This is a genomic window from Halosolutus amylolyticus (assembly GCF_023566055.1).
In the GTDB taxonomy this organism is placed as follows: Archaea; Halobacteriota; Halobacteria; order Halobacteriales; family Natrialbaceae; genus Halosolutus; species Halosolutus amylolyticus.
Genome location: NZ_JALIQP010000001.1, coordinates 1,125,484 through 1,181,371 on the forward strand (window position 1 = coordinate 1,125,484; position 55,888 = coordinate 1,181,371).

At 66.3% G+C, this 55,888-nt stretch carries 56 protein-coding genes (2 of these 56 running past the window's edge); 30 read left to right on the forward strand and 26 right to left on the reverse strand.

Annotated features, from left to right (window positions below; translation table 11 throughout):
- From MUN73_RS05455 to MUN73_RS05485, 7 genes are all read left to right on the forward strand, one after another.
- Positions 1–227, forward strand: the 3' portion of a protein-coding gene (locus tag MUN73_RS05455) for a PaaI family thioesterase (protein WP_250139418.1). The gene continues 202 nt to the left of window position 1, outside the view; 227 of the gene's 429 nt are visible here — the last part of the coding sequence; the start codon falls outside the window, past its left edge; its stop codon occupies positions 225–227.
- A gap of 661 nt (positions 228–888) precedes the next feature.
- Positions 889–1,668 (forward strand): IclR family transcriptional regulator, encoded by a 780-nt coding sequence (locus tag MUN73_RS05460; RefSeq protein WP_250139419.1) that lies wholly within the window; start codon positions 889–891, stop codon positions 1,666–1,668.
- Between the two features lie 664 nt (positions 1,669–2,332).
- Complete coding sequence (locus MUN73_RS05465; protein ID WP_250139420.1) at positions 2,333–3,760, forward strand: sodium-dependent transporter; 1,428 nt, start codon at positions 2,333–2,335, stop codon at positions 3,758–3,760.
- Between the two features lie 251 nt (positions 3,761–4,011).
- Positions 4,012–4,170, forward strand: a complete 159-nt coding sequence (locus MUN73_RS05470; RefSeq protein ID WP_250139421.1) for a hypothetical protein — start codon at positions 4,012–4,014, stop codon at positions 4,168–4,170.
- Positions 4,171–4,258: 88 nt separating this feature from the next.
- Positions 4,259–5,407, forward strand: coding sequence for a pyruvate dehydrogenase (acetyl-transferring) E1 component subunit alpha (pdhA, locus tag MUN73_RS05475; RefSeq protein WP_250139422.1), 1,149 nt, complete (start codon positions 4,259–4,261; stop codon positions 5,405–5,407).
- A complete protein-coding gene (locus tag MUN73_RS05480) occupies positions 5,404–6,420 on the forward strand; it encodes an alpha-ketoacid dehydrogenase subunit beta (RefSeq protein ID WP_250139423.1) in 1,017 nt (338 codons plus the stop codon). The genes pdhA and MUN73_RS05480 overlap by 4 nt, the downstream gene beginning before the upstream one ends.
- Before the next feature lie 105 nt (positions 6,421–6,525).
- Positions 6,526–7,533, forward strand: coding sequence for an LLM class flavin-dependent oxidoreductase (locus MUN73_RS05485; protein WP_250139424.1), 1,008 nt, complete (start codon positions 6,526–6,528; stop codon positions 7,531–7,533).
- A gap of 95 nt (positions 7,534–7,628) precedes the next feature.
- On the opposite strand, the gene MUN73_RS05490 is transcribed toward MUN73_RS05485, so the two are convergent.
- The 4 genes from MUN73_RS05490 to MUN73_RS05505 form a co-directional block, all read right to left on the reverse strand.
- Positions 7,629–8,903, reverse strand: coding sequence for a M24 family metallopeptidase (locus MUN73_RS05490; protein WP_250139425.1), 1,275 nt, complete (start codon positions 8,901–8,903; stop codon positions 7,629–7,631).
- A 119-nt stretch (positions 8,904–9,022) separates the two neighbouring features.
- Positions 9,023–9,991, reverse strand: coding sequence for an NAD-dependent epimerase/dehydratase family protein (locus MUN73_RS05495; protein ID WP_250139426.1), 969 nt, complete (start codon positions 9,989–9,991; stop codon positions 9,023–9,025).
- Between the two features lie 69 nt (positions 9,992–10,060).
- Positions 10,061–11,758, reverse strand: coding sequence for a thiamine pyrophosphate-binding protein (locus tag MUN73_RS05500; protein ID WP_250139427.1), 1,698 nt, complete (start codon positions 11,756–11,758; stop codon positions 10,061–10,063).
- Positions 11,755–12,078, reverse strand: a complete 324-nt coding sequence (locus MUN73_RS05505; RefSeq protein ID WP_250139428.1) for an EthD family reductase — start codon at positions 12,076–12,078, stop codon at positions 11,755–11,757. Before MUN73_RS05505 ends, MUN73_RS05500 begins: the two co-directional genes overlap by 4 nt.
- Positions 12,079–12,195: 117 nt before the next feature.
- On the opposite strand from MUN73_RS05505, the gene MUN73_RS05510 reads away from it, so the two are divergent.
- From MUN73_RS05510 to MUN73_RS05520, 3 genes are all read left to right on the forward strand, one after another.
- Positions 12,196–12,681 (forward strand): VOC family protein, encoded by a 486-nt coding sequence (locus tag MUN73_RS05510; protein WP_250139429.1) that lies wholly within the window; start codon positions 12,196–12,198, stop codon positions 12,679–12,681.
- A gap of 64 nt (positions 12,682–12,745) precedes the next feature.
- Entirely contained in the window at positions 12,746–13,468 is a 723-nt protein-coding gene (locus MUN73_RS05515; protein ID WP_250139430.1) for an EthD domain-containing protein, read from the forward strand.
- 5 nt (positions 13,469–13,473) lie between these two features.
- On the forward strand, positions 13,474–14,073 hold the full coding sequence (locus MUN73_RS05520) for an HD domain-containing protein (protein WP_250139431.1): 600 nt from the start codon (positions 13,474–13,476) through the stop codon (positions 14,071–14,073).
- 154 nt (positions 14,074–14,227) lie between these two features.
- Here the strand turns inward: MUN73_RS05520 and MUN73_RS05525 are convergent, their stop codons facing one another.
- Positions 14,228–15,853: a sodium:solute symporter family transporter gene (locus tag MUN73_RS05525; protein WP_250139432.1), complete on the reverse strand. Its 1,626-nt coding sequence runs from the start codon at positions 15,851–15,853 to the stop codon at positions 14,228–14,230.
- Positions 15,853–16,020 carry a hypothetical protein gene (locus MUN73_RS05530; RefSeq protein ID WP_250139433.1) on the reverse strand — a complete coding sequence of 56 codons (168 nt, stop codon included), beginning with the start codon at positions 16,018–16,020 and terminating at the stop codon, positions 15,853–15,855. Before MUN73_RS05530 ends, MUN73_RS05525 begins: the two co-directional genes overlap by 1 nt.
- A 335-nt stretch (positions 16,021–16,355) precedes the next feature.
- On the opposite strand from MUN73_RS05530, the gene MUN73_RS05535 reads away from it, so the two are divergent.
- Complete coding sequence (locus MUN73_RS05535; protein WP_250139434.1) at positions 16,356–18,347, forward strand: oxidoreductase; 1,992 nt, start codon at positions 16,356–16,358, stop codon at positions 18,345–18,347.
- Positions 18,348–18,584: 237 nt separating this feature from the next.
- The gene (locus MUN73_RS05540) at positions 18,585–19,352 is read left to right on the forward strand and encodes an IclR family transcriptional regulator (RefSeq protein WP_250139435.1); all 768 of its coding nucleotides are present in this window, start codon (positions 18,585–18,587) and stop codon (positions 19,350–19,352) included.
- A gap of 338 nt (positions 19,353–19,690) precedes the next feature.
- Here MUN73_RS05540 and MUN73_RS05545 read toward each other — a convergent pair whose 3' ends face one another.
- The 5 genes from MUN73_RS05545 to MUN73_RS05565 form a co-directional block, all read right to left on the reverse strand.
- Complete coding sequence (locus MUN73_RS05545; protein WP_250139436.1) at positions 19,691–20,560, reverse strand: amidohydrolase family protein; 870 nt, start codon at positions 20,558–20,560, stop codon at positions 19,691–19,693.
- A 68-nt stretch (positions 20,561–20,628) separates the two neighbouring features.
- The gene (locus MUN73_RS05550; RefSeq protein ID WP_250139437.1) at positions 20,629–20,823 is read right to left on the reverse strand and encodes a DUF8027 family protein; all 195 of its coding nucleotides are present in this window, start codon (positions 20,821–20,823) and stop codon (positions 20,629–20,631) included.
- Positions 20,824–21,367: 544 nt separating this feature from the next.
- Entirely contained in the window at positions 21,368–22,174 is an 807-nt protein-coding gene (locus tag MUN73_RS05555; RefSeq protein WP_250139438.1) for an enoyl-CoA hydratase/isomerase family protein, read from the reverse strand.
- Positions 22,167–23,057 (reverse strand): 3-hydroxyacyl-CoA dehydrogenase family protein, encoded by an 891-nt coding sequence (locus tag MUN73_RS05560; RefSeq protein ID WP_250139439.1) that lies wholly within the window; start codon positions 23,055–23,057, stop codon positions 22,167–22,169. The genes MUN73_RS05555 and MUN73_RS05560 overlap by 8 nt, the downstream gene beginning before the upstream one ends.
- Before the next feature lie 63 nt (positions 23,058–23,120).
- Positions 23,121–24,260 (reverse strand): acyl-CoA dehydrogenase family protein, encoded by a 1,140-nt coding sequence (locus MUN73_RS05565; protein WP_250139440.1) that lies wholly within the window; start codon positions 24,258–24,260, stop codon positions 23,121–23,123.
- 225 nt (positions 24,261–24,485) lie between these two features.
- Here MUN73_RS05565 and MUN73_RS05570 point away from each other — a divergent pair, with 225 nt between their 5' ends.
- On the forward strand, positions 24,486–25,649 hold the full coding sequence (locus tag MUN73_RS05570; protein ID WP_250139441.1) for an acyl-CoA dehydrogenase family protein: 1,164 nt from the start codon (positions 24,486–24,488) through the stop codon (positions 25,647–25,649).
- A gap of 175 nt (positions 25,650–25,824) precedes the next feature.
- Positions 25,825–26,589, forward strand: coding sequence for an IclR family transcriptional regulator (locus MUN73_RS05575; protein WP_250139442.1), 765 nt, complete (start codon positions 25,825–25,827; stop codon positions 26,587–26,589).
- Positions 26,590–26,741: 152 nt separating this feature from the next.
- Here MUN73_RS05575 and MUN73_RS05580 read toward each other — a convergent pair whose 3' ends face one another.
- Complete coding sequence (locus tag MUN73_RS05580; RefSeq protein WP_250139443.1) at positions 26,742–28,706, reverse strand: archaea-specific SMC-related protein; 1,965 nt, start codon at positions 28,704–28,706, stop codon at positions 26,742–26,744.
- A gap of 68 nt (positions 28,707–28,774) precedes the next feature.
- Positions 28,775–29,407, reverse strand: coding sequence for a rod-determining factor RdfA (rdfA, locus tag MUN73_RS05585; protein ID WP_250139444.1), 633 nt, complete (start codon positions 29,405–29,407; stop codon positions 28,775–28,777).
- Between the two features lie 776 nt (positions 29,408–30,183).
- On the opposite strand from rdfA, the gene MUN73_RS05590 reads away from it, so the two are divergent.
- Complete coding sequence (locus MUN73_RS05590) at positions 30,184–30,582, forward strand: DUF3006 domain-containing protein (RefSeq protein WP_250139445.1); 399 nt, start codon at positions 30,184–30,186, stop codon at positions 30,580–30,582.
- Positions 30,583–30,613: 31 nt separating this feature from the next.
- Here MUN73_RS05590 and MUN73_RS05595 read toward each other — a convergent pair whose 3' ends face one another.
- The 6 genes from MUN73_RS05595 to MUN73_RS05620 form a co-directional block, all read right to left on the reverse strand.
- Complete coding sequence (locus tag MUN73_RS05595; RefSeq protein WP_250139446.1) at positions 30,614–31,366, reverse strand: TraB domain-containing protein; 753 nt, start codon at positions 31,364–31,366, stop codon at positions 30,614–30,616.
- Between the two features lie 188 nt (positions 31,367–31,554).
- On the reverse strand, positions 31,555–33,282 hold the full coding sequence (locus MUN73_RS05600) for a cation:proton antiporter (RefSeq protein ID WP_250139447.1): 1,728 nt from the start codon (positions 33,280–33,282) through the stop codon (positions 31,555–31,557).
- A 139-nt stretch (positions 33,283–33,421) separates the two neighbouring features.
- Positions 33,422–34,771 (reverse strand): FAD-dependent oxidoreductase, encoded by a 1,350-nt coding sequence (locus MUN73_RS05605; RefSeq protein WP_250139448.1) that lies wholly within the window; start codon positions 34,769–34,771, stop codon positions 33,422–33,424.
- 157 nt (positions 34,772–34,928) lie between these two features.
- Positions 34,929–35,186, reverse strand: a complete 258-nt coding sequence (ddfA, locus tag MUN73_RS05610; RefSeq protein ID WP_250139449.1) for a DdfA family disk-determining factor — start codon at positions 35,184–35,186, stop codon at positions 34,929–34,931.
- A 3-nt stretch (positions 35,187–35,189) separates the two neighbouring features.
- On the reverse strand, positions 35,190–35,777 hold the full coding sequence (locus tag MUN73_RS05615; protein WP_250139450.1) for a DsrE/DsrF/DrsH-like family protein: 588 nt from the start codon (positions 35,775–35,777) through the stop codon (positions 35,190–35,192).
- A gap of 1 nt (position 35,778) precedes the next feature.
- Complete coding sequence (locus MUN73_RS05620; protein WP_250139451.1) at positions 35,779–36,024, reverse strand: sulfurtransferase TusA family protein; 246 nt, start codon at positions 36,022–36,024, stop codon at positions 35,779–35,781.
- Positions 36,025–36,269: 245 nt separating this feature from the next.
- On the opposite strand from MUN73_RS05620, the gene MUN73_RS05625 reads away from it, so the two are divergent.
- The 4 genes from MUN73_RS05625 to MUN73_RS05640 all read left to right on the forward strand — a co-directional run bounded on the left by MUN73_RS05625 (position 36,270) and on the right by MUN73_RS05640 (position 39,782).
- Complete coding sequence (locus MUN73_RS05625; RefSeq protein ID WP_250139452.1) at positions 36,270–37,463, forward strand: MBL fold metallo-hydrolase; 1,194 nt, start codon at positions 36,270–36,272, stop codon at positions 37,461–37,463.
- 8 nt (positions 37,464–37,471) lie between these two features.
- Positions 37,472–38,029 carry a YeeE/YedE family protein gene (locus MUN73_RS05630; RefSeq protein ID WP_250139453.1) on the forward strand — a complete coding sequence of 186 codons (558 nt, stop codon included), beginning with the start codon at positions 37,472–37,474 and terminating at the stop codon, positions 38,027–38,029.
- An 85-nt stretch (positions 38,030–38,114) separates the two neighbouring features.
- A complete protein-coding gene (locus MUN73_RS05635) occupies positions 38,115–38,576 on the forward strand; it encodes a YeeE/YedE family protein (protein WP_382181595.1) in 462 nt (153 codons plus the stop codon).
- Between the two features lie 30 nt (positions 38,577–38,606).
- Entirely contained in the window at positions 38,607–39,782 is a 1,176-nt protein-coding gene (locus tag MUN73_RS05640) for an inorganic phosphate transporter (protein ID WP_250139454.1), read from the forward strand.
- A gap of 85 nt (positions 39,783–39,867) precedes the next feature.
- Here the strand turns inward: MUN73_RS05640 and MUN73_RS05645 are convergent, their stop codons facing one another.
- The 3 genes from MUN73_RS05645 to MUN73_RS05655 all read right to left on the reverse strand — a co-directional run bounded on the left by MUN73_RS05645 (position 39,868) and on the right by MUN73_RS05655 (position 42,788).
- The gene (locus tag MUN73_RS05645) at positions 39,868–40,665 is read right to left on the reverse strand and encodes a ZIP family metal transporter (RefSeq protein ID WP_250139455.1); all 798 of its coding nucleotides are present in this window, start codon (positions 40,663–40,665) and stop codon (positions 39,868–39,870) included.
- Between the two features lie 75 nt (positions 40,666–40,740).
- Complete coding sequence (locus tag MUN73_RS05650) at positions 40,741–41,616, reverse strand: universal stress protein (RefSeq protein ID WP_250139456.1); 876 nt, start codon at positions 41,614–41,616, stop codon at positions 40,741–40,743.
- An 80-nt stretch (positions 41,617–41,696) separates the two neighbouring features.
- Complete coding sequence (locus tag MUN73_RS05655; protein WP_250139457.1) at positions 41,697–42,788, reverse strand: CNNM domain-containing protein; 1,092 nt, start codon at positions 42,786–42,788, stop codon at positions 41,697–41,699.
- 120 nt (positions 42,789–42,908) lie between these two features.
- On the opposite strand from MUN73_RS05655, the gene MUN73_RS05660 reads away from it, so the two are divergent.
- From MUN73_RS05660 to MUN73_RS05670, 3 genes are all read left to right on the forward strand, one after another.
- Positions 42,909–45,494: a cation-translocating P-type ATPase gene (locus MUN73_RS05660; RefSeq protein ID WP_250139458.1), complete on the forward strand. Its 2,586-nt coding sequence runs from the start codon at positions 42,909–42,911 to the stop codon at positions 45,492–45,494.
- Between the two features lie 135 nt (positions 45,495–45,629).
- Positions 45,630–45,923, forward strand: a complete 294-nt coding sequence (locus MUN73_RS05665; protein ID WP_250139459.1) for a DUF211 domain-containing protein — start codon at positions 45,630–45,632, stop codon at positions 45,921–45,923.
- Between the two features lie 13 nt (positions 45,924–45,936).
- Positions 45,937–46,506 carry a VIT1/CCC1 transporter family protein gene (locus MUN73_RS05670; RefSeq protein ID WP_250139460.1) on the forward strand — a complete coding sequence of 190 codons (570 nt, stop codon included), beginning with the start codon at positions 45,937–45,939 and terminating at the stop codon, positions 46,504–46,506.
- Between the two features lie 25 nt (positions 46,507–46,531).
- Here MUN73_RS05670 and MUN73_RS05675 read toward each other — a convergent pair whose 3' ends face one another.
- Positions 46,532–47,071: a DUF1684 domain-containing protein gene (locus MUN73_RS05675; protein ID WP_250139461.1), complete on the reverse strand. Its 540-nt coding sequence runs from the start codon at positions 47,069–47,071 to the stop codon at positions 46,532–46,534.
- Between the two features lie 82 nt (positions 47,072–47,153).
- Positions 47,154–47,594, reverse strand: a complete 441-nt coding sequence (trxA, locus tag MUN73_RS05680; RefSeq protein WP_250139462.1) for a thioredoxin — start codon at positions 47,592–47,594, stop codon at positions 47,154–47,156.
- Between the two features lie 338 nt (positions 47,595–47,932).
- Here trxA and MUN73_RS05685 point away from each other — a divergent pair, with 338 nt between their 5' ends.
- From MUN73_RS05685 to MUN73_RS05715, 7 genes are all read left to right on the forward strand, one after another.
- Entirely contained in the window at positions 47,933–48,277 is a 345-nt protein-coding gene (locus MUN73_RS05685; RefSeq protein WP_250139463.1) for an SHOCT domain-containing protein, read from the forward strand.
- Between the two features lie 5 nt (positions 48,278–48,282).
- A complete protein-coding gene (locus MUN73_RS05690) occupies positions 48,283–48,522 on the forward strand; it encodes a sulfurtransferase TusA family protein (protein ID WP_250139464.1) in 240 nt (79 codons plus the stop codon).
- A 1-nt stretch (position 48,523) separates the two neighbouring features.
- Complete coding sequence (locus MUN73_RS05695; RefSeq protein ID WP_250139465.1) at positions 48,524–49,663, forward strand: NAD(P)/FAD-dependent oxidoreductase; 1,140 nt, start codon at positions 48,524–48,526, stop codon at positions 49,661–49,663.
- Complete coding sequence (locus tag MUN73_RS05700) at positions 49,664–50,290, forward strand: helical membrane plugin domain-containing protein (protein ID WP_250139466.1); 627 nt, start codon at positions 49,664–49,666, stop codon at positions 50,288–50,290.
- A 209-nt stretch (positions 50,291–50,499) separates the two neighbouring features.
- Positions 50,500–51,924 carry a cytochrome ubiquinol oxidase subunit I gene (locus MUN73_RS05705; RefSeq protein WP_250139467.1) on the forward strand — a complete coding sequence of 475 codons (1,425 nt, stop codon included), beginning with the start codon at positions 50,500–50,502 and terminating at the stop codon, positions 51,922–51,924.
- Positions 51,917–52,918, forward strand: a complete 1,002-nt coding sequence (cydB, locus tag MUN73_RS05710; protein ID WP_250139468.1) for a cytochrome d ubiquinol oxidase subunit II — start codon at positions 51,917–51,919, stop codon at positions 52,916–52,918. Before MUN73_RS05705 ends, cydB begins: the two co-directional genes overlap by 8 nt.
- A gap of 32 nt (positions 52,919–52,950) precedes the next feature.
- Entirely contained in the window at positions 52,951–53,283 is a 333-nt protein-coding gene (locus MUN73_RS05715; RefSeq protein ID WP_321575757.1) for a hypothetical protein, read from the forward strand.
- A 34-nt stretch (positions 53,284–53,317) separates the two neighbouring features.
- On the opposite strand, the gene MUN73_RS05720 is transcribed toward MUN73_RS05715, so the two are convergent.
- Entirely contained in the window at positions 53,318–53,872 is a 555-nt protein-coding gene (locus MUN73_RS05720; protein ID WP_250139470.1) for a DoxX family protein, read from the reverse strand.
- A 102-nt stretch (positions 53,873–53,974) separates the two neighbouring features.
- Complete coding sequence (locus tag MUN73_RS05725) at positions 53,975–55,348, reverse strand: hypothetical protein (RefSeq protein WP_250139471.1); 1,374 nt, start codon at positions 55,346–55,348, stop codon at positions 53,975–53,977.
- 111 nt (positions 55,349–55,459) lie between these two features.
- Here MUN73_RS05725 and MUN73_RS05730 point away from each other — a divergent pair, with 111 nt between their 5' ends.
- Positions 55,460–55,888 carry the 5' portion of a helix-turn-helix domain-containing protein gene (locus tag MUN73_RS05730; protein WP_250139472.1) on the forward strand. 228 nt of this gene lie beyond the right edge of the window, so 429 of the gene's 657 nt are visible here — the first part of the coding sequence; its start codon is at positions 55,460–55,462; its stop codon lies off the right edge, out of view.

A 55,888-nucleotide genomic window follows, 5' to 3' on the forward strand; every position in this document is an offset into this window, starting at 1 on the left:
TCGACCAGCCCGTGCCGACGATCGACATGCGGATCGACTACCTCAGCGCCGGAACGGGTGACCTCTACGCGGAGGCCGACGTCGTCCGCTGCGGGAACGACGTCGGCGTCGTCGACGTCGACGTCTACGCCACCGAAGACGGCGAGACTCCGTCGGAGTCTCGGGAAGACGGCGAAGCCGTCGGTACCCACATCGCCGACGCACGCGGCGTTTACAAGACCGGGTGATTCGGTCTCCCCGTGCGGTCGGTGCCGACACCGAACCGGGGATGCGGATCGTCGACCCGCTCGCCCGATCGCTTCCGTCGCCGCGTCGAACCGGACGCGATTTTCGGGACTCCGGCCGCCTCTCCAGCGGTCGTTTTGGGGTATGCACTGCATCCCAGGTCGACCGCACCCGTTCGAGCAAGTAAAACGACCGTCGGTTCGGCTGTGGCAGTCGTTCTGCGTGCGTCGGCACCCGTCACCGGAACGACTTCGCGTCCACTGAACGCCCGCCCGACGCGATCGGACCCCGGTTTCCGGCGTGTGGCCGGCCGATCACGGATCACGATCGTCTCGTGACGCAGGCATTCGCGTCGTTCGAACGATCTGGTCTGGGGCGACGACGCAGTTCCGTCCCATCGACCGCGTCCTTACAACCATATCGGTGTAATCGGACCGTCTACGGCCGACGGACCGCTGGTTCGGCCGATCCAGTCTTCGTGGTTTCGCCACCGGAGCAAGTGAACCGTTCGGATATCTCGAACGCAAGCAGCGTGCGGTCGACGACGGCCGGTGGCGTCGAGCGATCCCGCCGCTCCTTGCGCCCCTTCGAGTACTCAGGCGGAGAGAGGAGCTGCGTTCTTCCAGAACAAAAACTAAACCGTCCCTCCTACGATACAGGGACATGGAAGACAGCCCTCGATCGAATCGCCCGGTCACGACGACCGAGTCGTCCATCCGAATCCTCGAACGACTCCAGCGCGATCCCGGGCGGACGCTCGACGAGTTGACCGACGAGCTAGATCTCGCCCGCAGCACGATTCATCGACACCTCCTCACGCTCGAGGACAACGACCTGCTCGTCAGAGAGGACGGGCGGTTCTACCTGGGCCTCCGGTTTCTCGACTTCGGGATCAGCGCTCGCAACCGCGTCCCGTTCTTCGACGTCGGACGGCGGCAGGTCGATCGGCTGGCCGAAGAGACCGGCGAGAAGGTCTGGCTCGTCGCGAAGGAGGGTGATTTCAGCGTGCACCTCTACAAAGCGTCGGGTGAGAGCCCCCTCCGGACGTCCGCCCGCGTCGGACAGCGTCGGTATCTCCACCAGCTCGCCGCCGGCAAGGCCATACTGGCGTCTCTCGACGACGACGAATTCCAGGCCATCGTCGATCGACAGGGACTGTTGCAGATGACGGAGCACACCATCACCGACGTGGACGAACTCCGCGAGGAACTGGACGCGATCCGGGAGCGGGGCTACGCGTTCAACACCGGCGAGTCGATCGAGGGGCTGAACGCGGTCGGTGCACCGATCCGGGACGAAGACGGGACGCCGATCGGCGGAATCAGCATCTCTGGACCTGCAAACCGGGTGAAAGGTGACTACCTGAAAACCGAACTGCCGGACAAACTGCTCGCGGCGATCGACGAGATACACATCAATCTCAGATACAGTTCGACGCGGTAACGGGACGGTCGCGGTTCGTTCGACGGGAGGGCCCGTTTTCCGGGGCCAGCGCACCCACCGCGTGCTCCCGGAAAAAGGCCGACTCGCGTCGACTCCAGTCGTCCGTCTCGACGCCACCTGCGGTCAGTTCGTCGCGACCGGCTGTCCGAGTGTCTTGGACCGCCTCGCGCTCGAATCCGGCACGGTGTTACGGCCGTATGTTTGTAATACAGGGCGTACCTGCCGCCGATCCCGAGACGCGGAGGCCTCTCTCCCAGGTGTCCCGAGTGACCGATTCCGGTCGTATTACGCGGTGTGAGCCCGTAGCGAGTGACTTTTCGAAGCTCGGTACGACTGCGTTCGATCGAAATCCAAGTTATTCGTATCGAACGGGTCCGCCTCCGCGGAGTTCGCTCGAACCGTCTCGTCCACTTCGAGCGAAATCGGTCGGCGATCGGGTTCGTCCTGCGATCTCCCGGTCGTGTTCGATGCGAACGGGTCGCCGTCCCGGTCACTTGGACGGCCGTCGAACGAACGACTCGCTCGCGAACCAGGGTTCGAGTCGATTTCTCGGGTGTCCGTTCCGGCAACGCCTTCTTCTCCGGGACCGGACGTCTCGTGTGTCGGGTCGTGTCGGAATTACTGAAAAGTATTTATTATGCCCGTTCGTGTCGGATGATAGTATATGGCACGCGAAACCTGGGCGAGTCGGATCGGGTTCATACTGGCGGCGGTCGGAAGCGCCGTCGGACTGGGGAACATCTGGCGGTTCCCGTGGATGACGGCGGAGAACGGCGGGAGCGCGTTTCTGCTGATGTACTTCCTCATCGTGCTCGGTATCGGCGTTCCGGGACTGCTGACGGCGTTCGTCATCGGCCGTCGTTCGAGGCGGAACCCGGTCGGTGCGTTCAAATCACTGAAGGGATCACGCGCGTGGACGGTCCTCGGCGTGCTGTGTGTCGTGACGTCGATCGTGTTGATTTCGTTCTACAGCGTCGTCGGCGGCTGGATCCTCCGCTATTTCGTCGAGAGTTTCACGGGTGCGTACTTCGCCGATCCCGGCGCTCACTTCGAGACGATCAACTACGGCACGAACGCCTTCCTGTACCAGGTCGCGTTTCTCGGAATGACCGCCCTCATCGTGATGGCCGGCGTGAGAAGAGGCATCGAGTCGGCGACGAAGTTCATGATGCCGGGCATCGCAGTCCTGCTCGTCGGCCTGGCGATCTGGGCCTCTCGACAGCCGAACGCGATCGACGGCTACCAGTTCTACCTGGCGTTCGACGGGGCGTACCTCGCCGACAACTTCCTCGCAGTTCTCGGTTCGGCCGCCGGCCAGGCGCTCTTTACGCTCTCGATCGGCGGCGGGACGATGCTCACGTACGCGTCGTATATCGACGACGAGCGATCGCTTCCGTTCGACGCGACGATGATCGCCGGCCTCAACCTCGGTATCGGGGTCCTGGCGGGACTCGTCGTGTTTCCGCTCCTCTTTTCGTTCGCCGGGGGACCGACGGGTGGCGGACCCGGTGCGCTCTTCGTGAGCATCGCCGGTGGCTTCGCCAATCTCCCCGCGGGACGACTCTTCGGGGCGGCGTTCTTCCTCGTCGTCCTGCTCGCTGCCATCACCAGTTCGATAAGCATCCTGGAGATTCCCGTCGCCTTCGTCGTCGACGAATTCGACGTCGAGCGATCGATGGCGACCCGGGGACTGTTCGTTCTGGTCGTGGTCACGGGTGCCCTGAACGCCTTCAACGCGGACGTGTTCGCGCTCTTTGCCGACCAGCTCGTGGACCTCCTGCTGACGCTCGGTCTGGTCGGGTTCATGTTCTACGCGGCGTGGGTGCTCGGAGCGGACGCCATCCAGGAGTATCTCACCGGCGCAGGATCGCTCTCCCGACCGTTCGCCAGTTCGTGGCGGTACGCGATCGGAACGGTGTTCCCGACGTTCCTCCTCTTTACGTTCTACTCCGACGCGCTGAGCCTGGCAGGGTACGTACCGAGTACGGCCGCGGTTGCGATCGGTGCCCTCGTAACGACCGTTCTGGTCGTCCTGCTCGTGGTCTGGTCGGAACGGGGCGTCCTCCCCGGGAGCGTCGAAGCCGCGGACTGATACGGATCGTTGTAACGTTTTACCGGTGATCGCCGCCCCGGTCGGGCGGTCACCGGTGAAGAATCACGACGGACCGTACGAGCGCTCGGCCGGTGTTCTCGGACCACCGTTTTTACCGGGACGACCGACGCGGCGATCCAGCCCTTTCCCGGTCGGCCCAATGGTCGCCGGCCCCCGTCGTCCATTACCGGGTGATATTGAGAGCTTGTCTCACAGAACTATTAAGTGCCGTCTCGGTAATTGTATCTCATATGGCAACCGCCAGTACGCAGGAGGTTCGCGCCGCGATCGAGTCGCTTCGACGTCTCGGGGCCAGTATCGCGATCTTCCTCTGTACAGTTACACTGGCGGACGTCGCTCCGATGCGAGGCGGGAAACGCACTCGCGTCGGACACGTTCTCTGGGGATAACTCGCGGGATTCGTTCCCACCGATCCCGGGGGTACCCAGACTGGCCGTGGTACAGACCCCCGAGTAGTCACCGGTCCACACACCACCAATGAGCGCATACGACGACGCAGACCAGCACGTGAATAGCGAGCCCACGCAACTCGACGACGACCCGATCCGGGTCCTGGACGAGGACGGGAACGTCCTCCCGAACGCGGCGGTTCCGGATCTCTCGGACGAAGAGTTGCTGGCGATGTACGAAGATATCGCGCTCGCACGCCGGTTCGACCAGCGTGCGATCAGCCTCCAGCGGCAGGGCCGCATCGCGACCTACGCGCCGATGACGGGCCAGGAAGGGGCCCAGGTTGCGACGAGCTACGCCCTCGACGACCAGGACTGGCTGTTCCCGACCTACCGCGAGCACGCAGCCAAGTACGTCCACGGGATGAGCCTCGAGTCACTCCTGAAACCGCTTCGTGGCATCCGAGAGGGGTACGCGATCCCGGATGACGTCAACGTCATGCCGGAGTACATCCCAATTGCGACGCAGTTGCCCCAGGCGATGGGGATGGCCTGGGGGCAGCAACTCCAGGGTCAGACCGACAGCGCCGTCCTGTGTCACTTCGGGGACGGGGCGACCTCCGAAGGCGACTTCCACGAAGGGCTGAACTTCGCCGGCGTGTTCGACGTCCCCGCCGTGTTCGTCTGCAACAACAACCAGTGGGCCATCTCCGTGCCTCGAGACCGGCAAACTGCGAGCGAAACGATCGCGCAGAAAGCCGCCGCCTACGGTCTCGAGGGCGTTCGCGTCGACGGACTCGATCCGCTCGCCATGTACGCGGTTACGCGCGATGCACTCGCGAAGGCGAAAAACCCGACCGGTGACGAACGGCGGCCGACGCTCATCGAGGCGGTCCAGTACCGCTACGGTGCCCACACGACTGCGGACGATCCGTCGGTCTACCGCGAGGAAGACGAGGCGGACGCGTGGCGACAGAAAGACCCCCTCGACCGCCTCCGGAACTACCTGTCCGCGGAGGGAATCCTCGACGAGGCGGTCGACGCCGAGATCGACGATCGGGTCGATGCCCAGATCGACGATGCGCTGGCGACCGTCGAGGCCGTCGAGACCGATCCGGAGCGGATCTTCGAACACGTCTACGAGGAGATGCCCGAGCGGCTTCGCGAGCAGCGGGACGAACTGCTCGCGCTCCGCGACAAGTACGGCGACGACGCGTTCTCGGAGGTGCTAGAATGAGTTCGGCCACGAGGGCAACCGCCGAGTCCGGGACGGACAGTCTGACGATCGTCGAGGCGGTTCGCGACGGACTCTACACGGAGATGTCGGCGGACGAGTCCGTCATGGTACTGGGCGAGGACGTCGGGAAGAACGGCGGCGTCTTCCGCGCGACCGAGGCGTTGTACGAGGAGTTCGGCGGAGATCGCGTCGTCGACACGCCGCTCGCGGAGTCCGGCATCGTCGGCACGGCGATCGGGCTGGCGCTGTCCGGGATGCGGCCGGTTGCGGAGATGCAGTTCATGGGCTTTTCGTACCCCGCGTTCGATCAACTCGTCAGTCACGCCGCCCGGATGCGGAGTCGGAGCCACGGCCAGTACTCGGTCCCGATGGTGGTCCGGGCACCGTACGGCGGTGGCATCCGGGCACCCGAACACCACTCGGAGTCCAAGGAGGCCTTCTTCGTTCACGAACCCGGGCTGAAGGTCGTCTCCCCGAGCACGCCGTCCGACGCGAAGGGACTGCTCATCGCGTCCATCCGGGATCCGGACCCGGTCGTCTTCCTCGAGCCAAAGCTGCTCTACCGCGCGTTCCGCGAGGACGTTCCGACGGGCAGGTACGAGGTGCCGCTGAGCGACGCCGCGATCAGGCGGACGGGGACCGACGTCACGGTGTACACGTGGGGGGCGATGACTCGCCCGAGCCTCATCGCCGCGGACAACGTCGCCGAGGAGCACGGCATCGACGTCGAAGTCGTCGATCTCCGCACGCTGTCCCCGCTGGACGTCGAGACGATCGTCGACTCGTTCACGAAGACCGGCCGGGCCGCGATCGTCCACGAAGCGCCGAAAACCGGCGGCGTCGGCGCGGAAGTGGCGACGACCATCCAGGAGCACGCGCTCTGCTATCAGGAGGCCCCGATCGAGCGCATCACCGGGTTCGACGCGCCGATGCCGTTGCACGCGCTCGAGGACTACTATCTCCCGCAGGCCGTCCATATCCAGGAAGGGATACTCGAGGCCGTCGCCTTTTGACGGCGAAACGCGAGCGGGTCGACCGCTGACCCACGGTCGCCGACGGCGACGGCCGGAGTCGCCCATTCACCAACGATTAAGACGGTCGTCACGAATGTGTACTGTATGCAACTCGGGACCGGGCTGTTTACCGCCCAGCGGCGGCCGGACGACGATCGCGAGGCGAGCGAACTGTACGACGAACTGCTGGCGCTGACTCGCGAGATCGAGGCCGCCGGACTCGACAGCGCGTGGGTCTCCGAACACCACTTCGCGGACGACGACTACCTCTCGGGGACGATGCCGGTGCTCGGTGCGATGGCCGCCGAAACCGAGACCCTGGAGATCGGCAGTTGCGTCGCGCTCGGGCCGCTGTACGATCCGATCCGGCTCGCGGAAGACGCCGCGACCGTCGATCTGCTCGCCGCCGGCCGGCTGACGTTCGGGCTCGCGATCGGGTCGAACCCACGCGAGTTCGACGCGTTCGGCGTCCCGCGGGACCAGCGGGCCGATCGACTCGCCGACCTCGTGCCGTTCCTCCGGGCGGCCTGGAGCGAGGGCGAACTCGGCTACGAATCCGGCTTCCACGACGTTCCGGACGACGTCTCGATCACGCCGAAACCGGACGACGGAGACGTTCCGATCATGCTCGGCGGCGCGGCCAAACCGGCCGTCCGGCGGGCGGCCCGGACCGCGGACGCGTGGTGTGCGCCCTCCTCGCTCTCGGTCGAGGGGGTGCGAAAGCGCGTCGAGGACATTCGACGAGTCCGCGAGGCGGACGGTCTCGAGGACGACTTCACCATCTACGTCCTCCAGCACGGGTGGGTCGGCGACTCTCGCGAGGACGCCTGGGCGACGATGCGCGAGGGCTACTTCTACATTCAGCGGCGCTACGAGGAACTCTTCTCCGGCGAGGACGTCGACGAACTCGACGACGAGCGAAAACGGGACCTGAAGAAACAGGCTATCTTCGGGACCCCGTCGCAGGTCGTCGACGAACTCGAGACCTACCGCGACGCGCTCGGCGACGACGTGCACTTCATCTTCCGCACCTACCATCCCGGTGTCGGAACCGAGGCGATGATCGACTGCGTCCACCGTCTCGGCGACGAGGTGGCCCCCGAACTCCGGTAACCTCCCGGCTCACGGCTCTCGATCGGCACGGCGCCGTCGCGGATGCGCTGGCTCTGCTGGTCTCGCGATCGGGGACGGCGTCTCCGCAGGTGCCGTCAGTGATCGATGACGGTTATCTCCTCGACCGGCCACTGGCTCAGGATTTCGACGCCGTTCTCGCGGACGACGACCATCTCTTCGACGCGAACGCCCTGCCGATCGGCGGGCTCCTGGGTCTCGACGGCCATCGTCATCCCCTCCTCGATCTCGATCGGGTGGTCGGGCGAGAGGCCGCGCCAGATCAGCGGCACCTCGTACAGCTGGAGTCCGAGGCCGTGGGCCCAGTGGTTGGTCGTCATCTGCCAGTGCTCGTCGGCGTCGTAGTAGTCGGCGTGCTCGCCTTCCATGTCGGGGAAGCCCTGGGCGATCTCGTCGGTGGTCGCGCCGGGTTCGATGCGCTCGAGCACGTCGTAGAGATTGTCACGGGCGGTTTCGTAGGCTTCTTTCTGGGCCTCGGTCGGGTCGCCCATCGAGAAGGTTCGGTAGTAACACGATCGGTAGCCGAGGTAGCCGATATTGTAAAAGTCGGCGTAGACGAGATCGCCCGGCCGGATCATCCGATCGGTGGTGTTCGCCTGGTGTTTCGGCCACGTGTTCGGGCCGGAGGTGAGGTAGCCGCCGCCGACGAACGCGCCGTGGCGCCAGAGTTCGTTCACGGCCTCGCCCCACACCTCGGTCTCGCGCATGCCCGGTTTCGCCTCCTCGGTGATCCGCTGGAAGCCGGCCTCGCAGATCGCCGCGACCATCCGTAGACACTCGATCTCGTCGTCGGTCTTGACCTTCCGGGCGTCCTCCATGATCGTCGTGCAGGTGTCGACGTCGGTCTCGAGTCCCTGGTCCTCGAGCGCCGCGAGCAGGCCCCGATTGCCGACGTCGACGCCGAGCGTCTCGTCGGTGACGCCGTACTCGGACATCGCCTCGGCGACGCCCTCGGCCATCGTCTCGAGCAGGAACTGGCGGGCGGAGTCGCGGCCGGACGCGCGCGGAACGTTCCCGAGACCGGGACAGGCGTACCGGACGTCGTGCAGCCAGGGGCAGTTGAACCGCTGATTGCTTGCGTGGTCGGCGGTATCCCAGTGGACGACGTCGCCTCCCTCGGTCAACAGGGTGTAGTGGTCCGCGCCGCTGCCGCCGGTCATCGCCAGCCCCGTCACGTAGCGGATGTTCGGGTCCGACAGCAGTAACATCGCCCCGAGATCCGTCTCCTGAAGCCGTTCGAGCGCCCGGTCCTTGCGTTCCTCCCGGAGCCGTCGGGTGTCGATCCGTTCTTCCCAGTCGACGGCCTGCGTGCCGCGGGTTCCCTCCATGAAGCGCCGCTCGTAGCCGGTCATGTACGATCGTATCAACTGAGCCGAACCACATAAATCGTGGCGCTTCTCGCGATCGAGCGGTGACCCCCGCGGCGTTCGAGCGCGTCCCCTGGGTGGTCCCGGCCCGCACGGAGCGCCGATCAGACCGGTTCGAGGCCGTTCTCCTCGCGCAACACGTTGATGTACTTCCGGAAGCCGGACTCGAGATCGTACTGGACCTCGTAGCCCAGATCTTCCTGTGCCTTCGTCATGTCGAGATTCTGTGTCCAGGGGAGTTCGCCGTCGTCCGAGACGTCGACGTCGGCGTCGGGCACGATCGATTCGACGGCTTCGGCGGCCTCGCGGACCGTCGCGAGCACGCCGCGGACGTTGTAGACCCGCTGGCTCAGATCCGATTCCGGCGTAAAGGCCGCCTTCCGGAACGCCTGCGCGATGTCCTCGACGTGCTGCCAGTCGATCGCCTGATCGCCGTACTCGACGCTGTAGGGCTCGCCGAGCGCGGGCTTTTCGACGATGTTCGCCAGGAAGGCCGAGCCGCCGGTCTCGCGGTAGGGGCCGTAGGCGACGGTCGGCCGGAGCGCGACGTGATCGAGTCCGTAGTCCTCGTGGTAGACCCGCGCCTGGTGTTCGTTGTACTCCTTGGTCGCGCCGTAGAGCGTGTCGGGATAGACGAGTTCCGTCTCGTCGATCCACTCGGCGTCGTAGTTCTCGGGCGGGGCGTACGCCGCCGCCGACGAGGCCCAGGCGACGCGCTCGACCTGGTCGTCGAGCGTTCGAGCCGCTTCGAAGACGTTGTTCGTCCCCATGACGTTCACGTCGGCCGCGGCGCGGGGGTTCTCGCGTGCGGTCGTCGTCAACAGCGCGGCCAGGTGGACGATGTGGGTCGTGCCAGTCTCCTTGACCGCCCGGATCACGTCGGTCGGCTCCGAGACGTCGCCGCGTCGCACCGTCACGTCGTCGGCGACGCCGAGTTTCTCGAGGATCTCCGTGTCCGTCGAGAGGTCGTACGCCACGACGTCGTGGCCGTGTTCGAGCAGGTCCTGTACCACGTAGGAACCGATGAATCCGGTTCCGCCCGTTACCAGTACGGTCGTATCGGTGTCGTTCATGTCTGGATGATAGTTCGATGGGTCACGTATAGGTTGGTGTTCGTTCGCACGGCGATGCTCGGGGTCGCATTACTCGTGGAGCCCCCCGACCGACTCGTAGAACGAGGACGCCAGCGTGTCGGCCATGTCCGCCTCGCGATCGATCCGGACGTCGAGGACGTGAGGGACGTCGGCCGCTTTCCCATCCTCGAGCGCCCCGACGAGGTCGTCGGGGTCGGTCACGCGCCGACCGACCGCGCCGAACGCCTCGGCGACTTTCACGAAGTCCGTGTCGTGGAACTCGACGCCCGCGATGTCGCCGTCCTCGCCCTGCATCTGGCGCACCATGCCGAGGCTGGTGTCGTTCAGGACGACGAACGTCGGGGCGACGCCGTACTCGACGGCCGTCTCGACGCTGTTCATCGTCATCGAGAAGCCGCCGTCGCCGGCGACGGCGATCACGTCCTCGCCGGTCGTCAGCGCCGCCGACACTGCGGCCGGGTTCGCCCACCCCATCCCGCCGACGCCGCCGCTCCCGAAGTAGGTGCGGACCGCCGGCGTCTGGAGGTAGTACAGCAGCCAGAACCGGTTGTTCCCGGAATCGGCCGTGACGATCGTCTCCTCGTCGACGACCGACTCGATCGCTTTGACCGCGCGCTGGGGTGCGATCGGGGTCGAGTCGTCCTCGCACTCGGGCGCAGTGAACCACTCCCGGGCCTCGGCGGCCCGATCGATCGCCCACCCGTTGTCCCCGCCGCCGGCCTCGGCGAGTGCGGCCAGACTCTCCGTCGCGTCGCCGATGAGGCCCACGTCCGCGGGGTAGACCCAGCCGGCGTTTCGCGTGTCGACGTCCGCGTGAACGATCGTCTGCTCGTCGGGTCGGATGAACCCGGGCGCCTGCCAGTTAGTGTCCATCGGGTTCAGCCGGCAGCCGACGACGAGCAACGCGTCAGCCTCGCTGACGACCTGGTTCGCACCCTCGTGGCCGAACGAGCCCATGACGCCCACGGCCCGCTCGTCCGTCTCCGGGTAGGTCGACTTCCCGAGATACGAGGTCGCGACGGCGCAGTCGTAGGCCTCGGCGACCGCCGCGAGTTCGTCGTAGGCCCCCGCGGCGTGGACGCCGTTGCCCGCGACGATCACCGGCCGATCGGCCGCCTCGAGCGCCTCGGCGGCCGCGACGGTGTCCCGGGCGGTCGGCGCGGCGTCCCAGGTCCGGGTCTGGGCGCGCGCGTCCCAGGCGGGTGGCGTCCGATCGGTCGGGACGTCGCCCGTGACCGCGTCGCCGTCGAGGATCACCGCCGTGGGGCCTGGCCGGCCGGCGACGGCGTGTTTGAACGCCAACTGGGTCGAGCGTACCGTCTCGACGGGCGTGCGCGGGAACCACCACTCCTTGCTCACGCCGTCGAGGATGTTCGGCAGGCTGAACCCGCCGTAGTCGCCCCGGGCCTGCTGGTAGGGTGCGAGCGTCGAGTACTCGCCGCGTTCGGAGGCTTCCGTGAGTACGACCATCGGCGACGACGACAGCCGCGCCTCCATCTGGCCGATCAGTCCCAGACTCCCGATCCACGGTCCCTGCCCGGCGAGGACGCCCGGATCGCCGGTCAGCCGACCGTACATCTCGGCCATCACGCTCGCCTCGCGTTCGTCGCGCGGGCGGACGAGGTCCACGTCCGAGTCCGGGAGGTGTTCGAGCAGTTCGATCACCCGCCCGCCCGGGTAGCCGAAGACGTACTCGACGCCGAGGTCCTCGAGAGTCTCGACGAGTGCGTTGGCCGTGGTCGTCATTCCTCGGGGGCGACGTGGACGGTTTCTTCGACGACCATCCGCGGACCGGCACCGAGGTCGACGAACTCGGCCGCGTCGGCCTGGACCTCCCGTCCGACGTCGGAGTCGAAGGCCTCGGCCATCGCCGCCTCGCTCTCGAATGTGAGTTCGAGGACGCCGTCGTACTCCGCGCGGTCCGGGTCGGTCGGGACGGACGTGCTGTACCGGACCAGCCCCGGCAGTTCGCGCGCGAGGTCGGCGTGTTCTCCCTGCCATCGGTCGACGAACTCCTTGTGGCTGTACTCGTCCCGCCGGACGAGACACTCGACCAGTTGTATCATGCATCGTCACTGTTGTCCGCCGGCGACTTTGTTCTATCGGTGGGGCGTGTTCGCGTCGTCCGCGGTGAATGATACCGAATGCCAACTATTATGATCGCCGCCGATCGTTTCGGGCATATGACCGAACCGTCCGCAGGATCCGAGATGCCCCGGATGCGCATCGACCACGTCGGCATCGCCGTCGAATCGATCGAGGACGCCGAAGCGCTGCTGTTCGTCCTCGGTTGCGAGAAGATCCACGAGGAATCGAGCGAGTACGGCGAGTTCACCTGGGCGACGTACGTCCTCGGGGACGCCTCCCGGATCGAACTGATCGCTCCCGACGACGGGTCGGAGTCGTTCCTGACCGCGTTTCTCGACCGCAACGGGCCCGGCCTCCACCACGTCACGCTCGAGGTCGCCGACCTCGCAACGGCGATCGACGTGCTAGATGCCCACGAGGTACGAGTCGTCGACCACGCGGAGTTCGATCACTGGGGAGAGGCGTTCGTTCCGCCGAGCAACCCGACCGGGGCGTTGCTCCAGTTGATGGAGTACGACGAGGGCTACGCGGCGCATCGCGTGGCCGGGGAACGGCTGTTCGTCGACGGCGATCCGCTCTGATCGCTCGACGAGCGTGGGTCCGGACCTCATGATTTATTGTCGAGTGCGCAAAACGTTCCACGTGATGTACAAGCACGTAGCCCTACTGGTTCGTCAGGAGGGGATGTCTCACGAGGAGTTCGTCGACTACTGGCAGACGAATCACACGCCGATCGCGCGGGATATCGAGGGCGTCGTCCGGTACCAGCAGGTGCTCCCGACGGAGCCGGACCACGCCGAGTTCGACGGGCTGGCGGAACTGTACTTCGAGGACCTCGAGGACCTGCACGACGCGCTCGGGTGTCCGGGATCCCGAGATTACGACCCGACGAAGGAGGTCGCGGCGAAAGCCCGGGAGGACGTCGACAACTTCCTCGCGGTCGAGGAACGGCCGCGGTTCATCGGCGAGGAAATCGTCCAGAAGGACGAGGTCGACGGCGATACCGAGGGGCTGTACAAACACTCGGCGTTTCTCGTCCGTCAGGAGGGGATGAGCCACGCGGAGTTCGTCGACTACTGGCAGACCAACCACACCCCGATCGCCCGGGAGATCGAGGGGGTCGTGAAGTACAACACGGTCGTCCCGACCGATCCCGAGAACGCGGAGTTCGACGGCGTCGCCGAACTCTACTTCGAGGATCTCGAGAAACTCTACGACGCGCTCGGGAGCGAGGGATCCCGAGACTACGATCCCGACCGCGGCAAGGCAAAGGAGGCCCGCGAGGACGTGGACAACTTCCTCGCGATCGACGACCGGCCCCGGTTCATCGGCCGGGAACGACTCGTCAAGAACGACCGCGAGCGCTGATCGCCATGTCGGATTCCGATCCCGACTTCGATCGCCAGGTTCGCGACGCCTTCCCCGAACTCGAGCGCATCGAGAGCGAGGACCTGCGCAAGCGCGTCGTCGAGGCGTGGGTGCTCGGCCTGGAGCGTGGTGGGTGGCGAGACGTTGCGGACGTGCCCTACGCCTGGAACATCCAGGAGGTCACGAACGTCGACCACGTTCGCGGCGTCACCCGCATCGCGCTCGAGGCGGCCGAGGAACAGCGATCGTTCCACGGCGCGGATCCGGACGTCGACACGATCGTCGCCGCGTGTCTCCTGCACGACGTCGGCAAGTGCTACGAGTATCCCGATCACGTCGACGACGACCTGCTCGACGACCCCGACCCGCGGTACGTCAGCGAGGAGATCCCCCACTCCATCTCCGGCTACGCGCTCGCCCACGAGGTCGGCTGTCCGCTCGCCGTCCAGCGGGCGATTCCGCACTTCCTCGGCGAAGTGCCGACGCGGACGCTCGAGGCCGAACTCGTCAAGAGCGCCAACTCGGCGTCCTCGAACGCGATCACGCAGGCGACGATGGGAATCACGTTACAGGAGTGGGTCGAGGAGTACTCCCAGACCTCGTGACGGAGGTGTGAGCCGTGACGCCCACGACTGTGCGAGGCGAGAACGGGTCGCGGCGATCGACTGCGTGCGACGCGAGTCGCCATACGCCGACAACCGATCTGAATCGTCTCTTCCTCTCGAAAAACGGTCCGACGCCGAGCGATGCCGGGGCGGCTCACTCCTCGGCTTCGGTGCCACCGTCCGCGATCGCTTCGGTCGGTCGGTCAGCACTCCCGGTGATCCGGCCGAGGTCCAGTACCATCTTGATGTCGTCGTCGAGCTCGGCGTACTCGCTCGTACTCGTTACGAGGGAGACGCCGACGAAGACCGCCACGGCGACGATCGTGGCGAGTTGGCCACCGAGGAAGCCGTAGGGGAGGGACAGCCCCATGTACTCGACGCCGTAGGCCAGCAGGACGGTGAGGATCAGTCCGGAGCCCCCGCCGGCGAGCGCCCCTTCGGCCGTGGCTCCGCGCCAGTTGTACGCGAGTGCGATACAGGGGAAGATGACGGCGGCGAAGATGGCCCAGCCCGCGGCACCGAGGACGAAGATCAGTCCCGGGAACGTACCCGCGATGACGCCGGCGGCGACGAGCAAGACGCCGGTCGTGATCCGTCCCCATCGAACTTCCTCTGCCTGCGTGAGGTCCGTCTCCCGGTACTCGATGAAGTAGTCGTGGACGACGGCCGACGCGCCCATGTTGAGAAATGCGTTACTCGTGGACATGATCGCGGCCACGACTGCAGTGAGTACGAAGGCGACGACGACGTCGGGTGCCCACTCGACCAGTGCGAGCGGTAACGTCGCGTCCGGGTTGCCAGGGTCGGCTACCGTGCCCTCGATGACGGCTGCCTGCAGGAACGGTGCGGCGATCCAGTAGAGGGTCGTCGCCAGGTACGCGGCTCCCGTGATGAGTGCGCCCCACTTCAGGACCGAGACGTCACGGACCATGTAGAACTTCGTGATCGCGTGGGGCTGGCCGGCGACGGTCGCCTGGATCACGATCACCGAGATGACGAGTCCGATCGCCATCAGACCGTCGCCACCCAGCAGCGTGAATTCGAAGTACTGCGGGTTACCGTTCTGGATCGCGCTGGTCATTCCACTCCAACCGAGCGTCGAGTTCGTGATCACGTAGTAGGCGGTCAGGACTCCGCCGACGACCATGATCGCCCCCTGGATCGCGTCGGACCAGATCGCCGCGAGCATGCCGCCGATGACCGTGTAAAACCCGACGACGAGCAGCCCGACCACCAGCGCTTCGAAGAAACTGATCGGGAGGATGAGCGACCCGACGATGCCGAGTGCGGCGTACTGTGCCGCCAGGTAGCCCATACAGCCGAGCAGGACCGACGTCGCGCCCAGCAACCGGACTCGCTCGTCCTGGAATCGATAGTACATCGCGTCCGGCGCCGTGATCGCGTTGCGAACGTCGCCGAGAACGCGCATCTTGCGTCCGAGCAACCAGTAGGACGCCGTAAACCCGAAAATGATCAGGCCACCGATGAGGACGAAGTACTCGACCCCGACGAGATAGCCGGTGCCGGTGACGCCGATCATTCCCCACCCGCTCTGGATGGACGCGAACACCGCCAGGGCGACGACGAGGATGCCGGACCGCCGACCGGCGACGAAGTACTCCTCCTCGCTCGTCTGGTAGCGTCCGGCCAGAATTCCGATCCCGATCATCAACGCTGCGAACAGCGCGAAGAACACGACGGCCGTACTCGAGTAGTATTCGACGCCGAGGTCACCACCCCACGTCTGCAGCGGCAGGGTGACTGTCCCGATCGACGCCATCAGTCGGTCACCTCCCGAACGTCCCGTTCGTCGACCGGTTCCGTCTCCCGCACGTCCATGGTTCCTTCCATCCGGGTTCCCAGATAGATCGAGGCGACGAGGAAGAGCACGACGAGCGTCAGGAAGACTTCGACGACCGGCGTCGGAAATCCGAGCAGGTAGCTCATTCGTGCACCTCCGTGCCGGACCCGGTCCACGCGCGATCGACTGTTCGCGCTGGCTCGTTCGACTGCCGATCGACTGTGCACTGGTGCCGCTCTCCGTGTGGCATATACACACAATAGCAATTGTATTGATAATAAATATATCCCATAATTCACCGGGTCTGACCGATGAATCTGCCTCGAACGGAGACGTCCGCCAGTTCACCTCGACGAAACCGGGGCGGAACGGTTGACGCGTCGTCGACGGCCGTCGAAGGGACGGTTGCCGGTCGCGGCGGCTCGCGTAATTCCCCTGTCATAAGCTAACTGTTAAGTAACGATGTGCGATGGTGTATCGTATGACTGGCTCCTATAGCCGGCTCTTCGAGCCGATCGATCTCGGTCCGGTGACCGTCCCGAACCGACTCTTCCAGCCGCCACACGGCAACGCGTACGGACTGGGTGAGCGACAGACCGACTTTCGCGCGGAGAAAGCGAAGGGCGGATTCGGACTGATCGTCCAGGAGTACAGCCAGATCCACGACTCGACCGACGTTACCCCGGTCGATTCCGGATACCTGCACGACGACGAGACGATCGAGCCTCAGCGACGGATGGTCGACGCGGTCCACGACCATGGGAGTAAACTCTTCGTCGAGCTATGGCACGGTGGGGCGACGGCCGGCAATTACGGGACCCGTCAGCCGCCGCTGTCCTCGTCCCAGAACCCGACCGGTCGGAACTACACGCCGAAGGAGATGGAGTACGAAGACATCCAGACCGTCCTCGACGCGTTCGGAGACGCCGCGGATCGTGCGTGCCGAGCGGGGTACGACGGGATCGAACTCCACGCGGCACACGGCTACCTGATTTCGCAGTTCCTCTCACCGTTTTCCAACGATCGGGACGACGAGTACGGCGGGTCGCTCGAGAACCGGATGCGGTTCTTCGAGGAGGCGATCGACCGGGTCCGGGCTGCCGTGAGCGACGCGATGACCGTCGGGGCGCGGTATACGATCGACGAACGCGTCGAGGGTGGACTCACCGCCGACGGTGACGGGATCGAAATCATGCGGCGCATCGGCGACGACCTCGACTTCTGGGACGTCGACGTCGGCATCAAACAGTCGATCGACGAGATGATCGCCCCGAGTCGCCGCCGCTCGAAGAATTACCAGCTGGAGTACGTGAAGGACGCGACGCGAGAACTCGACGTTCCCGTCGGCGGAACCGGCCGGATCACCGATCCCGACGACGCGGTCACGCTCCTCGAGGAGGGCTACGTGGACCTGATCGGAATGGCCCGACAGTCGATTTCCGACCCGCACTGGCCGCGAAAGGTACGGGAGGGGAATCCCGAGCGGATCAGGGAGTGTATCGGCTGTAACGTCTGTGTGTCCCAGTCACGGCAGGGGATTCCGTTGACGTGTACGCAGAACCCCACCGTCGGATACGAAGGGGCGTGGCCACCGGAGTCGTACGAAACCGCCGCCGATCCGAAAGGGGTCCTCGTCGTCGGTGGCGGACCGGCAGGCATGGAGTTCGCACGTGTGATGGGCGAACGGGGGCACCTGGTCCATCTCAAGGAGAAAGCCGACCGACTTGGCGGCCGGATACGGTTCGAAGCGGGATTGCCGGACCTGGGCGAGTGGAACCGCGTTCGAGACTGGCGCGTCAGCGAACTGGAGCGACTCGACACCGTCGAGATCCACACCGGGCCCAGGGCAGAGATGACCTACGAGGACGTGAAAACCTACGGAGCCGAAATCGTCGCGATCGCGACCGGGGCAACGTGGGCCGAAACCGGGGTGACGTCCGGCACCCACCAGCCGGTCCCGGGCTGGGACCAGGACCACGTTCTCACACCCGAAGCGGCCGTCGGTGCGGATCTGTCGGGACAGGATATCGTGATCTTCGACGAGGAGGGATACAACGTCAGCGCGGGTGTGGCCCAGTCGCTCGCCGCCGACAACCGCGTGACGTTCGTGACGCCGAAATCGAACGCCTTCCAGGAGACGCTTCACACGTTCGAGCAGCGAACGATCTTTTCGACGCTGTACGACCTGGGTGTCGAATTCGTCGACCACCACTCGCTCGACGCGGTACGGGAGACGGAGGTCGTCGCGTCGAACGTTCATTCCGGCGAACGGAGCCGCTACGACGCGGACTACGTCGTCTTCACGACGATGCGCGAATCGAACGACGACCTGTATCGATCGCTCACGGCCGATGCCGACTCGCTCCGCGAATCGACGGAAATCGACGCAATTCACGGGATCGGGGACTGCATCTCTCCGCGACGCATCGCCGACGCCGTCTACTCCGGCCACGAACTCGCTCGTCGACTCTGACGGACGCCGTTCCTGTTCCCGATCGGTCCGTTTCGGCGCTACCGGCGCGGCTCGCGGGTCGAACTCCCAGTAGTACGATCGCGGTCGATCGTCGTGGAGGTCGCAGTTCCGACCCGTCGACCGGCGTTCGCGCGGACGGGTGGCGGACGGGGGTCCGTTCCAGTGTTTCGAACGAAATCACCATCTGTTCGAATAGCGGGAACAACATTTTTGACAGTGCGGTGTGACCATCGATCCATGGCACGGGACTCGGCACACAGGCCGGTCGAAACCGTCGACACGGCCTTCGACGTCATCGAGTTGCTCAAACGAACCGACGGCGCCGGGATTACTGCGATCGCCGACGAACTGGGGCTGGCGAAGAGCACCGTCCACCGACACGTGAAGACGCTCGAATCCCGCGGGTTGCTCGTCCAGGAGGGCGACACCTACCGGATCAGCACCTGGTTCCTCGACTACGGCGTTCACGTCCGCAACGAGCACACGCTGTTCCCGGTCGTCAAGCCGAAAGTGGACGAGTTGGCCGCAGAAACGGACGAAAAGGTCTGGGCCGTGATCGAGGAACACGGCATGGGTGTCCACATCTACGGGGCGGAGGGTCGTCACTCCGTCAAGACCCACGCCCGGATCGGCCAGCGGACGCCCCTCCACCAGTTCGCCGCGGGCAAGGCCATCCTGGCACACCTCCCCGCGGACCGGATCGACGACGTCCTCGACCAGTACGGCCTCGCCGCACAGACCGATCGGACGATCACCGATCGGGATGAACTGCGCGAGGAGCTCGCGACGGTGCGCGATCGGGGCTACGCCTTCAACCGGGAGGAGTCGGTCGTCGGCGTGCACGCGGTCGGCGCGCCGATCAGGGACCAGTCGGGGGTCGCCGTCGGCGCGATCAGCGTCGCCGGGCCGGCCAACCGACTCCGCGGCGACCTGTTGACCGACGAACTGCCCGACCTCCTGCTCGGCGCGACCAACGAGGTCGAGATCAACCTCGCCCACTCCTGATCCGCTCGCCGTCTCCTCTCGACCCGTCGAAGCGCCCGGCGTTCGAGTAGCTCGAACGAACGTGTGGGCCGTCGGGATCGACGCGTCACGTGTTCGTTCCGATCGCTCCCGGATCCCCTTCCATTCAACCGTTCTCGTCCGCGCTGTCGGTACGTCTCGACTCTCAGTTCCGGGTGACAGGAGCGTTCACAGGTGCGCGGAAGGTCGGGGTTCGAGCCAATTGTGTTACAGCCGTATGTCTGTAATACAGGAGCGTTCGAGCGACCGGCGTCGTTCGAATAATTCGAACGACGTCCGCGGACCGTCGGCCGGTCGACGACCGGCCGATCGACGGCCCGTTACAGGTCGAGGAATTCCGTGGCGTTCTCCCAGAGGATCTTGCGCTGGGTCTCCTCGTCGAAGTCGAGTTCGGCGAACTGCTCGAGCCACGGCTCCGGTTCGAGCATCGGGTAGTCGGTGCCGAACATGACCTTGTCCGAGAGGAGCGATTTCGCGTAGTGGAGCACCTGATCGTCGATGTACCGGGGCATCCAGCCCGAGAGGTCCATGTAGACGTTACCCTTCTGCTGGCAAATCGCGAGTTGCTCTTTCTCCCAGGGGTAGGCCGGATGTGCGATCAGGATCTGCAGGTCGGGGTGGTCGGCGGCCACGTCGTCGATCAGCATCGGATTCCCGTACTTGATCTTTAGCCCGCGGCCACCCGGCGAGCAGGCCCCGAGCGTCGAGTTGCCGCCGTGGAACACGACCGGGACGCCGAGGTCCTCGATCGTCGCCCACAGTTCCTCGTGCTCGGGGTCGGACGGATCGAACCCCTGGGCGATCTGCTGGAACTTGAACCCGGAGAGGTCGAGGTCCTCGACGCACCGGATCGCTTCCTCGACGCAGTCGTCCTTGAGCGGATCGACCGAGCCGAAGCCCACGAAGAAGTCGTCGTACTCGTCGCGCACCTCGGCGACGTAGTCGTTCGGCACCGGGGGATTCCCCGTGTTCGTCTCCGCGTCCCACCCGAGCAGGACGGCCCGATCGACGCCGGCCTCGCGGTACTCCGCGATCATGTTGTCGTACGTGTCCGTCTCGAGGTCGGCGCCGAACCGATCGGCCGCGTCCTGCATCATCTCGCCCCCCGCGTCGTGGAGGAACTCGCTGGTCGGCTGGTGTGCGTGCGTATCGATCGCCCGCGGCTCGTCGAGAACGTCAGGCAAACCCATACCGTACGCGAGGTCGCGGTGCTATATGTATTTTTTCTCACCAGCGGGATCGGATGCCGCCCGCGGGATCAGTCGGTCGAGTCCGATCGGCGGTCGAGCAGTCGTTCGATCTCCGCCTCGTCGAGTACGTCGACCAGTGCGGCGTCGTCGCGCCGGTAAGCCTCCCACTGCTCGTCGGTCAACGCGTCTTCGAGGTCCTCGTCGTCGACCGCCGCCTCCAGCGCATCGTCGAGGTCGTCCGGATCGTAGCCGGGAATCGGCATAGTCGGTGCTACGTCGTTCACCTCCTTATACGTCACAGGGGGCGCGGGAGAGGTCCCGTGCAGTCGTCTCCGACCGCGTTCCCATCCCGACGGTCGCACGTGCTCCCGATCTCGATCGTCCGATCGTCTGCTCGAATCGGACTAATATCAAACAACCATCATAGAAATGTGAGATATGTGTAAAAATAGAAGATTCCAGGACAGTACTCTTCAGAAGGCCATATGGGACTCCTCTGAGGGGACGCAAGTCTGGCTATCTTCCTCTTGCCTGTCCAGCGCATCATCGTTGAATATGTGCCGAGGGACGACACTATCTTTGCCGATCGATAGTCGACAGTGGCCACTCACTGGTCGGTTCGGGCCGATTCGGGCCGATATGGGGGCTGACGGTGTAGTTGGCAGATTGGAGTCGAACGAGTTAGTCACTGATCACATTCGAGAACCTGTCAGTTTAGATATTCCCGTGGCGACCTGTCGCATGCCATCGGGACGAGGGCGTCCGGCGATCGGCCGACCGAGACGCAAATCGGAGCGTTGCGCACCGTCACTCGCCGGCGAATTCCGGGTCGCGACCCTCCAGGAACGCCTCGATCCCCTCGTCTTTGTCCGCGGTCGCGAACAACTGGACGAACAGTTCGGCCTCGTACTCGAGGCCCTCCTCGAGCCCCATCCGGGACCCGGCTTTGACGGCTTTCTTGGCGAACTCGAGCGCGATCGGGCTCTTTTCGGCCATCGAACGCGCGAGGTCGTAGACGCCGTCGTCGAGTTCGTCCTCCTCGTAGACCGCGTCGACGAGGCCGATCTCCCTCGCCTCCGCGGCGTCGATCAGTTCGCCGGAGAGGATCAGCCGCATCGCCTGTCCCTCGCCGACGAGTCGGGTGAGTCGCTGGGTGCCGCCGCCGCCGGGGATCAGCCCCAGGTTGATCTCCGGCTGGCCGAGTTTCGCACCAGCTTCGGCGATCCGGACGTCGCAGGCCTGTGCGAGTTCACAGCCGCCGCCTAGCGCGTGGCCGTTGATCCGGGCGACGACCGGAATCGTCGCGTCGTCGACGGTCTCGTAGACCCGCGGCCGCTCGCTGGCCCGACGCTGTTCGACGGGGCCGCGGTCCTGGAACTCGGTCACGTCGGCCCCGGCGACGAACGCACCCGAACCCTCGCCGCCGGTGAGCACGAGCACGCGCACGTCGTCGTCCGCGTCGGCGGCGTTCACGGCGTCTTTCAGTTCGGTCCGGACCTGTCCGTTGAGCGCGTTCCGGGCGTCCGGGCGCTCGATCGCGATCGTCGCGACCCGCTCGGCACGTTCGCCGACCGCGACGCCGAGCGTGTCGTACTCGTCTTCGAGCTTACTCATCGGCACCACCCCAGTCGCCGCTCGTGCCGACGCGTTCGCCGTCCTCCCAGACGTAGAACCCCTCGCCGGTCTTCTTCCCGAGTTTGCCCGCCCGGACTTTGCGTCGGAGCATCTGTGGTGGCCTGAACCGCTCGCCCAGTTCCTCGCGGAGGTGTTCGGCGATGTGTAGCCGCACGTCCAGTCCCACGTGATCCGTGAGTTCGATCGGTCCCATCGGGTGGCCGTAGCCGAGCGACATCGCCTCGTCGATGTCCGCGGGGCTGGCGACGCCTTCTTCGACCATCCGGATCGCCTCGAGTCCCGTCGCGAGGCCGAGTCGCGAGGTGGCGAAGCCGGCGCTGTCGCGGACGACGACGTCCTCCTTCTCGATCCCCCGGACGTACTCGATCGCGAACGCTTCGGTGCGATCGTCGGTCTGCTCGGCGATCACGACCTCGACGAGGTCCATCACGTGCGGCGGGTTGAAGAAGTGGAGGCCGACCGCGCGCTCGGGGCGATCGAGCGCGCTCGCCATCTCCGTCACGGAGAGCGAGGAGGTGTTCGAGGCGATCACCGTCTCCTCGTCCGTGGCGTCCTCGACGTCCGCGAAGACCTCCTTTTTGAGGTCCATGTCTTCGGGAACCGCCTCGACCACGAGGTCGGCGTCGGCGACCGCGTCCGCGAGGTCGGTCGTTCCCTCGATCCGATCGATGGTCGCCTGCATCTCGCTCTCGGTCACTTTGTCCCGGTCGACGCCGCCCTGCAGGTTCTCCCGGATGCCGTCGAGGCCGTCCTCGACGAGCGTCTCCTCGATGTCCCGCAGGACGACCTCGTGGCCCGCCATCGCGGACACCTGTGCGATTCCGTGTCCCATGCTCCCGGCGCCGAGAACTGCGATCTGCATGTGTGAATTCTCTCCAGTACGTCTCAAAAACGTTCCCATTCCGATACTCCTGGGCCCGGCTGGCTACAGGAGTTGATCGGCGATGATGTTCTTCTGGATCTCGCTGGTGCCCTCGTAGATCTTCGTGATGCGGGCGTCGCGGTAGTAGCGTTCGGCCGGGTAGTCCGTCACGTATCCGGCACCGCCGTGGACCTGGATCGCCTCGTCGGCGACGTCGACCGCGTGCTCGCTCGCGAACAGCTTCGCCATGCTCGAGAACCGGGCGGCGATTTCCTGGTTGCCCTCCTCGACCTGGGTCGCGGCCCGGTAGGTCAGCGATCGAGCGGCCTCGACGTTCGTCGCCATCTCGGCGAGTTTGTGCTGGATCGCCTGGAACTCGGCGATCGGCTGGTCGAACTGTTCGCGCTCCTGTGCGTACACGAGCGCGGCGTCGAGCGCGCCCTGTGCGGCACCGACCGCCTGGGCGGCGACGCTCGTTCGGCCGGAAGCGAAGAACTCCATCAGCTGGTAGAAGCCCTGGTCGACCTCACCGATGACGTTCTCCGCGGGGACGTGGACGCCGTCGAGAATGACCTCCGCGAGGTCGGAGGCGCGGATGCCGAGTTTGTTGTCGATCTTTTCGGTGCTGACGCCGTCGGCGTCCATCGGAACGAGGAACGCGGTGATGCCGCGGTGGCCCTCGCCGGGGCTGGTCTTGGCCATCGCGACGCCGACGTCGGCGACGGTGCCGTTCGTGATCCACATCTTGTTCCCGTTGAGAACGTACTCGTCGCCGTCTTTTTCCGCAACCGTCTCGATTCCCGCCACGTTCGAGCCGTGTGCCGGCTCTGAGATCATCGAACAGGAGGCCGACTCCCCGTTGGCGATCCTGGGGAGCCACCGCTCTTTCATCCACCCGTCGCCGAACTCGACGATCATGTCCGTCCCGAAGCCGGCCGACCCCACCGCGGAGCCGATTCCCGGGTCCGCACGCCAGAGTTCCTCGGTGACGATCGTCGAGGCGAGTTTGTCCATCCCGGCCCCGTCGTACTCGATCGGGATGTTCGGCGCGACGAAGTCGTACTCGGCCGCCTTCTTCCGGAGGGCTTCGGGATACGTTCCCTCCCGGTCGTGTTCTTCCGCGACCGGGACGATCTCGTTCTCGCCGAACTCGCGCACGGCGTCGCGGATCGCCCGGTGCTCGTCTGACAGGCGAAAGGCCATACGCGACGATCGATCGGCAGTCACAAAATAGCTTCGGTATTTCCAAACGTTGTAAGCTTCTGGTGGGCATGAGAATCCACTGTTGACACCTGGATACAATATCTGAACGATGTAATACGATGTGCGGTGTGATGCGTCGGAACGCAATCGGTGGACGGCCCGCTCGAGTACCCTCGCCGGCGACGGACCGCAATCTCTATACCGCCAATTCCGTACTACTAGCGTATGCTGGATTTCGTTCAACTCGAAGCCGATCTCGACCAGGAGGAGCGGTTGATCCGGGATACGGCCCGGGAGTTCGTCGCGGAACACGTCAAACCCGACATCGGCGACCACTTCGAGGCTGGTACGTTCCCGAAAGAGCTCATCCCGAAGATGGGCGAACTCGGGTTCTACGCCCCCAATCTCGAGGGCTACGGCTCGCCGAACGTCTCGGAGACGGCCTACGGGCTCCTGATGCAGGAACTCGAGGCGGGCGACTCGGGGCTGCGATCGATGGCCTCCGTGCAGGGCGCGCTCGTGATGTACCCGATCCACGCCTACGGGAGCGAGGCCCAGAAGGAGGAGTGGCTGCCGGCCATGGGCGAGGGTGAGGCGATCGGTTGCTTCGGCCTCACCGAACCCGAACACGGTTCGAACCCCTCCGCGATGGAGACCCGCGCCGAACGCGACGGCGACGGCTACGTCCTCAACGGCTCGAAGACCTGGATCACGAACGCGCCGATCGCCGACGTCGCGATCGTCTGGGCGCGCGATCGCTCGGCCGAGGGCGAACCGGTCCGGGGCTTCCTGGTCGAGACCGATCGGGACGGCGTCACGACGAACAAGATCACCGAGAAGCTCTCCCTCCGGGCGTCGATCACGGGCGAAATCGGGCTGAACAATGTGTACGTCCCCGAGGAGAACGTCCTGCCGGGCGTCACGGGCATGAAGGGGCCGCTCTCCTGTCTCACGCAGGCCCGCTACGGCATCGCGTGGGGTGCCGTCGGCGCCGCGCGAGACGCCTTCGAGGCGGCCCGCCAGTACGCCCAGGATCGCGAGCAGTTCGGCGGCCCGATCGGCCGGTTCCAGCTGCAACAGGAGAAACTCGCGGAGATGGCGACCCAGATCACGCTGGCCCAGTTGCTGACCTACCGGCTCGCCGAACTCAAGGAACGCGGCGACATGCGGCCACAGCACGTCTCGATGGCCAAGCGCAACAACGTCCGGATGGCCCGCGACCAGTCGCGGGTCGCCCGCGAGATGCTCGGCGGGAACGGCATCACGACGGACTACTCGCCGATGCGCCACATGGCGAACATGGAGACGGTCTACACCTACGAGGGGACCCACGACATCCACACGCTGATCCTCGGCGAGGACCTGACCGGGCTCCAGGCCTACCAGTAGCGGCCCGGTTCTGGAGGCCGGCGACACCGTGATCGACTCTTCTGCCGACTCCTCTCGTTTCACATAGTGAAACAAACTCCTCGTCTCGGTCCCGGGAATCGCCGGCTATCCCGCGTCGCACGACACTCGTTTCACTCTCCGGAACATTGATTGCGGTTCCCGACGACGACCCGCTATGACCTCGGACCGGAATCCGGCGGGCGGAACGGGCGTCGCGACGACCCGGAAGACGTTCGCGATCCTCGAGACGCTCAAAGCGGAGGCGGGGCTCTCGCTCGCCGAGATTACGCGGCGGACGGACCTGTCCAAGAGTACCGTCTACCGGCACGTGCGGACGCTCGTCGACATGGGGTACGTGATCGAGCGCGACGACGACTACTACATCGGGCTTCGACTGCTCGAGATCGGCGAGCAGACGCGAAACCGCGAGGCGGGATACACGGCCGCGAAACGGGCGGTGTTCGAACTCGGGCAGGAAATCGACGAGCGGGCGCTGTTCCTCGTCGAGGAAGCGCTCGAAGGGGTCTACCTCCACCGGTACGGGCGCCGTTCGGAGTCGTTGATCGGAAAACGCCGCCCGCTCCACTCGCTGGCCTCGGGCAAGGTCGTTCTCGCGGAGTGGGACGACGAGAAGATCGATCGCCTCCTCGCGGAGAAGGGCCTCGACCGACACACGTCGCGGACCATCACGGACCCCGACGCGCTCGCCGACGAACTCGATCGGATCCGCGACCAGGGGTACGCAGTCAACGACCAGGAGTACATGAACGGCCTCCGTGGGGTCGCCGTCCCGGTCTACACGCCGGACGACGAACTGCTCGGCGCGCTGGGGACGTTCGGCCCGACGAGCCGGTTCAAAGACGAGTACGTGCGTACCGATCTCGTCGATCGACTTCGGGACAAGGCCGGCGAGATCACGGTGACGCTCGCGTACGGGTAGCCAGTCCATCTCGACGCACGGGTCTGCACGGTAATTCGTGCGAGGACGATGGGGGACCGCTGTGGACGCTCTCGCGTCCCGCTATGTGAAACGGCGGGGGTGTCGGACGACAGCAGAAGAACCGACGGGGATCGAAACGGACTCCCGCGACCTCAGATCTCCGAGATCACGCCGTGGTCGCCCTCGATCGCTTGGGCGTCCTCCTCGAGCAGTGCCACGACGAGGAAGGGGGCGTACTCCTCGAAGTAGTCGACGACGGTCGCGATCCGCGCGGAGTCGATCGCCTCGAGCGAGTCGAGCAGCATGAACGGGACCGTCTCGTAGACGTCGTGGACGAGATAGCCCGCGAGTGCGAACACCAGCCCCGTCACCTCCCGCTCGCTCTCGCTCAGGTGGTCGATCGAGTCCTCGTAGGCCGCCCCGTCGTCGGTACTGCGGACGATCTTCAGGTCGAACGTGGACTTCGAGACTTTGCGACGCCCCTCCCGCACCTCGCGGGTCGTCCGATCGATCCAGATCCGATCGAGGTTGTCGTACTCGAGCGTATCGAGGAGGTTCTCCATGTGTTCGTTGAACGCCTCGACCGCGTCGGCCTCGATCTGGTCGATGCGGGTCCGGAGTTCCGTCAGCGCCTCCCTGATGTCCTCCTGTTCGGCTTCGAGGCGGTCGCGCTCGTCGAGCTGGTCCTCGATCGACGCGATCTCGTCGTCGATCTCGTCGCGCTCGCGCTCTTTGCGCTCGAGTTCGAACTCGAGCTGGTTGACCTCCCGGTGTTGCTCGAGGACGTCGCCGTAGTCCTCGGTCTCGAGGTCGTCGATCGTCGCCTCGAGGTCGTCGATCTCGTCGGTCAACGCCTCGCGCTCGGCCGTCAGCTCGTCGATCCGGTCGCGGCGGCGCCCGATCTCGTCGTCGATCGATTCGAGGCGACGCTCGGCCCGACGGTACGCCGACCGGTTCTCGTTGATCTCGTCGAGCGTCGATCGTTTCTCGTCGAGTTCGGCGCTGACGTCGGATCGCTCCTCAAGGCGGTCCTGTCGCGCGCTCCGGAGCTGTTCGATGGTGGTTTCGATCTGGTCCCGGGCGACCGACGACCCACAGGTCCAGCAGGTGATCGTCTCGGAGTCGTCGTCGGGAAGCAACTGGTCGGTGACCGGTCCGCTGTCGGTCGCCTCGCCACCACCGAGGATCTCGGTGGACTCCTCCAAGAGCTGTTCGTTGAACTGGATGGTGCTCTGGAGCTGCGAGATTTCCTCGCTCAACTCGGCCTTCTCGTCCTGGAGGACGTCGATCTCGGCCTCGAGTCGATCGAGCTCCGTCTCTTCGCCGGTCGAGAGTTCGTCGAGTCGTTCCTCGACCTCCGCTCGCTCGGTCTCGAGCGCCTCGATACTCTCGCGTTCCGTCTCGACCCGGTCTCTGGTCCGCTCGAGTTCCGATCGGGTCTCGCGCAATTCGTCGAGTCGCTCCTCGAGTTCCGACTGGTCGGCGCGTCGCTCCTCGACGTCGACGTTCGCGTCCTCGAGCGCCGCCTGTGCCGTCTCGAGTTCGTCCTGGAGTCGATCGATCTCGTCGACCACCCGCGTCCGTTTCGCCTCGAGGTCGGGCAGCCGATTCTCGAGGTCGTCCAGTTCCGCGAGTCGATCGTCGATGTCCCGTTTGCGCTGCTCGTACTGTTCGATCTCGGCCGTGATCGCCTCCGTGTCGACCGGCCGCATGATCAGTTCCCGGAGATCGTCCCCCCGCGCGACTGCCCGGCGCGCCTCGTTCGACTCGAGCAGGAACGCGAACAGGTCGGCGAGTTCCGGATCGTCGAGGTACGGGTCGCCGTCGGTGACGACCGTCCCGCCGCCCCGCTGGAGCGATCGGTGGTACGTCTCGTCGCCGAACGAGAGCGTGGCCCCGCCCTCGTCGGCGTCGGCTTTGAGGCTTACCCGATCGCTGCCGAGCGCCGCCATGATCCCCTGGAGCAGCGACGTTCGGTTCGTCGCGTTCCGCCCCGAGAGTACGGTGACGCCCTGCTGGAACGTGACCTCCGTCTCGTCGATGCCGCCGATGTTGTCGACGGAGAGGGTCGCCTGGTTCGGCATCCGCCGCTGTTCCGAGTCAAAACTGGATTCCATGGAGTCTTCTTTCGGTTCCTCCTAAATATGTATTTCCACTTTCAATGCTGGGGTCGGGCGCGGGTCACTCACGTGCGATCACAGCCACAGCCCCGTTCGTCGAGCAGTTCCCTGACCGTGTACTGTTGCTGGCACTCCTGGCAGGTCACCGTGACGGAGACGAGTACGTCGAACTCTCCGATGTCGACGACGTCGTTGCGTTCGAGTTGTGCGATCGTATCCTCCGTCACCACCGCAGTTCGGTTCTGGAGCGCGCCGAGTTTCTCCGTGGCCCGCTCGAGGCGTTCCTCGTCGTCGGGTTCCTCGAGTGACGCCTCGAGACAGTCCGTCAGGTGATTGTAGACGGTCTGGTGGGAGACGAAGTCCGACTCGACGTCCTCGATCGGGACCCCCTCGCGCTCGAGTTCGTTCCGGGTCTGGACGCGCGTCCCGCTGGTGACGTCGTCGTCGGTGAGCAGCCGATACGTGTTCTCGACTTCGCCGTCCTTGAGCGCCACGCCGGCCTCGTCGAGTGCCGCCTCGAGAACGCGCTGGTTTACCCGCGTCGCCAGTTCCCGGGTGCTGTACTGTTCGTCGCCGGTGCCGGTCCAGGACGCGACGAGGTCGTCGTCGAGCCCCGCGAGATCGTACGCCGCCGCCACTCGGCCGAGTTTGCAGCCGCACGACTCGTCCGCCGATCGGGATGTGGATGATTCGGTCACTGTCCTCCCGTTGGGTATCCGATCGCAAAAACGTACCGGAATGACAACTGTTTACAGACATATGATTGTAACAGATTTTCGTCGACAATAGCGCCGCAGACTCCCGTCGGTCGTCGCGCCGTCGGTGCAATTTTCCGCTCCGATCGTCTCCCTCCGACCGGTTCGATCGTCTTCCGCTCCGATTGTGCGATAGCCCTGTTCTCTTCCGCGACCACCGACCTCGCCGGGAGCGCGTCGATCGAACACCGCGAGTCATCTTACCAATACCCATATAAATAACGAAACAAATCAGAACAAGAATGGTTTGGGAGGAGAGTGGGCCGATAGCCTTCGCCGTTTGCGAACCCCGATCCGGGGATTCGGAGATTCCAGCTGTTATGGCACTGAATGCGATCGAATTCGACGTACGACGTTTCCCTGCTACGCACGTTCGACTTCGGTACGAACGTGGATCTCGACCTGGGCATTCGAGGATCGATTCCTGAGGGCCCGAATCCGGCCGTCCGTTCCGCAGTACTGGCGATCAGGCCCTCTGGATCACACCGGATGCGTCTCCGGACCGGCCCGTTCGATCACGGATCGACCCCGATCCCTTGCTCTCGATGTTTCTATAACCTCTCGCTTTCAAAGGTATATATGAAGTCATACAATTATGGTTCCGGTCGAGTGCTTCTCCCGTCTCTCGGCCCGTTCGATCGACCACGCTCCGGTTCGATCGATCACTCATCGTCCTTCTCAGCCGCGAGTTTATAAGTAATGACGCGGCCAGACGGAGTATGCCAGCACTCACCCCGATGACTCGACGATCGATCGTTCGAACGCTCGGCGCTTCGGCCTGCGCGACGATGATCGCCACGACGAGCGTCGGCGCGCGCACGGATTCCGATCGGACGACCGACGACGACGAATCGACCGCCGCGGAGCGGTACGTCGCCGTCGTCGATCGGATCGTCGACGGCAGACACGTGGTCCTCCTGCTCGAGGAGGAGGGAAAGCTCGTCGACCAACACGTCGAACCGGCGTCGGAGATGCCCGACGTCGAGGAGGGCGATGTCCTGCACGTCGTCGTCAAAGACGGCGATCTCTGCACGTATCAGCACCTCCCGGAACGGCCCGGTGAGCCCGCAGACTCCGACGGTATCCCCGTGGCTCCCGACCCGGGCGGGGGCTCCTGAGGACGTGACACCACGGCCCCGATACTGCCGATCAGTCGATCGGGATCCGCGTCACCGATCGCGAGGGCGTCTCGATCGGCACGACCACGTCGGGATCGGCGGATTCGCGTTCGAGGTCCTCGAGTACCCGCCGGATCCCGTTGTGGTGGCCCGCACCGACGACGGCGACGACGTCGTGGCCCTCGCTGCGAAGCCGGTGGAGGCGGGCCGCCATCGATCGGTCCCGGCGGTCGATCAGCACCTCGGCGACTTCCGGCAGGAGCCGTCGAACGTGGTCGATCATCGGCTGGACGTCGTCGCCGTGCTCGACGTCCGCGAACGACGTCGTCATCGCCTCGACCCCTCTGGCGTAGTCCTCGGGACTCATCAGCTGTGCGCGGACCAGCATCTTCGGCAGCGTCTCGATCCCCACGCGCCGTCCGAGCGCGTCGAGCGTGTCCACTAGCGGATCGTCGATCAGCGCGACGTCGGCGTCCAGTTCCGCGGCGGTTTCGATCGCGGTCTCCATATCGGTCTTCGTGGGGTCGAGCCCGTACAGTCGGACGACGGTTCGCTGGAGGGCCCGCAGCGTCGCGTACGCGGCCGCGGTCGGTGGCGGCAGTTCCTGGGCCAGGTCGAACGGTGTCGACCGCCCGTTCCGATCGAGTCGTTCGAAGCGTCGCGCGTCGAGTTCGACGGCGACGACGTCGGGGTCGACCTCGCGAATCGTCTCGCGGACCCGTCTCCGGTGGGTCGGCGAGAAGTGGACGCTCGGGACGAACGTGAGGGTGCCAGTTTGGGTCATTCGATCGGTTCGTTCACCGCCGACGGGTATGAAGCTATAGTCGCCACTGAAACGATTTCCACACCGATCGCAGGATATCGGTGCGATCGGGTGTGCAGTGACTTTCAGCGGCTACTATGGCAGCCACTGGATGCCAGTTTGCCCCCGATCGATCGACCGCGAACTCCCCGGCGGGCGGCCCGCTCGTCTCACGTCTCTTCGGGACCGGTCGCCGCCCCGTCCTCGTCGTCCCGCCAGGGCCGATCGACGTCGAGGTCGTACGCGTCGATCGCGTCCGTCCAGAACTCCCGGAACGCGGTCTCTTCGAGTCGGCGCACGTCGCTCTCACCGGCGTCGACGCGCTCGAGCCGTTCGTCTACCGTTTCGAGGAGACGATCGGCGTCACGTCCTTCGACGACGCCCGCCTTGATCGCCGCCATGACCGCGTCCTTCTCGCTCTCCAGGACGCGTCGTTCACCCGCGAGTTCCGCCCGTCGACGGACGGACGGGTAGCGATCGAGGAGTTGCGAGATCGCCGTTTCGAGGCGGTTCTTCTCCCGCCCGTACGTTTCGCAGAACTCGACGTAGAGGTCCTGTGGGAGCTCTTCGCTCCGGTGCAGTTCGCTCGCGGTCGCGATGGCGGCGTCGACGCCTCGAAGCCGGGCCGTCAGGAGGCGATAGACCTCCTCGGGCGGCGATCGCTGGACGAGTCCGAGGCGATCGAGCAGCGGGCCGATCGTCAGCCCCTGGACGAGGAGACTGAGCGCGGCCACGCCAAAGACCAGTGCGCGGAGTTCCTCGCGCAGGGCGACCGGCAGGTCGGTCGGCAAGCCGAGGACCAGCGCGATGGGGATCGAGGCGTGGAGGCCGCTCCAGGCGATCAGGTGCTGGGATGGGCGAGCGATCGACTCATCGAGCCAGCCGTTGGCGGCCGAGACGAGCGGATAGACGACGGCGGCCCGGGCGAGCACGACGAGGACGAACGCGATCGCCACGAGGGCGGCGCTGTCGACGAAGGCCTCGATCGGCGTCTCGAGGCCGATGAGCACGAACAGGAGGGTGTTGAACAGGAAGGCGACGGCGCTCCACGTCGTGGCGACGGTGATCCGCGTCTGGGGGTCGAGCGCCTCCGTCTCGCCGCGATCGCCGATGAACAGGCCGGCGACGACGACTGCGATGGCCCCGCTCGCGCCCAGTGCGTCCGCGAGGAGGTACGACCCGTAGGCCAGGACGACGGTGAGGCTGACGCCGAGCATCGCGTCGTCTGCCACGACCATCGCTCGGTAGACGAGGTGGCCGGCCGCGACGCCGACCAGGAACCCCCCGACGCTCGCGATCAGCAGTTCGAACCCGACGGTTCGAGCGAGGTCCGTGGCGGACGTCAACGCTGCGGGCGAGCCCCCTCGCCGGGTGGCCTCGACGACGACCGCGAGGATCGTCGTAAAGAGGGCGACGCCTACCCCGTCGTTGAGCAGGCTCTCGCTCTCGACGACGGTCGAGAGCCGCTTCGGCGCGCCGAGGTCTTCGAACACCGCGACCACCGAGACCGCGTCCGTCGGCAGGATCATCGTCGCGAACAGCAGGGAGACGAGCACGGGGTAGCCGAACGCGTATCGGCCGATCGCGCCGAGCAGAAGGATCGAGAGGACGAGTCCAGGGCCGGCCAGCAGCACGACCGGGAGGAGGTTCCTCCGCAGGCGCTGCAGGTCGACGTTCGCGCCACCCTGGAACAGCAACGCGGGAAGGACGACGAGGAGAATGAGGTCCCGGGTGAGGCCGATCGTGTGGGAGAGTCCGATCGCCGACGCGCCGACGCCGACGAGGAGCAACGCGATCGTGTAGGGAATGTTCGCGCGCCTCGCGAGGGCGACGCCGACAGTGGCCGCGATCAGCAGGATGACGACGAGTTCGACGAGGACGGTCTCGAGGGCGCTCATCGCGGGCGGCTACACCGCCCGGCCAGTTAACGCCACCACGGGTTTCAGAGAGAGCGAGACGCCGGTGAGTCGACGGCCCGGTGAGAAACGAGGTCGGGAAGGATCGGGGGCGAGAACGGATCGATCCCGACCGAGCGGTTCAGTCCTCGAGTTTGCCGGCGAGTACCTTCGCCGCGGTGAGGATCGGGTCCCAGACGGGGCTAAACGGCGGCGCGTAGGCGAGGTCGAGATCCTGGAGTTCCGGTACGGTCAGGTCCGCGGTCACGGCGGTCGCGACCGTGTCGATCCGCTTCGCGCCGTCCCGCCCGACGATACTCGCGCCGAGGACGCGCTCGCTCTCGCGATCGGCGACCAGCGTCACGGTGAGTTCGGTCGCGCCGGGGTAGTAGTGCGGCCGCGTGGGTGCCTCGATCGTCACGGAGACGGGATCGAAGCCGGCCTCGCGGGCGCTCTCGGGGTCGATCACGCCGGTCCGGGCCGCACCGAGGTCGAACGCCTTGACGATCGCCGTGCCGGCCGTGCCGCCGGTCTCCGTCGGATCGCCCGTGACGGTGGAGCCGATCGCCCGGCCGGCCCGGTTGGCGGTCAGCGCCAGCGGGACGTGGTCCGGTTCGCCGGTCACGACGTTCGTCGCCTCGGCGCAGTCGCCCGCGGCGTAGACGTCCTCGTAGTTGGTGCGGCCGTACTCGTCGGTCGCGATGGCGCCGGTCGGTCCGAGTTCGATCCCCGCTTCTTCGGCGAGTTCGACGTTCGGCGCGACGCCGACGCCGACGATGACGACGTCGGCCGGTACCGACTCGTCTTCGAGCGTAACTGCCTCGACCTCGTCGCCGCCGGCGAACCCCTGGACTGCCGTCTCGAGGTGCAACTCGACGCCCCGGTCGCGGAGGTGGTCCTCGACGACCCGCGCGGTCTCCTCGCCGAACGGCTGGAGCGTCTGCGGAAGCATCTCGAAAATGGAGACGTCGAGGCCGCGCTCGGTGAGCGCCTCGGCCATCTCGACGCCGACGTAGCCGCCGCCGACGATCGCCGCCGTCTCGGGGTCACGGGCGTCGACGTAGTCCTCGATCGCGTCGGCCTCGTCCATGCTCCGGAGGGTGAACACGCCCTCCAGGTCGAACCCGTCGAACGGCGGCGTCACGGCGCGAGCGCCGGTGCCGATCAGGAGCGAACCGTAGGGCTGTTCGAACCGATCGCCGTCGGCCTCGACGGTCACGGTCTTCGCCTCGGGATCGATCGCGACGACCTCGTGGCCGGTCCGGAGGTCGACGTCGCGTTCCTCGCGGAACTCCTCGGGGGTCACGGCCACGAGGTCGTCGAGGTCCTCGACGGTCCCCTTCACGTAGTAGGGCATGCCACAGGCCGCGTAGGAGACCCACTCGCCCTTCTCGAAGACGATCACGTCGAGGTCTGGATCCTCGCGCTTTGCCTTGCTCGCGGCACTCATCCCGGCAGCGTCACCGCCGACGACGACGAACGGATCTGTCATACACCCCGCTAGGGGCGCGAGTCAATAAAGTATTTCTCAGGTTCCCCAATACTGGGAATTCTCGTCACGTGACCGGCGGTCGCGGGACGGAACCGGGATGGGTCGATCGCGGACCGGCGGCTCTCGCCCGGCGGTCGACGGGAAAAGTGCGCGGTACTTACTCGAGTTCGACGCGACCGTCCGCGTGGACCGTCACGTCGTAGCCGCGGTAGCTGAACGAGACGCGGCCGGTTCGCGGGGTGGCTCGCGCGGTCGACTCGAACAGCCGATCGAGTGCGGCCGCGTCGACGGCGTCGTGGAGCGGCGGTTCTACGTCGGTCGGATCGACGCCGTCCGCGTCGGCGACCGCCTCGACGACCCGCAGACTCGGACTGTCGGCGGATCGCGGCGGATCGGTACGTCCCTTGTCGAGCATGGATTACACCAGGAGCTGAATGTCGGATTCGGCCATGTGCTGAAGCGCAGTGGCCGCGCCGACGCCGGTCGTCACGCCGTCGTAGAAGTCGTCCTCGTCGTAGTCCATCAGCTCGATCGTCATCTGGCAGGCCTGCAGGTCGACGCCGCTCTCCAGCGAGAGGTCGATCAGTTCCTCGATGGTCGCAGTGCCGTTCTCGTCGATCTTCTTCTGCATCATCTTCGTGGCCATCGAGTCCATGCCGGGGAGCGCGGCGAGCGCGTTCGGCATCGGCATGTTCGGGTTGCCGACGGCGGAGAGCTTGAGGTTCTGGGACTTCTCCTCGTGGAGGATGTCCAGGCCCCAGAAGGTGTGGAAGACGACGACGTCCCAGCCGAAGGCGGCCGCCGTGCTCGCGAGGATCAGCGGCGGGTACGCCATGTCGAAACTGCCCTGGGTCGCGACGATCGTCATCTTTTTTTGGTCGTCGCCCTCGTCGAGGTCGGCGAGCGACTCCTCGAGTTCGTCGACGCGCTCGTACAGCGCCTGGAGCTCGTCGGGGTCGATCTCGCCGTCGGCGTCGATCGGTGTCGTGGGGTTGTCCGTACTCATCTTATGCCGTTTTCTTCACGTAGTGGGTGTAGAGGTCGCCGTCCTCGACCTGGTCGAGGAGTTCGACGCCGTCGGTACCCTCGGCCCAGCCCTGAATGTCGCTCATGCTGCCCGAGTCGGTCGCGACGACTTCGAGGACGTCGCCCTCGCCGAGATCGTCGATCGCCTGCTTGGTCTTCACGATGGGCATCGGGCACGACTGTCCTTTCACGTCGAGCGTCTCCGTGGTGTCGTATTTCGAACTCATGTTTTCGATGTGCTCTGTATTGGAGCTATCGTACAATATTGGCTACGGGCATAAAAGGATATCGATTATTGTGGCCGATGTGAATAGCCGCTGTTCGTCGGGATAGCGTATATTACTGTACTGTCTCCCTATACGCGTGCGCACTGGATATATCCTCGGCTGGCCGATCGCGGTTATATTGTGCAGTAAGTGAATAACTATGCAAACCCTTAAGTGCGAGCGGCCGGTACGGATGAGTGTACAACATGGACGACATGGACTTTCCGACGCCGGACGTCGAAGTCGAATCGGTGACGCCGGACGAACTGAAAGGACGCATCGACGCGGGCGAGGAGGTCACGATCCTCGACGCGCGAATGGAATCGGACTACGACGAGTGGCGAATCGACGGGGAGAACGTCGAGTCGATCAACGTTCCGTACTTCGAGTTCCTCGAGGACGACATCGACGCACAGGTCCTCCAGAAGATTCCCGAGGACCGCGAGATCACCGTCCTCTGTGCGAAAGGCGGTGCCAGCGAGTACGTCGCCGGCACCCTCGCCGAGCGTGACTACGACGTGCACCACCTCGAAGACGGGATGAACGGCTGGGCGCGTATCTACGAGGCCGTCGAGGTCGAGCGCTACGACGGCGCTGGCACGCTGCTCCAGTACCAGCGCCCCTCGAGCGGCTGTCTCGGCTACCTCGTCTACGACGACGACGAGGCCGCCGTGATCGACCCCCTGCGCGCGTTCACCGATCGCTACCTCAACGACGCCGACGACCTCGGCGTCGACCTGAAGTACGCGATCGACACGCACATTCACGCCGACCACATCTCGGGTGTTCGCGCGCTCGACGCCGTCGGCGTCGAGGGCGTCATCCCCGAGGCGTCGGTCGATCGCGGGGTCACCTACGCCGACGACGTGACGCTGGCCGACGACGGCGACGAGTTCCAGGTCGGCGACGCCACCATCGAGACGGTGTACACGCCCGGCCACACCTCCGGGATGACCTCGTACCTGATCGACGACTCGCTGCTCGCGACCGGCGACGGCCTGTTCGTCGAGAGCGTCGCCCGCCCCGACCTCGAAGAGGGCGACGACGGCGCGCCGGAGGCCGCCGCCCAGCTCTACGAGTCGCTCCAGGAGCGCGTGCTGACCCTGCCCGACGACACCCTCATCGGGGGCGCGCACTTCAGCGACGCCGCCGAGCCCGCCGAGGACGGCACCTACACGGCACCGATCGGCCAGCTCGTCGAGGAGATGGACGCGCTGACGATGGACGAGGACGCGTTCGTCGAGCTGATCCTCTCGGACATGCCGCCCCGGCCGGCCAACTACGAGGACATCATCCCGACGAACCTCGGACAGCAGGAGGCCGACGACGACGAGGCGTTCGAACTCGAACTCGGCCCGAACAACTGCGCCGCCAGCCAGGAATCGCTCGCGGGTGACTAATCCGACCGATGGTAGCTGATCCGGTACCGCTTCAGCTGGCCGCCGAGCTGTTCCCCAACGGGATCAGTCGCTACGCTGTCGGCGGAATGCTCGTCGGCCTCGGTACGGTCGTCATCTACGTCGGGACCGGCATCCCGGCGGGAGCGAGCACGTTCCTCGAGTCCACGCTGTCGTACGTCTCGGACCAGTCGCGGTTCCAGCGGTACGTCTCGTCCCGTGACTGGCGCGTCGTGTTCACACTCGGGATCATCCTCGGCGCACTGGCGTTCGCGGCGACGGTGCAGTCCGGAGTGATCACGACGTCGCTCTACCAGCCCGGGACGACCGGCGAACTGTACGAGGTCGGCGGCGTGACGCTCTGGCTGACCGAGGTCCAGCCCTGGCGGCTGTTCCTGGGCGGCGTCCTGGTCGGGATCGGTACCCGGATCGGGAAAGGGTGTACGTCCGGCCACGGGGTCTGCGGCGTCGGCTCGGCGTCGAAGACCTCGATCGCCGGCGTGGTGACGTTCCTGCTCGTCGCCATCGCGACCGCCCAGATCGTCGCGGCCCTGGGGGTGAGTCCGTAATGAGCGAGATTCTCGCACGAGAATCTCGGTTCGGTGAGCGGAGAGCGAAGCGAACCGCGAACGGCGAACGGGGAGGTGACGACCCGTGAGCCAGGACCGACATCCCCTGTTCATGCCGCTGATCCTCGTCGGCGGCCTGATCTTCGGGTTCGGTCTCGGGTTCAGCCACATGGCGCGGCCGGAGGTCGTGCTGAACTTCCTCCAGTTCGACGACTTCGGGCTGCTGTTCGTCATGTTCGGCGCGGCGATCGTCTCCGGGATCGCCTTCGCGGTGATGCCCCGAATCCGCGACAGCGCGCCGCTGACCGGCGACCGGTACGAGCGCCGGCTGAAGCCCTTCGACCGGAACGTCCTGGTCGGCGGGGCGATATTCGGCGTCGGCTGGGGCCTCTCGGGGATCTGTCCCGGAGCCGCCTACGCCAGCCTCGGTGTCGGCAACGTCACCATCCTGTGGGCGCTCGGCGGCATGTTCGTCGGCGCATACATCCAGGGTCGCTGGCGCAGCCACCGTGCCGCGTCAGAAACGCCCGCAGCGGGTGCTGATTAGCGCAGTTTCCAGTCTCTTCGTACACTACTGATGGACATCACGACGATACTCCTGTTCAGCTTCGCCGCCCTCGCCAGCCTCTTTATGGCCTGGGTGATCGGTGCCGGATCGAGCGGTGCGACCCCCTTCGCCCCGGCCGTCGGCGCGAACGCGATCTCGACGATGCGCGCGGCGTTTATCGTCGGGATTCTCGGCTTCGTCGGCGCGGTGACCCAGGGTGCGAGCGTCTCCGAAGCCGTCGGCCGCGACCTCGTCCTCGGCGTCAGCCTCCCGCCCACCGCGGTCATCGTGGTCCTCCTGATCGGCGCGGGACTGATGGCGATCGGCATCTACACGGGGTATCCGATCGCGACCGCGTTCACCGTGACCGGGTCGGTGATCGGCGTCGGGTTCGCGATCGGCGGCCAGCCGGCCTGGTCGAAGTACGCCGAGATCGGTGCCCTGTGGGTCCTCACGCCCTTCGTCGGCGGCGCGATCGCGTACGGGATCGCGAGCGTGCTTCCGCGCCCGGACGTCCCCGAACGGGTCAGCGTTCCGCTGCTCGCGGCGCTCGTCGGCGCCGTCGTCGCGAACCTCGAGTTCGCGTTCCTCTCGTCGGTCGGCGGGACCCTCGCGACCGCCGGAAGCACCGTCGTGCCGATCGACGGCGTCGTGGCGACCGCCGCGGTCTCGCTCGGCCTCGGGGCGCTCGCCGCGCTGGTCGTCCGCTGGGACATCGCCCGCGATCAGGCGGGGGGACTGCGACGCTTCCTCCTCGCGCTCGGGGGCCTCGTGGCCTTCTCCGCGGGGGCGAGCCAGGTCGGCCTCGCCGTCGGCCCGCTGCTCCCGCTGTTCGAGAACCTGTCGATGGTGTCGCCGATCGCGATCCTGCTCGGGGGTGGCCTCGGGATTCTGGTCGGCTCCTGGACCGGCGCACCGCGGATGATCAAGTCGATCTCCCAGGAGTACGCCTCGCTCGGCCCGCGCCGATCGATCGCGACGCTCGTTCCCTCGTTTCTCATCGCCCAGACGGCGGTCCTGCTGGGGGTCCCGGTCTCGTTCAACGAGATCATCGTGAGCGCGATCATCGGGAGCGGCCTCGCCGTCGGCGGCGGCGCAGGGGTCAGCCCCCGGAAACTGGGGATCACCGTCGTCGCCTGGATCGGGTCGTTCGTCCTCGCGTTCGGCCTCGGCTACGGCTCGATGTGGCTCGTCGACGGGTTCTGATCCTCATACGTTTACTGTACGTCATTTCCGGCGCAACCGCGATCCGGGCGGCGGTCGCGCCGGTACATCGTTACAGCAATCCGTATCAGACGAAATTGAGCGGCACCATCACCAGCACGCCGAGGAGTATCCCCGCCGCGAGTTCCGGCTTGCCGCCGTTCGGGAGCCGATCGCCGACGTCCAGCGCCTCGGGAATGAACTCGCTGAGCACGAGGTAGATCATCGCTCCGGCGGCGAAGCCGAAGCCGTAGGGGAGCAACTCCCGGGCGATCCGGACGAACGCGAACGCGATGACGGCTCCGATCGGCTGCGGCAAACTCGAGAACACCGCCCACCAGACCATCTTCCACCGGGCGACGCCCATCGCCTTCAGGGGGATCGAGATCGCGGTCCCCTCCGGCACGTTGTGGATCGAGATCGCGATCGTCATGAAGATCGCCAGCACGGGGACGGTCGCACCCAGGATCGCCACCCCGCCCTCGAGGCCGAGGTCGGCGAACGAGACGCCGACGGCGATCCCCTCGGGAAAGCTGTGGACGGTCAGGATCCCCAGGATGAGCACGAGTTTCTTGAAGTCGGCTTCCTCGTACTCCTGCGGATCGATGTCGGCGTCCATCAGGACGTCGTGGGCGACGACGACGAGCAGGACGCCGACGGCCATCCCGACGGCGATCTCGATCGGGGTCCCCTCGGCCAGTCCCTCGTCGATGAGTCCGAACACCGACGCCGAGACCATGATCCCCGACGCGAGCCCCCAGAGGACGACGTTGCCGCGATCGCTGATCTCGTCGAAGAAGAAAAACGGGAGCGCCCCGATCCCGGTCGCCAGCGCCGTGACGAACCCCGCGACGAACACGATCGCGAGATTCTCGAGAAAGGCCATCCGTACCTCACCTGTCGAACCGGCGGTATAAATCGTCAGCGAAAGCGGCGCCACCCGGGGGTTCGAATTCCGCGATCAGTCCCCGCCGGCGTCCGCCGAGTTCGTCGTCAGGACGGGAACCGGGGCCGTCCGGAGGACCCGCTCCGTGACTGATCCGAGCAGGTGCTGGTCGAGTCCGGTGCGTCCGTGGGTTCCCATGACGACGAGGTCGACGTCGGCCGCGTCCGCAACCGACGTGATCTCCCGCGACACCGATCCGAACTCGATCGCCGTCTCGACGTCGTCGACCCCCGCGTTCGTCGCGACCGACGTCGCCTCCTCGAGGACCTCGCGTGCCTGTTCCTCGAGCCGATCGGCCGTCGGCGTCGAGCCGACGGCCAGCCCCAGCGTCGGTTCGTCGACGACGGACAGCAGGTGCAACGTCGCGTCGTGGCGGGCCGCGATCTCGGCGCCGTATCGCAGTGCCGTCCGCGCGTGGTCGCTCCCGTCGGTGGGCACGAGCACGTTCTCGTAGGGATATCGCGTCGCGTCCTCGGTGCGGACCGCCAGGACCGGCGGCTCGCTTTCGTTGACGACGCCTTCCGCGACGCTCCCGAGGACGTACTCCTTGAGGCCGCGGTGGCCGTGCGTGCCCATGACCACGAGGTCGACGGGCCCCTCGGCGGCGGCGTCGACGATCGCCGATCGCGGCTGGCCCTGGACGACGTCGTCGACGACGGGAACGCCCCGTTCTTTGGCCCGGTCCCGGGCGTCCGAAAGGATCTCCTCGCCCTCCTCCTCTAACACGTCGACGACGTTCCCCTCGTACCGGACGAGACTGGGTTTGTTCGTGTCGGCGACGTAGAGCAACTGGACGGTCGCCCCGTGATCGGCGGCGACGTCGAGGGCGTGATCGAGCGCGGCGATCGACGATTCGCTGCCGTCGACGGGGACGAGGAGAAACTCGTACATGGGTGCCCGTTCGTCCGGAACCGGCATACGTCTATTCGTCCGTCGGACGGCGTTCCCTCTCGCCGAGGACGGCGACCAGGTCACGTCACTTCGCTGGCGTTCCGCCGGTCCACGGACAGGAGTTCGTCCCCGTCCAGCGGGTCCTCGAACTCGCCGACCAGCGCTTCGAGGGCGTCGGTGGCCGTCAGCAGCCCGACGATATCGCCGTCGTCGTCGACGAGCGCGAGTTCCTGGCGTTCGGCCTGCAGCTGGTCGATCGCGTCGCTGACCGGCGTCTCGGCGGGCATCGTCACCGGCGGCGTCGCGAGGTCCGCGAACGACACCGTGCCGCTCCGCAGGTCGTCGATCCGGTCGACGACCGTTGGGACGTAGACGATGCCGACGAACTCCTCGGGCACGTCGTCGATCAGCGGGAAGCGCGTGTGCGGGCTCGAGCCGATCCGATCGAGGTTCTCCTCGACCGACGCCCGCGTCGAGAGGAACTGTACGTCCTCGACGTCGGTCATGGCGTCCGTGACCGGTTCCTCACCGACGACGAACGCGTTGAGGATCTCCTCTCGGCGCTCTCTGGGGAGGTCGCCCTGTTCGAGGACCGACCCGAGTTTCTTCCGGAGATCGGCACGTGACTCGATGATCTCCGTCTCGGTCTCGAGCCACGCCCCGGTCATCTCGACGCCGAACCGCCGGAGCGTCCACTTCGCGACGGCGTCGCCGAACCAGATCACGGGCCTGAGAAGCGCCGCGAACCAGTACAGCGGCGTGGCCCCGTACCGGGCGACGAACTTCGTCCGCTCGACGCCGAGGTAGGTGGGCGTCTGCTCGCCGTGGGTGAGGTGGAGGAGGTTGATGACGACGAACGCGAAGACGGCCCCTGCACCCGCGGACGCGAGCGCCGTGTTCTGGAAGACGGGTTCGACGATCGAGGCGAGGGCCGGTTCGGCGATGATGCCGACGGCGATGCTCGTCGCGCTGATCCCGACCTGACAGCTGGTGAGGTAGATCTCGAGGTCGTCGGTCATCTCCCACGCCCGGCGGAGTCCCGGCTCGTCGAACGCCGACTCCGGGTACTGCCGCACGCGAGTGAGCGCGAACTCGATCGCGACGAAGAACCCGTTCGCGAGGATGAGCGCGATCCCGGCGAGGAGGCGGAGTGAGATCTCGAACCCGTTCATTGGTGAAATAGTTCGACGGAGAGTGTAACTTTGTATCGGTCCGGCGACGAGTCTCGACTCGATCGCTCTCGACTCCAGGCCTGGGGAAGTCTATAGGGATTCGACTGGAAAGTCACGCCAATGCCCGATCCGCCACACGAGGTGCCCTCCGATCGCGTCCTCGATCGCCTCGAGTCGCGTCCCGACGGCCTGTCGAGCGAGGAGGCACGTCGACGGCGCGAGGAGTACGGGGAGAACGACATCGTCCGTGGCGGCGGCCGATCGCCGCTTTCCATCTTCCTCGCGCAGTTCGACAGCGTGCTGATCTGGGTCCTGCTCGCCGCCGCCGGGCTCTCGGTCTGGGCGGGGCAGGCGGTGGACGCGATCCTGATCACGGTCATCGTCGTGGCCAACGGAATCTTCGGGTTCGTCCAGGACTACCGGGCCGAGCGGAGCCTCGAGTCGCTTCGCGAACTGGCCGCGCCGACGGCTACGGTCCGCCGGGACGGGGAAGCGATCGACGTCGACGCGACGGCGCTCGTCCCCGGCGACGTGGTCGTCCTGCGCGGCGGCGACGTCGTCCCTGCCGACGGCCGGTTGCTCGACGCGACCGATCTCGAGGTCGACGAGGCGGCCCTGACCGGCGAGAGCGTCCCGGTCTCGAAGTCGTCGACCGCGGTCGAGGCGGGGACGCCCCTCGCCGATCGGACGAGCATGGTCTACAAGGGGACGAACGTCACCCGCGGCAAGGGCGTCGCCGTCGTCACCGACACCGGCATGGAGACGGAGGTCGGCGACATCGCCCGCGAACTCGCCGCGACCGAGGAGACGCGGACGCCGCTCCAGGACGAACTCGACGACCTGGGTCGGACGCTCGGAGTCGGCATCCTCGTCCTCTCGGCGCTGGTCGCGCCGCTGTTGCTCCTCCGGGGGACCGACGCGATCCAGGCCGCGCTCACCGCGGTGTCGCTGGCCGTCGCCGCCATTCCCGAGGGGCTGCCGGCGGTGGTCACCCTCACGCTCGCGCTCGGCGTTCGCGCGATGTCCGCGGAGAACGCGCTCGTCCGCCGGCTCCCGGCGGTGGAGGCCCTCGGGGCCGTCGATGTCGTCTGTACGGACAAGACCGGGACCCTCACGCGGGGACAGATGACCGTCAGCAGGCTCTGGACGAACGACAGCGTCGTCGATGTCGACGCCGAGCACGACGAGGACGGGACCGGCGACGCGGCGCAGGTCTCCGATCGCGAGGAACTGCTCTTGCGGATCGGCGCGCTCTGTAACGATTCGACGCTCGAGGACGGCGATCCGACCGAGCAGGCGTTGCTCGAGGCGGCCGATCGGCACGGCCTCGATATCGACGGCCTCCGCGCCGAGACCCCGCGCACCGGTGAGGTCCCCTTCTCGTCCGAACGGAAGTGGATGGGCACCGTCCACGACGACGTCGGCTACGTCAAGGGCGCACCGGAGGTCGTCCTCGAGCACTCCGATCGGATCCTGACCGACGACGGGCCGAAACCCCTGACCGACGATCGGCGCGATCGGATCAAGGCGATCGTCCGCGAGTTCGGCGACGACGCACTGCGCGTGCTGGCGATGGCCTCCCGCGAGGACCCGGGCGACGCCGACGACCTCGCGGACGGGCTGACCTTCGTGGGCCTGACCGGGATGATCGATCCGCCGCGCGAGGAAGTCGCGGACGCGATCGCGGCGACGACGCGGGCCGGCATCGACGTGAAGATGGTGACCGGCGACAACGTCCGGACGGCACGAGCGATCGCCGACTCGCTCGGCCTCGGGACCGCAGTACTCGAGGGACGGGAGGTCGGGGAGATGGACGACGAGACGTTGCGCGATCGGGTCGAGTCGATCGACGTCTTCGCGCGGACGTCGCCGGAGCACAAGGTTCGTATCCTCCGTGCGCTCCAGGCCCGGGACCACGACGTCGCGATGACCGGCGACGGGGTCAACGACGCGCCCGCGCTGAAAAACGCGGACGTCGGCGTCGCGATGGGAATACGCGGCACCGACGTCGCGAGACAGGCCTCGGACATCGTCCTGCTGGACGACGATTACGCGACGATCGAGCGCGCCGTCGAACGGGGACGGGCGATCTTCGACAACATCTGGAAGTTCGTCGCCTACCTCCTCAGCGCGAACGTCGCAGAGGTGGCGATCGTCTTCCTCGCCTCGCTGTACGGCTACCTCATCCTGCCGGCCGTCCAGTTGCTGTGGATTAACCTGCTGACCGACGGCCTTCCCGCGCTGGCGCTCGGTGCCGATCCCAAGAGCGGCGAGGTGATGGATCGACCGCCGCGCGATCCCGATCGAGGGATCATCGGCCGTCAGATGCTCGGCCTGATCGGCGGCATGGGCGCCGTGACCACCGTCGCCCTGCTCGCGCTCATGTGGTACACTCTCGAGGGTGCTCCCGCGGTCACGACGTACACGATGACGATGGTGTTCACGGGCTTCGTCTTCCTCGAACTCGTCGGGCTCTACGTCATCCGCTGGCTGCGGGACACGCCGACGCTGTCGAACCCGTGGCTCGCGGTCGCCGTCGCCGCGTCGATCGTCCTCCAGCTTGCGGTCCTGTACACGCCGATCAACCGGTACTTCGGGACGATCCCGCTCGACCTGGCGGACTGGGGACTCATTGGCGTCGTCCTCGCTATCTGTCTGCCCGCCTACGTCGCGATTGGCGTCCTCGTCCGACGGCTCGATCGGTGAGTGGCGGGTGCCGGACCGGTCATCGCGCTGTTATCGGGTGCGACCGTCTACACGCAGGTGGCCGACTGACTATCGCTGGTGTAGCCGTGGTGGCGACCCCCGTCACTAAGGGTGTCGACGGAGACCGTACGCACCATGAGTCCGCCGATCCGCCGTCTCGTCCTCGACGTCCTGAAGCCACACGAACCGGATATCCTCGCGTTCGCCGATGCCGCCGCCGACTGTGCGGGCGTCGACGCCGTCAACGTCGACCTGGTCGAGACCGATCGGGAGGTCCAGAACCTCAAACTCACGATCGAAGGCGACGACGTCGACGCGACGGCCGTCGAGGCGGCCATCGGCGACCTCGGGGGAACGGTGCACTCGATCGACCAGGTCGTCTGCGGCGACCGCCTCGTCGAGCAGAGCGGGACGCCACAGGACCGTTGAGCGGGTGAGACGAGTGGCTTCCCTTCGAAGCCTCCTCGCGGACGAGGAGGTCAGGTCGATTTCCCGGCGGTACTTCATCTCCAACGGGTTCGACGGCACGCTGACGAGCATCGGGATCGTCGTCGGCGCGTATCTCTCGGGCGTCTCCGAGGGGATCACCGTGGTCACGATCGGCCTGGGCGCGGCCATCGGCCTGGGAACCTCGGGCGTCTGGAGCGTCTGGGAGATCGAACGCGCCGAGAAACAGGCGAAACTGCTGCGGATCGAGCGGGCCATGCTGACCGACCTCGACGGGACGACGCCCCAGGAGCGCCAGGCCGAGGCCAGGAAGATCAACGCGATCGCGAGCGGGATCGGGCCGCTCATCGGGATCGTCCTGCCGCTCCTGCCCTTCCTCGCTCACGACGTCCTTTTCACCCTGCTCGAGGCGACGCTCGTCGGCGTCGCGGTCGGCGTGGCCGTGCTCTTTACGTTCGGCGCGTATCTCGGCTCGATCTCGAAGCAAAACTGGATCGTCGCCGGGATCAGGATGGGGCTCGCGGGGATCGTGGTCGCGTTTCTCAACCTCTTCCTGCCCGGCTGACGCCGCTTCCGATCAGCGGTCGCGCTCAGTGGTAGGCCTTCTCGCCGGCCTCGATCGGCACCCCGAGCCAGTTCTCCGTCGACGGGAGCGGACACTCGTACCGGTCGGAGTACGCGCACGTCGGGTTGTACGCCTCGTTGAAGTCGAGGATCCAGGCCCCTTCGTCCGTCCGGTGGGTCTCCGGTTCGAGATCGAGGTACCGCCCCGCGCCGTAGGTCTCCTCGCCGCTCGTCGCGTCGCGGAACGGGACCCAGAGCCGATCGTCGTCGGGATCGGACTTGTAAGCCTGCAGCGTGACGTTTTCGCCGCCGACGGTGAACCGGAACTCGCCCCAGCGCAGGTACTCCCGCTCGCCGTCCGTGCTCGTGCCGACGACTACCCGTTCGGGATCGTCGTACCGTTCGAGCGGGAGTTCGAACCGGTAGTCCGCGTCGATCGGGTAGTACGCGAGGCCGTCGAACTCCTCGCGCTCGTCCGGCGGCAGCGGCGAGTGTCGGCTCTCGCCGAAGTACTGGTCTTTCTCCGCCCGCTGCGTCTCGATCGCCTGTCTCCAGTCGGTTGTCATGGCTGAATGCGGTGGTCGCACAGTCGGTAGTCGATTCGAGAACCGGCCGGTCGCGTTGCCGTCGATCGACGCGCCGATCGGGCTAGCTGTGCTGTTCGATGAGTCCCTTCAGCGACGCCTTCTCCTGGACGCCGACCATGCGCTCGACCGGTTCGCCGTCGGCGTAGAGGACCAGCGTCGGGACGCCGCGAGCGCCCAGTTGCTGGGCCAGCCGCTGGTTGGCGTCGACGTCGACCTTCGCGACGGCGGCGTCGGTCTCCGCGGCGAGGGCCTCGATCGTCGGTTCGAGCATCTGGCACGGCCCACACCAGTCGGCGTAGCAGTCGACGAGGACGACGTCGTGCTCACTGACGACCTCGTCGAGGTGGTCGCTGCCCCGGATGCTGATCGGCTCGTCCGGGCTCTCCGCTCCTTCGACGGCGCCGCTGTCGCCCGTTCCGGCCCCGTTCTCGATGCGGTCGCGCAACTCTCGTTTCTTCTGCTCACGGATCCGTTGCCGTTCGTCGTCCATGGAGTCGCTCATCGATCGATCGTACGGACTCGGCCACCATAATAATTGTGTGTGGGTAGAGCAATATTGGCGCGAGGGAGAGACCCGTTCGCCGACACGCGCCCGGCGTGGATCGCCGATCGCGATGCGCACGACGGACCGGTGGAACGGGTTACGAGCCCGAGAACCGCGATATTCGCCGTCTCGAACACGCCATATTGATCGCATCGGCTTTCATTCCGGTCGTCGAGACGGTCCCGACGGGGTCTGTGACACGTCGCCCCGTATATACTCTTCGCCTATTCCTGCCCAGGCGTATTTCGCGATAGTGGTTTATCCACACAATACTACGTTACAACTGTGATCGGACCATGAGCCAACTATCTGACGCACTCGGACGGTACGCGGGACGGGTCACGGCGATCGGTGCCGTTCTCCTCGTCGTCGCGACGACGGCAGGTGCCGCCCAGGGCCCCGGCCACGGCGGCGGAACGATGGGCGGCTGGGGAGCGTTCGGCGGCTGGATGTTCCTCTGGCCGGTCCTGCTCCTCGGCGTGCTCGCACTCCTGGTCTTCTGGGCCGGCGATCGAGGGCGCGACGTCGACGGCGGCCGGTCCGATCGGGCGCTCGCGGAACTGCGCGAACGATACGCACGGGGCGACCTCTCCGACGAAGAGTTCGAACGACGACGGCGGAACCTGCGAACGCAGGGGTGAATACGATGACAGAGATTACCGAACCAGACGTGACGATCGACTCGAAAGACGCAACGTGTCCCGGCCCGCTGATGGACCTCATCGGGAAGGTGAAAACGCTCGATCAAGGCACCGTGGTCGAACTCCAGACCACCGAACGAAACTCCACGACCGACGTGCCGGAGTGGCTGGAGAAAGCGGGCCACGACCTGCTCGAGATCGAGGAGCACGACGACCACTGGAACATCTACATCGAGGTCAACTAACATGCACCGAATCGCGATCGTCGGCGGCGGAACGGGCGGTACAGTACTCGCGAACCGACTCGCGAACGAACTCCAGCCGGAACTCGAGTCCGGCGAGGTCGAGGTCCGGCTGATCACGGCCGATCGGGACCACGTCTACAAACCGACCTTCCTGTACGTGCCGTTCGGGAAGAAGACGGTCGACGACGCCAGACGGCCGATCGAGGACCTGGTGGACCGCCGGGTCTCGCTCACGATCGGCGAGGTCACCGGCGTCGACACGGACACGAAGAAGCTGACGTTCGCCGACAGCTCGATCCTCGCCTACGACCAGCTCGTGCTGGCGACCGGCGCGTCCCTCGACCCGGAGGCCGTCCCCGGACTCGCCGAGGGCGGTCACCACTTCTACGGGCCCGAGGGTGCCGAGGCACTGCGGGACGACCTCGCCGAGTTCACCGAGGGCCACCTCGTGTTGAGCGTCGTCGGTGTGCCGCACATGTGCCCGGCCGCGCCCGTCGAGTTCACCCTGATGGTCGACGACTGGCTCCGCGAGCGGGGCCGGCGCGAAGACGTCGACATCACCTACACGTACCCGATCAACCGCGCCCACGGGCTCCAGTCGATCGCGGACTGGGCGACCGACCTGTTCGAGGAGCGCGACATCGACTTCGAGACGTTCTTCAACGTCGACGAGATCGACCCCGACGCGGAGGTCATCCAGACGGTCGAGGGCTCCGAGATGGACTACGACCTGCTCGTGGCCATCCCGCCCCACGCGGGGAGCGACCTCGTGACCGACGCGGGGCTGGGCGAGGACGGCTGGGTCGACGTCGACAAGCACACCCTCGAGGCGACCAACGCCGAGGACGTCTACGCGATCGGTGACATCGCGGACGTCCCGACGAGCAAGGCGGGCAGCGTCGCCCACTACGAGGCGGGCGTCGTCGCCGATCGACTCGCCAGCCGCGCCCGCGGGACGGTCCCCACGGCGACCTACGACGGCAAGACCGTCTGCTTCCTCGAGGCGGGGATGGACGAGGCCACGTTCATCGAGTTCAGCTACGGCGAGGAGCCGTTCGTCCGCGAGCCGTCGAAACCGCTCCACTGGGCGAAACTCGGCTACAACGAGTCCTACTGGCTGACCGCACGGGGGTTACTGTAGATGTCCGAGACCGAATCCACGACCGCCGCCGAGGCAGAGGAACCGACCCTCGAGGAACTCGTCGCCGAGAACCCCGACGAGGTCGCGCGGTTCCTCGAGCGCATCGACGTCGTCAACGACCTGCTCGACACCGCGGACCTGGCGACCGCCGCGATGGACGATCGCATGGTCCAGGAACTGTCCGGCACCGCGACGAACCTCGCTGGCGCGGCCGACGGGCTGGCGACCGACGAGGTCGCACGACTCGGCGAGGCGACCGGGGAGAACGCCGACGACCTCGCCGAGGCGATCGAGACGCTCGCCCAGTTGCAGCGATCGGGGACGCTCGACGACCTCGTGGCTCTCGCGGACGTCGCCGCGCTCGGTTCGTCCGCGATGGACGACGAGATGGTGACCAAACTCGCGGCGACCGGCACCAGTCTCGGCGAGGTGGCCGACACGGCGGCCGACGACGACGTCGCCCGCACGCTCGAGACGGTGCTCGAGGCCGTCGGTGACGCGAGCGCCGAACCGACGGAACCGCTCGGCGTCCGCGGACTGATGCGTGCCCTCCGCGACCTGGACGTTCGCCGCGGTCTCGGGTTCGCGATCGCCGTCGCCCGGAACCTGGGCAAGCGGCTTCGGTAGCGACCCGGCCAGTATCGCCCGTCGTTCGCTCCGTCTCGCCCCGGCCGAAACCGGCGCGTCGTCGATCTGCGCCCGTTTGAGCGCTGCGTTGCGTCTTTTCGACGTTCGTACCGCAAACACTACTTTTCGACGGTCCGTACCCTCGATCGAAGTCGTCCCGCAGCTTCGCGGTCGTATCGGGTGTCCGGACAGACGTCAGATTTCACGCTATGATCGATCCAGTCCTCGGCAGTCGATTGCAGTTCGCGCTCACGACGATCGTCCACATCATCTTCCCGGTGATGAGCATGGGGCTCGCGCCCTTCCTCGTCTACTTCACGTGGAAGGACATCCGCACCGGGAAACCGATCTACGAGCAGTTACGCAGGTTCTGGACGCGGATCTTCGCCGTCAGCTTCGTCGTCGGCACCGTGACGGGCATCGTCCTCGAGTTCGAGTTCGGCACCAACTTCGCGGCGTTCTCGACGACCGCCGGCGAACTCTTCGGCGGCCCGCTCGCGCTCGAGGGGATGATGGCGTTCATGCTCGAGGCGACCTTCCTCGGCATCTTCGTCTTCGGGCGCGATCGGGTGGGTGACGTGCTGTACATGATTTCTGCGGTCGCCGTCGGACTCGGGACGTGGCTCTCGGCGGTCTGGATCCTGATCGCCAACTCGTGGATGCAGACGCCGCGGGGCTACGAACTGGCCACCGAGAACGGCCAGACGATCGTCCACCTGGTCGATCCGATCGCGGCCTACGCCAACCCGCGCTTCCCGTGGATGTTCGTCCACATGCAAAACGCCGCCGTCGAGTCCGTCGCGCTGTTCATGGCCGGCCTCGGCGCCTACTTCGTCTTCAGACACCACGTCTGGGGCTACTCGGTCGAGAACGTCGGGTTCTGGGAGACGACGCTCAAGATCGGGCTCGTCGCCCTGCTCATCAGCGCGCCGTTGCAGGTGCTCCACGGCGACCTGTACGCCCGCCACGTCTTCGAGACCCAGCCCCAGAAGTTCGCCGCGATGGAGGCCGTCTGGGAGACCGAGTCCTACGTCCCCGAGTACATCGTCGCCTTCCCGACGAGCCTCCAGGACCTGCTCGATCCGCGCGCCAAGGACATCTTCGGCATCGGCATCCCCGGCGGCGCGTCGTGGCTCGCCAGCGGCGGCGATCCCCAGGCGACGATCCAGGGCTTGAACGAGTTCGACGGGCCGCAACCGCCCGTCGCGATCGTCTTCTGGGCGTTCCGGATCATGGTCGCGCTCGGGTTCTGGTTCGTCCTGCTCGCCGTCTGGGGCGGCTACCGCTGGTGGCGCGGCGAACTCCTCGAGGACGACCTCCTGCACAAGGCGCTGATGGCATCGACGCCGCTCGGAATCCTCGCGGTCGAACTGGGCTGGATCGTCACGGAGGTCGGTCGCCAGCCGTGGGTCATCCAGGACGTCCTGCGAACGAGCGACGGCGTGTCGCCGGGCCTCACCGGCGCCGAGACGACGGTGACCCTCGCCGGCTTCGCCGTCGTCTACCTCGGACTGCTCGCGCTCTACACGTACGTCGTCGTTCGGATCATCCGTGCCGGGCCGCCGGAGGTGGACGGTCCCGGAGTGGCCGACCCAGTGGAGACGCCCGCCTCGGAGGTGCAGGTCGATGACTGACCCGGCCTCGCTCGCGTCCGAACCGCTGTTCGGCCTGCCGCTCGCCGAGCTCTGGTTCGGCCTGCTGTTCTTCATCTTCGCAACCTTCCTCTTTCTCGACGGCTTCGATTTCGGGGTCGGCGCACTGTTCGCGACCCGCGAGGACGACGACGAGCGCGAGCAGTTGCTGGCCGCGATCGGGCCGTTCTGGGACGGCAACGAGGTGTGGCTCGTCGTCTTCGGCGGTGCCATGTTCGCGGCCTTCCCGGCCGTCTACGCCAACCTGTTCAGCCGCCACTACCTGCTGATGTTCGCCATCCTGGGCGCGCTCATCTTTCGCGGCCTCGCCCCCGAGATGTACGAACAGCGCCACGACGCGGCGTGGCAGCGGTGGTGGGGCCGGGCGTTCATCGTCGGCAGCCTCACGGCCCCGTTCTTCCTGGGGATGTTCACGGCGAACTGGTTGCTCGGTGCGACGACGATCGTCACGCTTCCGGGACTCGTCGTCGGCCTGGCCGTCGTCGCGCTGACCGTCGTCGACGGGGTTGCCTTCCTCCGGCTGAAAACGCGAGGCGACCTGCGCGAGGACCTCCGGACGGACGGCTACCGCGCGCTCGCGGCCTATCTCGTCCTGATCGTGGTGACGCTGGGATACGTCTACGCGGCGGCACCCGCGCTCCGATCGTCCCTGTTCTCCGCGCCGGTCGCCGCGCTCGTCCTCGCGACGCTCGTCCTCGCCGGAGTGTACGCGGCGGCGACGCTGGCGGACCGCTACTACGTGGCGTTCGGCGCCGCCGCGGGCCTCGTCTTCGCCCTGGTCGGGATCGTCGCCGGCCTGATGTATCCCGCTATCGATCGCGCCGGCGGGCTGACGGTCGAGACGGCCATCGTCTCGACGCTCCCGCTCAACCTCATGTCGATCGGGGCGGCCGTCCTGCTCCCGCTGATATTCGTCTACTTCGCGGTCCTCTACTCCGCGTTCAGCGGGCCGATCGAGGCGGGTGAGTCCTACTGATGGGGGCCGACGGCGACGATCGCGGCGAAAACCTGCCTGCCCCCGGTGACAACTCGGCCGCCGAGGATCTCTCGACGGTCCGCGACGCGGCGTCGTCCGATCGCCACGACGACCGATCGGCGAGCGGATCGGGCGAACTCGACGCGTCACCGCCGCGATTAGGTTCCCGAATCCTGGTGACGTGGATCGAACTCACGGTCGTCGGCATCACCGGCGGCCTCCTCGGTGCGGCAGTGGGCGGCCCGCCGGGATTCGTGGTCTACCTCGCGACGACCCTGCTCACCGTCGGGATCATCTTCCACAACGTGAACGAACTCGTCAAGGCGTGGCTCCGGGCGTCCCGGGCCGGGAGCGCGATCGAGTGATCGGCGGCGGCACCGGCGTCGCCACTGGGCCCGATCACCCGAGGACGTACCGCGTCCAGGGGTAACGCTCGACGAGCGGTCGTCCGTCGACCTCGTACTGCTCGATGTAGGCATCGAGGCCGAGGATTCGCCCGGCGCCGAACGCGGCGACCGAGAGGAACACGAGCATGTACGCGAAGTCGCCGTTGATGTAGCCGTGCGCGACGTCCCAGTTGCCGAGGTAGAACAGCAACATCATGAACGCGCCCCAGAACGCGGCGAGGCGCGTCAGGACGCCGAAGATGAGCCCGAGGCCGATGAAGACCTCACCCCACGGAACGGCGACGTTCACGAAGTCGACGAACCACGGCGTGTTCCCCATGGCGACGAACAGGTCCGCGGCCGGACTTCCGTTTCCTGGGACGGCCCCCGTCAGGTAGCCGCCGGCGCTGAACTCTCCCGACAGCACCTTGTCGATCCCGCTCTGGAAGAACGCGATCCCCATCATCAGCCTGAGCGCGAGGATGAACCAGACGCTCAGCGTGTGGACCTTGCCGCTCGCCGTTAGTCCTGCGACCGTACTTCGGAGTTGAACCTCTTCGACAGCCATAACGTATCGTACTGACGGTCGAACGGGATAACAGTACGCCGGAAATTTCACACTCTGGGAACGAGCCCGGGGTGCACAGATACACGGAGGAAGTCCGCGATTTCAGCCGTGGGACGGCGACGCGTCCGCGCGCGTCGTCCACCACCGATCGACGATTCTGCACACGGAGTACCCCCAGATCGCGAGCAGGACGGCGTACCCCGGCCCGTGAAGGAGCGCCGACCAGGCCTGATCCTGGTAGAAGAAGCCGATCCCGACGGCGAGCACCGCGACGTTCCAGGCGAGGACGGTCCAGGGGCCGACGATCGACGGGACGCCGGTCGCAGGAACGAGGCCGCCGGACCGATCGCCGGTGCCGCCGTCGGCGCTCGCGTCGTCGGTTCTCGATCGCTCACGGTGTGAGACGACGAGCAACGCTCCTGCGAGCGCGATCGGGAGCGCCCACCCCAGGAAGAAGAAGTGCAGCGCGCCGGTTTCGATCCAGGGCTCGGGGATCCCGAGCGGAACCCCGAACAGGATGAACGGGGCGAACGCGGCCGGCCCGAGGATCCAGCCCTGCGCGACCAGCACCGACAGCGCCGTCCCGTTCGACGTGCCGGCCCGGTAGGTCCGGACGAGCGTGTAGACGTAGAGCACGTAGCCGGACGCGTACAGCGCCAGTCCAGTACCGGTCACTGTCTTCCCCATGCCGAGCACCGGCCCGATCACGAGCGGGAAGATTCCGAGCGCGAACAGCGGGAACGAATAGCGTCGCAGGCGATCGCTGTACAGGTCCGCGTCGACGAGTCGCGGGAACTGGTCGTACAGGGTACCGATCGCCGCGAGGCCGAGAAAGCCCCACGCGTTGGCGTGGACGTGTGCCTCCCGGAGGCCGTACCAGCCGCCGGGGACGTCCCAGCCGTGGCTGTACAGGCCGAACGCGAGGCCGAGTCCGATCAGGTAGACCAGCGGGGAGAGCAGGTAGAACCCCACGGTCGGATCGCGCGCTCGCCCGCCGTCGCTCCGGAGCGCCATCCCGAGCACCACGGCGAACAGCCAGAGCGCGAGCAGCCAGATCGTCGCGAGGCCGATGTCGAACCAGAGCGGTTCGCCGAACGCGCGTCCGTACCAGGCGAGCAGGAGTCCGCCGTTCAGTCCGACGAAGGCCGCTCCGGAGGCCCGCGACGAGGGTGCCGGGCGATCGAGTTTCCGGGCGGTCAGCTGCGGGAGCGTGCCGAAGAGCAACTGCGTGAACGCGCCGATCGTGACGAAGTGGATGTGGGTCCACGTGACCCATCCAACCTGGGGGACGAGGTCGAACGCCTGGAGCCCCTGGTAGAGCGCGAGGACGAACCCGGCGGCGAGAAAGCCGATCCCGGTGACGTGGAAGGGCGTCACCGAGAGGGACGAGTCGTCGTCCGATCGGCGGGTGAGGCGGCCGGCGAATCGGCCGTCGCTGGCGGACCGTCGCGGTTCCCGGGTGGACGTATCGGTCATACGTGTTCGAACGAACGCCGATCGGGTAGCGCTTCCCGCGAACCAGTCGGACCGATTCGAACATGTTCGAAGCCGTCTTCTCGACGGCGGCCCACCGAGTACTCGTATCGAATGCCTCGCGCGAAGCTCACCGTCCACATTCCCGAATCGCTCTGGATTCACGAAGTCTCGACGACACATCCGGACGTCACGTTCCGGGTCACCTCGGTGCTTCCCGGGACGGACGTCGCGACCGGCGTCGTCGAACTGACGGCGTCGAACCCGGTCCCGATACTCGCCGCCATGGAAGCGCGAGACGACGTCCGCGACCTCGAGTTGCTGTGGACCCACGACGAGACGGCGCTCCTCCAGGTGGAGACGGCCGAGCCCTCGCTGCTCGTCCCGATGCAACGCGCGGGCGTCCCGATCGAGACACCGTTCGAGGTCGCGGACGGCGTCGTGACCTGGGAACTGACGACGAGCGCGGATCGGCTGTCGGCCCTCGGCGAGTCGCTCGACGAGAACGGGATCGCCTACCGCATCGAGCGCGTCCACGCGGTC

Bases quoted from the DNA above. Each gene is read 5' to 3' on its own strand.
- MUN73_RS05725 (WP_250139471.1), bottom strand. From the start codon at position 55,348: ATGACCGATACGTCCACCCGGGAACCGCGACGGTCCGCCAGCGACGGC.
- ddfA (WP_250139449.1), bottom strand. From the start codon at position 35,186: ATGCTCGACAAGGGACGTACCGATCCGCCGCGATCCGCCGACAGTCCG.
- MUN73_RS05645 (WP_250139455.1), bottom strand. From the start codon at position 40,665: ATGGCCTTTCTCGAGAATCTCGCGATCGTGTTCGTCGCGGGGTTCGTC.
- MUN73_RS05700 (WP_250139466.1), top strand. From the start codon at position 49,664: ATGTCCGAGACCGAATCCACGACCGCCGCCGAGGCAGAGGAACCGACC.
- MUN73_RS05595 (WP_250139446.1), bottom strand. From the start codon at position 31,366: ATGACCCAAACTGGCACCCTCACGTTCGTCCCGAGCGTCCACTTCTCG.
- MUN73_RS05535 (WP_250139434.1), top strand. From the start codon at position 16,356: ATGACTGGCTCCTATAGCCGGCTCTTCGAGCCGATCGATCTCGGTCCG.
- MUN73_RS05525 (WP_250139432.1), bottom strand. From the start codon at position 15,853: ATGGCGTCGATCGGGACAGTCACCCTGCCGCTGCAGACGTGGGGTGGT.
- MUN73_RS05625 (WP_250139452.1), top strand. From the start codon at position 36,270: ATGGACGACATGGACTTTCCGACGCCGGACGTCGAAGTCGAATCGGTG.
- MUN73_RS05520 (WP_250139431.1), top strand. From the start codon at position 13,474: ATGTCGGATTCCGATCCCGACTTCGATCGCCAGGTTCGCGACGCCTTC.
- MUN73_RS05590 (WP_250139445.1), top strand. From the start codon at position 30,184: ATGCCAGCACTCACCCCGATGACTCGACGATCGATCGTTCGAACGCTC.
- MUN73_RS05690 (WP_250139464.1), top strand. From the start codon at position 48,283: ATGACAGAGATTACCGAACCAGACGTGACGATCGACTCGAAAGACGCA.
- MUN73_RS05615 (WP_250139450.1), bottom strand. From the start codon at position 35,777: ATGAGTACGGACAACCCCACGACACCGATCGACGCCGACGGCGAGATC.
- MUN73_RS05675 (WP_250139461.1), bottom strand. From the start codon at position 47,071: ATGACAACCGACTGGAGACAGGCGATCGAGACGCAGCGGGCGGAGAAA.
- MUN73_RS05575 (WP_250139442.1), top strand. From the start codon at position 25,825: ATGACCTCGGACCGGAATCCGGCGGGCGGAACGGGCGTCGCGACGACC.
- MUN73_RS05720 (WP_250139470.1), bottom strand. From the start codon at position 53,872: ATGGCTGTCGAAGAGGTTCAACTCCGAAGTACGGTCGCAGGACTAACG.
- MUN73_RS05530 (WP_250139433.1), bottom strand. From the start codon at position 16,020: ATGAGCTACCTGCTCGGATTTCCGACGCCGGTCGTCGAAGTCTTCCTG.
- MUN73_RS05515 (WP_250139430.1), top strand. From the start codon at position 12,746: ATGTACAAGCACGTAGCCCTACTGGTTCGTCAGGAGGGGATGTCTCAC.
- MUN73_RS05620 (WP_250139451.1), bottom strand. From the start codon at position 36,024: ATGAGTTCGAAATACGACACCACGGAGACGCTCGACGTGAAAGGACAG.
- MUN73_RS05465 (WP_250139420.1), top strand. From the start codon at position 2,333: ATGGCACGCGAAACCTGGGCGAGTCGGATCGGGTTCATACTGGCGGCG.
- MUN73_RS05505 (WP_250139428.1), bottom strand. From the start codon at position 12,078: ATGATACAACTGGTCGAGTGTCTCGTCCGGCGGGACGAGTACAGCCAC.
- MUN73_RS05560 (WP_250139439.1), bottom strand. From the start codon at position 23,057: ATGCAGATCGCAGTTCTCGGCGCCGGGAGCATGGGACACGGAATCGCA.
- trxA (WP_250139462.1), bottom strand. From the start codon at position 47,594: ATGAGCGACTCCATGGACGACGAACGGCAACGGATCCGTGAGCAGAAG.
- MUN73_RS05630 (WP_250139453.1), top strand. From the start codon at position 37,472: ATGGTAGCTGATCCGGTACCGCTTCAGCTGGCCGCCGAGCTGTTCCCC.
- MUN73_RS05605 (WP_250139448.1), bottom strand. From the start codon at position 34,771: ATGACAGATCCGTTCGTCGTCGTCGGCGGTGACGCTGCCGGGATGAGT.
- MUN73_RS05470 (WP_250139421.1), top strand. From the start codon at position 4,012: ATGGCAACCGCCAGTACGCAGGAGGTTCGCGCCGCGATCGAGTCGCTT.
- MUN73_RS05695 (WP_250139465.1), top strand. From the start codon at position 48,524: ATGCACCGAATCGCGATCGTCGGCGGCGGAACGGGCGGTACAGTACTC.
- pdhA (WP_250139422.1), top strand. From the start codon at position 4,259: ATGAGCGCATACGACGACGCAGACCAGCACGTGAATAGCGAGCCCACG.
- MUN73_RS05540 (WP_250139435.1), top strand. From the start codon at position 18,585: ATGGCACGGGACTCGGCACACAGGCCGGTCGAAACCGTCGACACGGCC.
- MUN73_RS05545 (WP_250139436.1), bottom strand. From the start codon at position 20,560: ATGGGTTTGCCTGACGTTCTCGACGAGCCGCGGGCGATCGATACGCAC.
- MUN73_RS05565 (WP_250139440.1), bottom strand. From the start codon at position 24,260: ATGGCCTTTCGCCTGTCAGACGAGCACCGGGCGATCCGCGACGCCGTG.
- MUN73_RS05705 (WP_250139467.1), top strand. From the start codon at position 50,500: ATGATCGATCCAGTCCTCGGCAGTCGATTGCAGTTCGCGCTCACGACG.
- MUN73_RS05580 (WP_250139443.1), bottom strand. From the start codon at position 28,706: ATGGAATCCAGTTTTGACTCGGAACAGCGGCGGATGCCGAACCAGGCG.
- MUN73_RS05490 (WP_250139425.1), bottom strand. From the start codon at position 8,903: ATGACCGGCTACGAGCGGCGCTTCATGGAGGGAACCCGCGGCACGCAG.
- MUN73_RS05485 (WP_250139424.1), top strand. From the start codon at position 6,526: ATGCAACTCGGGACCGGGCTGTTTACCGCCCAGCGGCGGCCGGACGAC.
- MUN73_RS05555 (WP_250139438.1), bottom strand. From the start codon at position 22,174: ATGAGTAAGCTCGAAGACGAGTACGACACGCTCGGCGTCGCGGTCGGC.
- MUN73_RS05650 (WP_250139456.1), bottom strand. From the start codon at position 41,616: ATGTACGAGTTTCTCCTCGTCCCCGTCGACGGCAGCGAATCGTCGATC.
- MUN73_RS05495 (WP_250139426.1), bottom strand. From the start codon at position 9,991: ATGAACGACACCGATACGACCGTACTGGTAACGGGCGGAACCGGATTC.
- MUN73_RS05480 (WP_250139423.1), top strand. From the start codon at position 5,404: ATGAGTTCGGCCACGAGGGCAACCGCCGAGTCCGGGACGGACAGTCTG.
- MUN73_RS05570 (WP_250139441.1), top strand. From the start codon at position 24,486: ATGCTGGATTTCGTTCAACTCGAAGCCGATCTCGACCAGGAGGAGCGG.
- MUN73_RS05460 (WP_250139419.1), top strand. From the start codon at position 889: ATGGAAGACAGCCCTCGATCGAATCGCCCGGTCACGACGACCGAGTCG.
- MUN73_RS05660 (WP_250139458.1), top strand. From the start codon at position 42,909: ATGCCCGATCCGCCACACGAGGTGCCCTCCGATCGCGTCCTCGATCGC.
- MUN73_RS05550 (WP_250139437.1), bottom strand. From the start codon at position 20,823: ATGCCGATTCCCGGCTACGATCCGGACGACCTCGACGATGCGCTGGAG.
- MUN73_RS05685 (WP_250139463.1), top strand. From the start codon at position 47,933: ATGAGCCAACTATCTGACGCACTCGGACGGTACGCGGGACGGGTCACG.
- MUN73_RS05600 (WP_250139447.1), bottom strand. From the start codon at position 33,282: ATGAGCGCCCTCGAGACCGTCCTCGTCGAACTCGTCGTCATCCTGCTG.
- cydB (WP_250139468.1), top strand. From the start codon at position 51,917: ATGACTGACCCGGCCTCGCTCGCGTCCGAACCGCTGTTCGGCCTGCCG.
- MUN73_RS05665 (WP_250139459.1), top strand. From the start codon at position 45,630: ATGAGTCCGCCGATCCGCCGTCTCGTCCTCGACGTCCTGAAGCCACAC.
- MUN73_RS05500 (WP_250139427.1), bottom strand. From the start codon at position 11,758: ATGACGACCACGGCCAACGCACTCGTCGAGACTCTCGAGGACCTCGGC.
- MUN73_RS05655 (WP_250139457.1), bottom strand. From the start codon at position 42,788: ATGAACGGGTTCGAGATCTCACTCCGCCTCCTCGCCGGGATCGCGCTC.
- MUN73_RS05510 (WP_250139429.1), top strand. From the start codon at position 12,196: ATGACCGAACCGTCCGCAGGATCCGAGATGCCCCGGATGCGCATCGAC.
- MUN73_RS05640 (WP_250139454.1), top strand. From the start codon at position 38,607: ATGGACATCACGACGATACTCCTGTTCAGCTTCGCCGCCCTCGCCAGC.